Source organism: Psychrobacillus sp. Z3-81, from assembly GCF_056620325.1.
Genome location: NZ_JBWQPU010000013.1, coordinates 1 through 57102 on the forward strand (window position 1 = coordinate 1; position 57102 = coordinate 57102).

General features: G+C 39.0%; 59 protein-coding genes (1 of these 59 only partly in view). 37 read left to right on the plus strand and 22 right to left on the minus strand.

The annotated features are described in order from the left end of the window. Positions 1 to 382: 382 nt before the first annotated feature. The 6 genes from AC1ECF_RS13600 to AC1ECF_RS13625 all read right to left on the minus strand — a co-directional run bounded on the left by AC1ECF_RS13600 (position 383) and on the right by AC1ECF_RS13625 (position 6157). Positions 383 to 1564, minus strand: coding sequence for an MFS transporter (locus AC1ECF_RS13600; RefSeq protein WP_480389975.1), 1182 nt, complete (start codon positions 1562 to 1564; stop codon positions 383 to 385). A 261-nt stretch (positions 1565 to 1825) separates the two neighbouring features. Then, positions 1826 to 2899: an ABC transporter substrate-binding protein gene (locus AC1ECF_RS13605; protein WP_480389976.1), complete on the minus strand. Its 1074-nt coding sequence runs from the start codon at positions 2897 to 2899 to the stop codon at positions 1826 to 1828. After that, positions 2896 to 3699 (minus strand): ABC transporter permease, encoded by an 804-nt coding sequence (locus tag AC1ECF_RS13610; protein ID WP_480389977.1) that lies wholly within the window; start codon positions 3697 to 3699, stop codon positions 2896 to 2898. The genes AC1ECF_RS13605 and AC1ECF_RS13610 overlap by 4 nt, the downstream gene beginning before the upstream one ends. Next, a complete protein-coding gene (locus AC1ECF_RS13615) occupies positions 3686 to 4504 on the minus strand; it encodes an ABC transporter permease (protein ID WP_480389978.1) in 819 nt (272 codons plus the stop codon). The genes AC1ECF_RS13610 and AC1ECF_RS13615 overlap by 14 nt, the downstream gene beginning before the upstream one ends. Next, positions 4494 to 5600: an ABC transporter ATP-binding protein gene (locus tag AC1ECF_RS13620; protein ID WP_480389979.1), complete on the minus strand. Its 1107-nt coding sequence runs from the start codon at positions 5598 to 5600 to the stop codon at positions 4494 to 4496. The genes AC1ECF_RS13615 and AC1ECF_RS13620 overlap by 11 nt, the downstream gene beginning before the upstream one ends. 14 nt (positions 5601 to 5614) lie before the next feature. Then, positions 5615 to 6157 (minus strand): helix-turn-helix domain-containing protein, encoded by a 543-nt coding sequence (locus AC1ECF_RS13625; RefSeq protein WP_480389980.1) that lies wholly within the window; start codon positions 6155 to 6157, stop codon positions 5615 to 5617. A 196-nt stretch (positions 6158 to 6353) separates the two neighbouring features. Here AC1ECF_RS13625 and AC1ECF_RS13630 point away from each other — a divergent pair, with 196 nt between their 5' ends. Further along, positions 6354 to 6800, plus strand: a complete 447-nt coding sequence (locus AC1ECF_RS13630) for a TlpA family protein disulfide reductase (protein WP_480389981.1) — start codon at positions 6354 to 6356, stop codon at positions 6798 to 6800. A 66-nt stretch (positions 6801 to 6866) separates the two neighbouring features. After that, on the plus strand, positions 6867 to 7526 hold the full coding sequence (locus tag AC1ECF_RS13635; RefSeq protein WP_480389982.1) for a potassium channel family protein: 660 nt from the start codon (positions 6867 to 6869) through the stop codon (positions 7524 to 7526). Positions 7527 to 8138: 612 nt separating this feature from the next. On the opposite strand, the gene rnjA is transcribed toward AC1ECF_RS13635, so the two are convergent. Both rnjA and AC1ECF_RS13645 read right to left on the minus strand, forming a co-directional pair. Further along, positions 8139 to 9806: a ribonuclease J1 gene (gene rnjA / locus AC1ECF_RS13640; RefSeq protein WP_480389983.1), complete on the minus strand. Its 1668-nt coding sequence runs from the start codon at positions 9804 to 9806 to the stop codon at positions 8139 to 8141. A gap of 3 nt (positions 9807 to 9809) precedes the next feature. Further along, the gene (locus AC1ECF_RS13645; protein WP_480389984.1) at positions 9810 to 10019 is read right to left on the minus strand and encodes a DNA-dependent RNA polymerase subunit epsilon; all 210 of its coding nucleotides are present in this window, start codon (positions 10017 to 10019) and stop codon (positions 9810 to 9812) included. Between the two features lie 275 nt (positions 10020 to 10294). Here AC1ECF_RS13645 and AC1ECF_RS13650 point away from each other — a divergent pair, with 275 nt between their 5' ends. The 3 genes from AC1ECF_RS13650 (at position 10295) to AC1ECF_RS13660 (ending at position 12804) form a co-directional block, all read left to right on the plus strand. After that, entirely contained in the window at positions 10295 to 11068 is a 774-nt protein-coding gene (locus AC1ECF_RS13650) for a Cof-type HAD-IIB family hydrolase (protein ID WP_480389985.1), read from the plus strand. A 12-nt stretch (positions 11069 to 11080) separates the two neighbouring features. After that, positions 11081 to 12022, plus strand: coding sequence for a carbohydrate kinase family protein (locus tag AC1ECF_RS13655; RefSeq protein ID WP_480389986.1), 942 nt, complete (start codon positions 11081 to 11083; stop codon positions 12020 to 12022). A 248-nt stretch (positions 12023 to 12270) separates the two neighbouring features. Continuing rightward, positions 12271 to 12804 (plus strand): hypothetical protein, encoded by a 534-nt coding sequence (locus tag AC1ECF_RS13660; RefSeq protein WP_480389987.1) that lies wholly within the window; start codon positions 12271 to 12273, stop codon positions 12802 to 12804. A 106-nt stretch (positions 12805 to 12910) separates the two neighbouring features. On the opposite strand, the gene def is transcribed toward AC1ECF_RS13660, so the two are convergent. Next, complete coding sequence (gene def / locus AC1ECF_RS13665; protein ID WP_480389988.1) at positions 12911 to 13468, minus strand: peptide deformylase; 558 nt, start codon at positions 13466 to 13468, stop codon at positions 12911 to 12913. Positions 13469 to 13603: 135 nt separating this feature from the next. On the opposite strand from def, the gene AC1ECF_RS13670 reads away from it, so the two are divergent. From AC1ECF_RS13670 to AC1ECF_RS13705, 8 genes are all read left to right on the plus strand, one after another. After that, on the plus strand, positions 13604 to 14245 hold the full coding sequence (locus AC1ECF_RS13670; protein WP_480389989.1) for a YkyA family protein: 642 nt from the start codon (positions 13604 to 13606) through the stop codon (positions 14243 to 14245). Positions 14246 to 14477: 232 nt separating this feature from the next. After that, positions 14478 to 15590, plus strand: coding sequence for a pyruvate dehydrogenase (acetyl-transferring) E1 component subunit alpha (pdhA, locus tag AC1ECF_RS13675; RefSeq protein WP_480389990.1), 1113 nt, complete (start codon positions 14478 to 14480; stop codon positions 15588 to 15590). 3 nt (positions 15591 to 15593) lie between these two features. Then, the gene (locus AC1ECF_RS13680) at positions 15594 to 16571 is read left to right on the plus strand and encodes an alpha-ketoacid dehydrogenase subunit beta (RefSeq protein ID WP_480389991.1); all 978 of its coding nucleotides are present in this window, start codon (positions 15594 to 15596) and stop codon (positions 16569 to 16571) included. A 38-nt stretch (positions 16572 to 16609) separates the two neighbouring features. Beyond that, positions 16610 to 17977, plus strand: coding sequence for a dihydrolipoamide acetyltransferase family protein (locus AC1ECF_RS13685; protein WP_480389992.1), 1368 nt, complete (start codon positions 16610 to 16612; stop codon positions 17975 to 17977). Positions 17978 to 17980: 3 nt separating this feature from the next. Continuing rightward, entirely contained in the window at positions 17981 to 19393 is a 1413-nt protein-coding gene (gene lpdA / locus AC1ECF_RS13690; protein WP_480389993.1) for a dihydrolipoyl dehydrogenase, read from the plus strand. 218 nt (positions 19394 to 19611) lie between these two features. Continuing rightward, entirely contained in the window at positions 19612 to 20427 is an 816-nt protein-coding gene (locus tag AC1ECF_RS13695) for a polysaccharide deacetylase family protein (protein ID WP_480389994.1), read from the plus strand. A gap of 431 nt (positions 20428 to 20858) precedes the next feature. Beyond that, positions 20859 to 21236 carry a CidA/LrgA family protein gene (locus AC1ECF_RS13700; RefSeq protein WP_480389995.1) on the plus strand — a complete coding sequence of 126 codons (378 nt, stop codon included), beginning with the start codon at positions 20859 to 20861 and terminating at the stop codon, positions 21234 to 21236. Further along, positions 21233 to 21907 carry an LrgB family protein gene (locus AC1ECF_RS13705; protein WP_480389996.1) on the plus strand — a complete coding sequence of 225 codons (675 nt, stop codon included), beginning with the start codon at positions 21233 to 21235 and terminating at the stop codon, positions 21905 to 21907. The genes AC1ECF_RS13700 and AC1ECF_RS13705 overlap by 4 nt, the downstream gene beginning before the upstream one ends. 140 nt (positions 21908 to 22047) lie before the next feature. On the opposite strand, the gene AC1ECF_RS13710 is transcribed toward AC1ECF_RS13705, so the two are convergent. Then, on the minus strand, positions 22048 to 23517 hold the full coding sequence (locus AC1ECF_RS13710; RefSeq protein ID WP_480389997.1) for an aminotransferase class I/II-fold pyridoxal phosphate-dependent enzyme: 1470 nt from the start codon (positions 23515 to 23517) through the stop codon (positions 22048 to 22050). Between the two features lie 161 nt (positions 23518 to 23678). Between AC1ECF_RS13710 and AC1ECF_RS13715 the strand changes: the two genes are divergently transcribed. Next, on the plus strand, positions 23679 to 24638 hold the full coding sequence (locus tag AC1ECF_RS13715; RefSeq protein ID WP_480389998.1) for an NAD(P)H-dependent flavin oxidoreductase: 960 nt from the start codon (positions 23679 to 23681) through the stop codon (positions 24636 to 24638). A gap of 13 nt (positions 24639 to 24651) precedes the next feature. Beyond that, positions 24652 to 24921 (plus strand): UPF0223 family protein, encoded by a 270-nt coding sequence (locus AC1ECF_RS13720; protein WP_480389999.1) that lies wholly within the window; start codon positions 24652 to 24654, stop codon positions 24919 to 24921. An 80-nt stretch (positions 24922 to 25001) separates the two neighbouring features. Here AC1ECF_RS13720 and AC1ECF_RS13725 read toward each other — a convergent pair whose 3' ends face one another. Continuing rightward, entirely contained in the window at positions 25002 to 25631 is a 630-nt protein-coding gene (locus tag AC1ECF_RS13725) for a YktB family protein (protein WP_480390000.1), read from the minus strand. Positions 25632 to 25789: 158 nt separating this feature from the next. On the opposite strand from AC1ECF_RS13725, the gene AC1ECF_RS13730 reads away from it, so the two are divergent. Then, entirely contained in the window at positions 25790 to 25987 is a 198-nt protein-coding gene (locus AC1ECF_RS13730; RefSeq protein ID WP_480390001.1) for a hypothetical protein, read from the plus strand. Positions 25988 to 26077: 90 nt separating this feature from the next. Continuing rightward, positions 26078 to 26872 carry an inositol monophosphatase family protein gene (locus AC1ECF_RS13735; protein ID WP_480390002.1) on the plus strand — a complete coding sequence of 265 codons (795 nt, stop codon included), beginning with the start codon at positions 26078 to 26080 and terminating at the stop codon, positions 26870 to 26872. Positions 26873 to 26982: 110 nt separating this feature from the next. On the opposite strand, the gene AC1ECF_RS13740 is transcribed toward AC1ECF_RS13735, so the two are convergent. Continuing rightward, complete coding sequence (locus AC1ECF_RS13740) at positions 26983 to 27168, minus strand: YlaF family protein (protein ID WP_480390003.1); 186 nt, start codon at positions 27166 to 27168, stop codon at positions 26983 to 26985. 104 nt (positions 27169 to 27272) lie between these two features. Between AC1ECF_RS13740 and typA the strand changes: the two genes are divergently transcribed. The 3 genes from typA (at position 27273) to AC1ECF_RS13755 (ending at position 29808) form a co-directional block, all read left to right on the plus strand. Further along, positions 27273 to 29120: a translational GTPase TypA gene (gene typA, locus AC1ECF_RS13745; RefSeq protein WP_480390004.1), complete on the plus strand. Its 1848-nt coding sequence runs from the start codon at positions 27273 to 27275 to the stop codon at positions 29118 to 29120. A 21-nt stretch (positions 29121 to 29141) separates the two neighbouring features. Beyond that, positions 29142 to 29465 carry a YlaH-like family protein gene (locus tag AC1ECF_RS13750; RefSeq protein WP_480390005.1) on the plus strand — a complete coding sequence of 108 codons (324 nt, stop codon included), beginning with the start codon at positions 29142 to 29144 and terminating at the stop codon, positions 29463 to 29465. A 202-nt stretch (positions 29466 to 29667) separates the two neighbouring features. After that, positions 29668 to 29808 carry a hypothetical protein gene (locus tag AC1ECF_RS13755; protein WP_480390006.1) on the plus strand — a complete coding sequence of 47 codons (141 nt, stop codon included), beginning with the start codon at positions 29668 to 29670 and terminating at the stop codon, positions 29806 to 29808. A 63-nt stretch (positions 29809 to 29871) separates the two neighbouring features. Here AC1ECF_RS13755 and AC1ECF_RS13760 read toward each other — a convergent pair whose 3' ends face one another. Continuing rightward, positions 29872 to 30075: a YlaI family protein gene (locus tag AC1ECF_RS13760; RefSeq protein WP_480390007.1), complete on the minus strand. Its 204-nt coding sequence runs from the start codon at positions 30073 to 30075 to the stop codon at positions 29872 to 29874. Between the two features lie 11 nt (positions 30076 to 30086). Next, positions 30087 to 30584, minus strand: a complete 498-nt coding sequence (locus AC1ECF_RS13765) for a P-loop NTPase family protein (protein ID WP_480390008.1) — start codon at positions 30582 to 30584, stop codon at positions 30087 to 30089. A 172-nt stretch (positions 30585 to 30756) separates the two neighbouring features. Between AC1ECF_RS13765 and AC1ECF_RS13770 the strand changes: the two genes are divergently transcribed. The 3 genes from AC1ECF_RS13770 to pyc all read left to right on the plus strand — a co-directional run bounded on the left by AC1ECF_RS13770 (position 30757) and on the right by pyc (position 35744). Beyond that, complete coding sequence (locus AC1ECF_RS13770; RefSeq protein WP_480390009.1) at positions 30757 to 31038, plus strand: Fpa/YlaN family protein; 282 nt, start codon at positions 30757 to 30759, stop codon at positions 31036 to 31038. A gap of 86 nt (positions 31039 to 31124) precedes the next feature. After that, entirely contained in the window at positions 31125 to 32291 is a 1167-nt protein-coding gene (locus AC1ECF_RS13775) for an FtsW/RodA/SpoVE family cell cycle protein (RefSeq protein ID WP_480390010.1), read from the plus strand. A gap of 12 nt (positions 32292 to 32303) precedes the next feature. Beyond that, positions 32304 to 35744, plus strand: coding sequence for a pyruvate carboxylase (pyc, locus tag AC1ECF_RS13780; protein ID WP_480390011.1), 3441 nt, complete (start codon positions 32304 to 32306; stop codon positions 35742 to 35744). A gap of 1073 nt (positions 35745 to 36817) precedes the next feature. Here pyc and AC1ECF_RS13785 read toward each other — a convergent pair. Next, the gene (locus tag AC1ECF_RS13785; protein ID WP_480390012.1) at positions 36818 to 37729 is read right to left on the minus strand and encodes a COX15/CtaA family protein; all 912 of its coding nucleotides are present in this window, start codon (positions 37727 to 37729) and stop codon (positions 36818 to 36820) included. 323 nt (positions 37730 to 38052) lie between these two features. Between AC1ECF_RS13785 and cyoE the strand changes: the two genes are divergently transcribed. The 7 genes from cyoE to AC1ECF_RS13820 all read left to right on the plus strand — a co-directional run bounded on the left by cyoE (position 38053) and on the right by AC1ECF_RS13820 (position 44663). After that, entirely contained in the window at positions 38053 to 38976 is a 924-nt protein-coding gene (gene cyoE, locus AC1ECF_RS13790; RefSeq protein WP_480390013.1) for a heme o synthase, read from the plus strand. Positions 38977 to 39076: 100 nt separating this feature from the next. Next, entirely contained in the window at positions 39077 to 40162 is a 1086-nt protein-coding gene (gene coxB, locus AC1ECF_RS13795) for a cytochrome c oxidase subunit II (protein WP_480390014.1), read from the plus strand. A 35-nt stretch (positions 40163 to 40197) separates the two neighbouring features. Next, positions 40198 to 42066 carry a cytochrome c oxidase subunit I gene (locus AC1ECF_RS13800; protein WP_480390015.1) on the plus strand — a complete coding sequence of 623 codons (1869 nt, stop codon included), beginning with the start codon at positions 40198 to 40200 and terminating at the stop codon, positions 42064 to 42066. 2 nt (positions 42067 to 42068) lie between these two features. Then, the gene (locus AC1ECF_RS13805; protein ID WP_480390016.1) at positions 42069 to 42698 is read left to right on the plus strand and encodes a cytochrome (ubi)quinol oxidase subunit III; all 630 of its coding nucleotides are present in this window, start codon (positions 42069 to 42071) and stop codon (positions 42696 to 42698) included. Between the two features lies 1 nt (position 42699). Next, positions 42700 to 43035 carry a cytochrome c oxidase subunit IVB gene (ctaF, locus tag AC1ECF_RS13810; RefSeq protein ID WP_480390017.1) on the plus strand — a complete coding sequence of 112 codons (336 nt, stop codon included), beginning with the start codon at positions 42700 to 42702 and terminating at the stop codon, positions 43033 to 43035. Positions 43036 to 43277: 242 nt separating this feature from the next. Next, positions 43278 to 44183: a cytochrome c oxidase assembly factor CtaG gene (gene ctaG, locus AC1ECF_RS13815; protein WP_480390018.1), complete on the plus strand. Its 906-nt coding sequence runs from the start codon at positions 43278 to 43280 to the stop codon at positions 44181 to 44183. A gap of 18 nt (positions 44184 to 44201) precedes the next feature. After that, positions 44202 to 44663, plus strand: a complete 462-nt coding sequence (locus AC1ECF_RS13820; protein ID WP_480390019.1) for a DUF420 domain-containing protein — start codon at positions 44202 to 44204, stop codon at positions 44661 to 44663. Between the two features lie 62 nt (positions 44664 to 44725). On the opposite strand, the gene ytvI is transcribed toward AC1ECF_RS13820, so the two are convergent. Both ytvI and AC1ECF_RS13830 read right to left on the minus strand, forming a co-directional pair. After that, positions 44726 to 45790, minus strand: a complete 1065-nt coding sequence (gene ytvI, locus AC1ECF_RS13825; protein WP_480390020.1) for a sporulation integral membrane protein YtvI — start codon at positions 45788 to 45790, stop codon at positions 44726 to 44728. A gap of 1022 nt (positions 45791 to 46812) precedes the next feature. Beyond that, positions 46813 to 47181, minus strand: a complete 369-nt coding sequence (locus AC1ECF_RS13830; protein ID WP_480390021.1) for a YugN family protein — start codon at positions 47179 to 47181, stop codon at positions 46813 to 46815. Positions 47182 to 47327: 146 nt separating this feature from the next. Between AC1ECF_RS13830 and AC1ECF_RS13835 the strand changes: the two genes are divergently transcribed. Beyond that, a complete protein-coding gene (locus AC1ECF_RS13835) occupies positions 47328 to 48410 on the plus strand; it encodes a CAP domain-containing protein (protein ID WP_480390022.1) in 1083 nt (360 codons plus the stop codon). Here the strand turns inward: AC1ECF_RS13835 and AC1ECF_RS13840 are convergent. Beyond that, positions 48404 to 49135 (minus strand): amino acid kinase family protein, encoded by a 732-nt coding sequence (locus tag AC1ECF_RS13840; RefSeq protein ID WP_480390023.1) that lies wholly within the window; start codon positions 49133 to 49135, stop codon positions 48404 to 48406. The genes AC1ECF_RS13835 and AC1ECF_RS13840 overlap by 7 nt on opposite strands. A gap of 102 nt (positions 49136 to 49237) precedes the next feature. On the opposite strand from AC1ECF_RS13840, the gene AC1ECF_RS13845 reads away from it, so the two are divergent. Further along, complete coding sequence (locus tag AC1ECF_RS13845; protein ID WP_480390024.1) at positions 49238 to 50704, plus strand: UDP-N-acetylmuramoyl-L-alanyl-D-glutamate--2,6-diaminopimelate ligase; 1467 nt, start codon at positions 49238 to 49240, stop codon at positions 50702 to 50704. Here the strand turns inward: AC1ECF_RS13845 and AC1ECF_RS13850 are convergent. After that, positions 50653 to 51150, minus strand: coding sequence for a PaaI family thioesterase (locus tag AC1ECF_RS13850; RefSeq protein ID WP_480390025.1), 498 nt, complete (start codon positions 51148 to 51150; stop codon positions 50653 to 50655). The genes AC1ECF_RS13845 and AC1ECF_RS13850 overlap by 52 nt on opposite strands. A gap of 87 nt (positions 51151 to 51237) precedes the next feature. Here AC1ECF_RS13850 and AC1ECF_RS13855 point away from each other — a divergent pair, with 87 nt between their 5' ends. After that, the gene (locus AC1ECF_RS13855; RefSeq protein ID WP_480390026.1) at positions 51238 to 51684 is read left to right on the plus strand and encodes a YlbF/YmcA family competence regulator; all 447 of its coding nucleotides are present in this window, start codon (positions 51238 to 51240) and stop codon (positions 51682 to 51684) included. Between the two features lie 243 nt (positions 51685 to 51927). On the opposite strand, the gene AC1ECF_RS13860 is transcribed toward AC1ECF_RS13855, so the two are convergent. Continuing rightward, positions 51928 to 52830, minus strand: coding sequence for a glycerophosphodiester phosphodiesterase family protein (locus tag AC1ECF_RS13860; protein ID WP_480390027.1), 903 nt, complete (start codon positions 52828 to 52830; stop codon positions 51928 to 51930). A gap of 160 nt (positions 52831 to 52990) precedes the next feature. Between AC1ECF_RS13860 and AC1ECF_RS13865 the strand changes: the two genes are divergently transcribed. Continuing rightward, on the plus strand, positions 52991 to 53263 hold the full coding sequence (locus AC1ECF_RS13865) for a YlbG family protein (RefSeq protein WP_480390028.1): 273 nt from the start codon (positions 52991 to 52993) through the stop codon (positions 53261 to 53263). 3 nt (positions 53264 to 53266) lie between these two features. On the opposite strand, the gene AC1ECF_RS13870 is transcribed toward AC1ECF_RS13865, so the two are convergent. After that, complete coding sequence (locus AC1ECF_RS13870) at positions 53267 to 53653, minus strand: DUF7147 family protein (protein WP_480390029.1); 387 nt, start codon at positions 53651 to 53653, stop codon at positions 53267 to 53269. 50 nt (positions 53654 to 53703) lie between these two features. On the opposite strand from AC1ECF_RS13870, the gene AC1ECF_RS13875 reads away from it, so the two are divergent. The 3 genes from AC1ECF_RS13875 to coaD are packed head-to-tail and all read left to right on the plus strand — an operon-like array spanning position 53704 to position 56179. Then, positions 53704 to 55113, plus strand: coding sequence for a hypothetical protein (locus tag AC1ECF_RS13875; RefSeq protein ID WP_480390030.1), 1410 nt, complete (start codon positions 53704 to 53706; stop codon positions 55111 to 55113). Between the two features lie 15 nt (positions 55114 to 55128). Further along, positions 55129 to 55704 (plus strand): 16S rRNA (guanine(966)-N(2))-methyltransferase RsmD, encoded by a 576-nt coding sequence (gene rsmD / locus AC1ECF_RS13880; RefSeq protein WP_480390031.1) that lies wholly within the window; start codon positions 55129 to 55131, stop codon positions 55702 to 55704. Next, positions 55697 to 56179, plus strand: coding sequence for a pantetheine-phosphate adenylyltransferase (gene coaD / locus AC1ECF_RS13885; RefSeq protein ID WP_480390032.1), 483 nt, complete (start codon positions 55697 to 55699; stop codon positions 56177 to 56179). The genes rsmD and coaD overlap by 8 nt, the downstream gene beginning before the upstream one ends. 186 nt (positions 56180 to 56365) lie before the next feature. On the opposite strand, the gene AC1ECF_RS13890 is transcribed toward coaD, so the two are convergent. Next, on the minus strand, positions 56366 to 57102 hold the 3' portion of the coding sequence (locus AC1ECF_RS13890) for a hypothetical protein (protein ID WP_480390033.1). The gene runs 145 nt beyond the window's last position; 737 of the gene's 882 nt are visible here — the last part of the coding sequence; its start codon lies off the right edge, out of view — the gene reads right to left on this strand; it ends in the stop codon at positions 56366 to 56368.

Consider the following 57102-nt stretch of genomic DNA (forward strand, 5'->3'; position numbering starts at 1 on the left):
TGGGATAATATCAACGATAATTCCCCTTCTTATTTTGTATTTAATGGTGGTCAAACCTTTTTAAAAATTTCACTAACTGGGGCGTTAGTTTAATAAGACAACAAAACAAACGGAACTTCCAAGCTTATGGAAGTTCCGTTTTTCTTTAAATATTTATCAACAATAAACTTTAACAGAGCCTAATCAATAAATGCAAAAGGATAATACCCATCCAAAAAGGAACAGTTTTGTCCCATCGATATTACTTCTTTAACCGATATCTCCATAGAACATTGCTTCAGCGGTGGTAACACCAGCACGCCACTTTCCTCCATGCAAAAACGTGTCCTTCCAAAATTACTACTCAGAAGGACACGCTGTTATTTTTATCTACATCATGAAATTAAAGTACAGGCTGTTTTCTTTTCATCCAAATGATCGTAATTACCCACGCAAGGAATAGGATAACCGTACCCACTATGAATGGGATATTCAAGTTGATATCAAATAGCGTCCCTGCAAGAGCAGGTCCAATCATATTTCCTAATGACATATATGCATTGTTCATCCCAGCTGCAAAGCCCTGTCCGTCACCTGCAAGCTTTGAGACCGCAGTGTTAACGGCTGGACGAATTAACGTAGTGGCAGTAGAGAAAATCGTTGCTACTAGTAGAATTAGCCAGAAATTGTCGATTAGGAAGAAGAAAAGTAACGAAAAGGAAGCAACTAATAAGTTGTATAAAATCACATTTAGCTCACCAAATCGTTTAAATAATCTATCCACGATGAAGGTTTGGATGATTACCCCTACAAAACCACCTACTGTTAAAATTACGGCAATGCGCTGCGGAGTGTAGTCATATTTGTGATCTACATACATAGAGAAGGTAGCTTGGAAATTTGCGATTCCAAATGAAAATACAAATATGATAATCAGCATAATAAAGTATGGTGTGTGTACGGACTGCTTCATTTGAGAAAGTATATTATTTTGAGCCTTCCCTGTTACAGGTGGTACTATTGGATTTTTAACATCCGGTAAGACAAAGAAGGACAAAATCGATGAAAGTAGAGCTGCAAGTGCTGCTACATAGAATGGAAAGGTTAAACTAACTCCTGCTAAAAAACCACCGAGAGCAGGTCCAATCATAAAACCTAATGACATGGATGCACCTAGCAATCCCATTCCTTTTCCGCGATCATCTATGCTTGTTATATCTGCTACAAATGCCATGGTAGCTGGTACTAAGAAGGCTCCACCTATCCCGCTAAGAAAACGTGCAGCATAGAGCATCCATTCGTGGGTTGCCATTCCAAACCAAAACTGCGACAAGCAGAAAATAGCAAGACCGATCATAATGAGTTTTTTTCGACCAATTTTATCAGACAGTTCTCCAGCTAGGGGAGAGAATATAAATTGTCCTAATGCAAAACAGGCAATGATAAACCCTAATGCCTGGCCGCCTATCCCGAATGTTTCTAGGTAGGATGGCATTACTGGTATAACTAATCCAATACCGGACATAGCTATAAACATATTAAACATTAAAATATATAGAGCAAATTTATTCTGCTTTGTTTCCATGTTGATTCCTGCTTCCTTCATTCTATATTGTTTATTTCTTATAGCAGCTCTCCATATGACGAAACGGAGTAGCCTGTTAACTATCTATTTATAGTGAACCAACCGAATCTATCCTATACTATCTATCCTCTTTGGTTCCCAATAAAACATAATACTACATTTAAAGATAATAACATATTTGCTACCGAATAAAAACTTTCGAGACACGAAAATAATTTTTTTCGAAAAAAACTGTGGTTGAGCATAAGCTCGACCACAGAGTTAAATAGAACCCATCTTAAATTTTAAAAATAATTCGTTATAAACACCTAACATTTCTAACCCAAGGTTATTATAAACCTCTAAGTTTTCACGTGCTTCAACTGGTGGATAAAAGCGTTCGTCTGTTACTACTTCTTCATCTAATAGCTCCATTGCACCGGAGTTCGGAGTAGAGTAGCCTACATAATCGGCGTTTTGAGCAGCTACTTCGGCATCTAGCATAAAGTTGATAAATGCATGTGCACCTTCCACGTTGGCAGCTGTTTTTGGGATAACCATGTTATCGAACCATAGATTAGAGCCTTCTTCTGGAACAGCAAAATCTAAGTCTTCATTTTCCCACATCATATCTGCCGCTTGTCCAGAAAATGTGACTGCGACAGCAGCTTCTTCATTAATCATCAGCTGTGTTACCTCGTCTCCAATAATCGCTTTTACGTTAGGAGTTAGTTTGTTTAGCTTTTCAAGTGCCTCATTCAGCTCTGCTTCATTTGTTGAGTTGAGTGAATAACCAAGACTATTTAAGCCCATGCCAATGATCTCGCGTGCTCCATCCACAAGTAACACTTGACCTTCTAGAGAAGGGTCCCAAAGTGAATCCCAGGAGTCAAACGTTTGTCCCTCTAATAGGGTAGGGTTATATACAACTCCAACCGTCCCCCAGAAATAAGGGATAGAATATTGGTTCTTTGGATCAAAGGATAGATCTAGGAAGTACGGGTCAATGTTTTCTAAGTTTGGCAAAAGAGAATGATCAATAGGAAGCAATAAATCATTTTCCTTCATTTTTTCTATCGCATACTCAGATGGAACAGCTATATCATACGCAGTACCACCTTGCTCTATCTTTGTCATCATCGCTTCATTGGAATCAAACGTTTCATAGACCACGCGGTAGCCAGTTTCCTCTTCAAATTGGTCGATCAATTCTGGGTCGATATATTCTCCCCAGTTAAAAATAGTCACCGTGTCGGTGCTGCTTCTACCAGAGCTCTGGTTTAAATAGTGGTTTACGAAAAGAAGAACCACAGAAGCAACTAGAATTGCAATCCCAGCTCTTACGATTTCCTTCATTTTCTTACCCCCATTCCAATAGGGTTTTTTCCACGTTGGCTAATAAAGTAGTAGCCAACAACTAGTGCAAGGGTAACAACGAAGATAATACCGGATAAAGCATTAATCGTTAAAGTGATCCCTGCTCTTGCCATAGAATAGATTTCCACTGACAGTGTAGAGAAGCCATTTCCTGTTACAAAGAAGGTAACCGCAAAATCATCTAATGAATATGTTAGTGCTAAGAAAAATCCTGCAAAAATTCCTGGTTTGATAAATGGAATGATAACTCTTGTAAGGATGTCTCTTCTTGTGGCACCTAAATCGGCTGCAGCATCAATCAGCGAGCTATTCATTTCTTGCAGCTTTGGCAATATCATTAACACAACGATTGGAATACTAAATGCAATATGGGAAATCAAAACAGAAGCAAAGCCTAGCTTCACACCAATCGTTGTAAATAAAATCAAGAAAGATGCCCCAATTACTACGTCCGGGCTTACAATCAATACGTTATTCAAGGACAAGATAGAATTACGTAAGGATTTGTTTCGTATATAGACAATCCCTAAAGCTCCAAATAGCCCTATAACGGTAGAGAAAAGTGCTGATAGCAATGCGACAATCACCGTATTGATTAAAATCATAATAAGTCTGGTATCAGAGAAGACCGCACCATAATGCTCAAGCGTAAAGGATTCAAAGTTATTCATTCCTCCGCCACTGTTGAACGAATAGAAAATTAAATAAAAGATAGGGGTGTATAAAATAATAAAGACGATCGCTAAATAAATCTTAGCGGAAAGCTTAGTTTTTTCCATTTGGCATAACCCCCTTCTCTCTTTGACCAGTAATCGCCATGACGATGACCATGAAAATGATTAAGAAAACAGCGATTGTTGACCCCATTCCCCAGTTTTGGGTAACTAGGAATTGCTGTTCAATAGCTGTACCTAGTGTAATTACTTTGTTTCCTGCGATTAATCGAGTAATCATAAATAAAGATAGGGAAGGGATAAAGACCGCTTGAATTCCCGCTTTCACTCCATTAATCGTCAGTGGGAAAATTACCTTGGAAAAGGTAGTCCAGCTTGAAGCTCCTAAATCTCTACTTGCATCGATAAGCGAAGGATTTAGCTTATCTAAAGAGTTGAAGATTGGAAGAATCATAAACGGAATAAAAATATAGACAGATACAAATATAAAACTAAAATCAGTAAATAAAATTTGCTGCTCTGTAATACCAAAGACACCTAAGAAGGCGTTAATTGGACCGTACAGTCCAAAAATCCCGATAAACGCATAAGTTTTTAATAATAGGTTTATCCAGGAAGGGATAATGATTAAAAGTAGCCAAAGCTGCTTATGTCTAGTTTTCGTTAACAAATAGGCAGTAGGATAAGCCACTAATAAAGAAAAAAGTGTGATTAAAAAAGCATACCAAAAGGAACTAAGCGTTAGCTTTAGATAAACAGAAGTAAAGAAGTTTTGATAGTTTTCTAAAGTAAAGTTCCCATTTAAATCAAGAAAAGAATAATAGGCAATTAAGGCGATAGGTGCAATAACAAAGATTAAAATCCAAGCGTAGTAGGGAATTAAAAACAGTCGTTTTTGCTTAGTTTGCATGGCTGTCTTCTCCATAGGATTCAAGACGCTTGTCAAATTCTTCTTCTGTTTCGTTTAAACGCATAACATGAATTGCCTCTGGGTCAAAATCTAAACCTATCATCTCACCAACTGCTGCCTTTTTAGTAGAATGTACGAGCCATTCATTGCCTTCTTCATCATAAGTAGATAACTCGTAGTGCACTCCTCTAAATAACTGCGTATCTACTTTTACTTTCATTTTTCCCTTTTCTACAGAAGTGATCTCTAAATCCTCTGGACGGATTACGATATCTACTTTTTCGTTTGGGTTTAAGCCTTGGTCCACACACTCAAACTCTTTTTGACCAATTTGCACGCGGAAGTCAGCAACCATCGTTCCAGGTACGATATTTGATTCGCCAATGAAATCTGCAACAAAACGGTTGATTGGCTCATCATAAATGTCCATAGGAGTTCCACTTTGCTCAATATTGCCGGCATTTAATACGAAAATTTCATCTGACATGGCAAGTGCCTCTTCCTGGTCATGGGTAACGAAAATGAAAGTTTTCCCTAAGCGCTGTTGAAGCTCACGAAGCTCATACTGCATTTCAGAACGAAGTTTTAAATCAAGCGCTGAGAGCGGCTCGTCCAACAAAATGATTTCAGGGTCGTTTACAATCGCTCGAGCGATGGCAACACGCTGACGCTGACCACCAGACATTTCAGAGATTTCTCTATGTTCATAGCCACTAAGGTTAACAAATTTTAATGCTTCTATTACTTTTTCCTCTATCTCTTTCTTCGGCAATTTTTTTATGCGAAGACCGAATGCCACGTTGTCGAATACATTTAGATGTGGAAAGAGGGCATAGTCTTGAAAAACGGTATTTACTTGTCTTTCATTTGCCGGCAGGTTATTAATTTTTTTGCCATTAAAATATATGTTCCCGCTTGATGGTTGCATGAAGCCAGCGATCAGGCGAAGAATGGTTGTTTTCCCACAACCAGAAGGTCCTAAAAGCGTGTAAAATTTCCCTCGCTCTAGTTCAAAGTTGACGTTATTTAATACAGTAGTATCCTCGTCATAATGTTTTGTGACATTTTCAAAACGAATAATAGGTGTATCTGACATTTTTAGCCCTCCATTTATAAATAAGAATTGGTAACAACATAAATAACCTCGGAGATTCCTTCAGCAGCGTTTTTTAATAGATGCTGCTCAGATGCCTCAAAATAGATGGACTCCCCAGCAGAAGCTAAATGCTTTTGCTTTCCAAACGTTAATTCAACGCGTCCCTTTAACACATAGATGAACGTTTGGGATAAGGAGGGCTCAAATTCCCTAAATTGTCCGCCCTTTTCAAAGGTAATCTTGACAGGCTCCATTTCATTTTCATTGGATTCCGAAATTAGCCAATTTAGTTGAAATTTCTTTTCATCGTCTACATAAACCGTCTGTTCGTGTTTTCCATAAACGATTTTTTCCTCGGAGACATCGTCATCAAAGAAATCTTTCGGCTTGGAGCCTAAAACGTTCAGTATCGAAAAAAGTGTTTCAATAGAAGGAGAGTTAAGATCTCTTTCTAGCTGAGATATAAATCCTTTGCTTAAATCAGTTCTTTCACCCAGCTCTTCTTGCGTTAACCCCTTCTTTAGACGCAATTTTTTAATTTTTTTTCCTATTTCCATACGTATTTCGTCCTTTTTTGTCTCTGTAAGAGTAATTTCTCCTAAAGCAAAGTTTATTCTAACACAACTTTAAGTTTACTTTAACAACTTTTTATAAAAAAAATAAAATAAATTATTTCGACTAATAAGGCAAAATCGTTTTCTCCTTTTTCCCTTGCATATAGTAGAGGGGATGAAGAAAAAAGGAGAGGTTGTCATGCGATTAAGAGAGTGTCTACCAGCTTTTCCTAGCTCAGCAAGCTGGATAAATAGTTACGTGGAGAAGGATGCTTTAGTAGGGACCAAACCAATCCTACTGTTTGTTTGGTCGGTTAGCTGTCCAGCCTGCGAGGGAACAGCCGCATGGGTGGAGAAACTTCAGCAAAAATATGAGGGCAGGTTCCATGTAGTAGGAGTTCATATGCCAAGAATGCAAGCGGACACGGATTTGAGGTTAATTAGAGAAAAAGCGAGTAGGTTAGGGATGACGTATCCCATTTTAGTGGATAATGATTCTTCCTATACAAGATTGCTTGGAAACCAGACAGTACCTAATTTTTATCTATTTGATAAAAAGGGAAGTTATCGTCACCGCCAATCGGGTGAAATTGGATTGCGAATATTGGAGCAGCGGTTAATTACCCTAATTAATGAAATGATGTAATATTTCTTAACGGTATATATTGGTTTGTGGTAAACTAGTGGCAAGTAGGCACTAGGGGGAAAGAACATGCGCAAGGAGTTCGTGGTAATAGGTTTGGGGCGCTTCGGTGGCAGCATCGTAAAGGAACTGATCGAGCAAGGAGCCGATGTAATGGCAATTGATATCGTATCAGAGCGAGTAGATGAATTTTCCTCTATCGCAACCCAAGCAGTCATAGCAGATACAACGGATGAAGTAGTATTAAAATCTTTGGGGATACGAAATTTTGAGCACGTCATTGTTGCAATTGGCGATGACATCCAATCGAGTATCCTAACTACGCTTATGCTAAAGGAAATTGGTGTAAAGAGGATAACTGTAAAGGCACAAAATGATTACCATGAAAAGGTTTTAAAAAAAATAGGTGCAGATCAAGTAGTCCATCCTGAAAGGGATATGGGGATACGACTTGCAAATAATATACTTTCTAATAACGTCCTAGATTACTTGGAGCTTTCAGATGAGCATTCCATTATGGAAATAAGAGTAAATGAAAAAATTGCGGGTCACTCTATTATAGACCTAGACATTCGAGCGAAATACGGTATTAACATAGTAGCAGTGAAAAGAGGGAATAACTTGATGATATCCCCGCAGGCCCAAGATGTCCTTCAATTAGATGACGTAATGATAATCATAGGAGCCGATGTGGATATTATTCGATTTGAGAAAAAGGTTTTCGCATAATGGCAATGAAAAATAATACAGAGCGAGTACGTGATCGATGGATGATCACGTACTCGCTTTTTTGTTCTGGTGTTTTATGGGTATTTTGTTAAGTCATTCTCGGTTACTCTCGGTTGGGTGGGGTTTACTCTCATTCGACGGGTTATTACTCTCGGATAGAGAAGTATTATTCTCTTTCAAAATGGTAGAAGGGCATGGCCGGTGTCCGCAGGGGATTTAGTTCCACCATTTTCGGTTACTCTCGTTTGTTGGGTTTTTACTCTCGGATAGGGGCTGGATACTCTCGGTTGGAGAAGCTTTACTCTCATTCAGCGGTTTTATTCTCGTTCGTCGGTGGTTTACTCTCAGATAGGGGAACTTTATTCTCGGTCAAAAAATGGTAGAAGGGTATGGCCAGTATCCGCAGGGGATTTTGTTAGGGCATTTTCGGTTATTCCCATTCGCCGAGGGTTTACTCTCAGATAGGGAGACTTTATTCTCGTTCAAAATGGTAGGACTAGCAATCTATTAGGACCAGACAATGAAAAAAGGGCACTTTCTTATCCGATTGGACAGAAAGTGCCTTCTTTTCAAAATTTATTAGCTATTAAAAAAGCTAAAGTTTATCAGTATTTATACTTCCATGATAATTGGTAAAATCATTGGACGACGCTTTGTTTTTTCGTATAGATAAGGACTAAGCATATCGGTGATTTCATTTTTTAGGTCAGACCATTCTAAGGACTTGTCCTGAATAGTGAAGCGTAAATGCTTGTTTAGCATTTGCTGGGCTTCATTAATCATGGTGCCTGATTCACGCATATAAACAAATCCGCGAGAGATGATGTCAGGCCCGGAGACAATTTTTTTCTTTTCCATATCTACACTTACTACAACAATTACTAAGCCTTCTTCTGAAAGGATGCGTCGGTCTCGTAAAACGATGTTTCCGATATCTCCAATTCCGCTGCCATCGATATAAATATCACCAGAAGGGATGCGGCCGGCAACATGTGCCTCGTTTGCACTTAATGCGAGGACATCACCGTTATCCATAATAAAGGTATTTTCTTCTGGAACGTCACAGTCCACTGCAAGCTCTGTATGCAGCTTCAGCATACGATATTCACCGTGGATAGGCATGAAAAACTTTGGCTTCATTAAACGAAGCATCAGCTTTTGCTCCTCTTGTGAACCATGTCCAGATGTATGCACATTGTTAAGTGAACCGTGGATTACATCTGCACCAGCTCGGAATAGAAGGTTGATCGTACGGTTGACGCTCGCTCTATTTCCTGGAATTGGAGAAGAGGAGAATACAACTGTATCACCTGGCTGGATTTGAATCTGACGGTGGGTTCCGTTGGCAATTCTAGATAATGCAGCCATAGGTTCCCCTTGACTTCCAGTACAGAGTATTAAGACTTCATTCGCTGGCAAGCGGTTAATTGCGCTTGCTTCAACGAATGTTTCTTTTGGTGCTGTGATATAGCCAAGCTCACGACCAATGGTAATATTATTGTCCATGCTTCGTCCAAACACGGCAATCTTGCGATTATGATGAACCGCTGCATCGATTACCTGTTGAAGGCGATGGATGTTAGACGCAAAGGTTGCAAAAATAATTCTTCCATCAACCTTACGGAAGATAGAGTCCATACTTTCTCCAACCTTACGTTCTGACATAGTGAAATTTGGAACCTCGGCATTGGTACTGTCTGAAAGGAGACATAGTACACCGTCTTTACCGATTTCAGCCATTTTCGTTAAGTTGGCAGGCTCTCCTACAGGTGTAAAGTCAAACTTGAAGTCACCTGTATGCACAATATTGCCAGGAGGCGTTTTGACAACTATACCAAAAGCATCTGGAATACTATGTGTAGTGCGGAAGAAGCTTACTGCCGTTTTTCTGAATTTGATGACATCATCTTCTTCAATTTCATGCATTTTGGTTTGTCTTAATAAACCATGCTCTTCTAATTTATTGCGAAGAAGCCCTAATGCGAGCTTCCCGCCATAAACTGGGATGTTGATTTGCTTCAAGAGATATGGAATTCCCCCGATATGATCTTCATGCCCATGGGTAATAAAGAGTCCTTTAATTTTATCTACATTTTTTACTAGGTATGTGTAGTCTGGAATAACATAATCAATACCCAGTAATTCATCCTCTGGAAACTTAATTCCTGCGTCAATCAAGATAATCTCATCTTGAAATTGAACGCCGTACGTGTTTTTGCCGATTTCGCCTAGTCCGCCAAGCGCGAAAACAGCTGTTTGATCGTTTTTAACAAATTTCATAGACTATTCATTCACAATCTGAAAATTTGGACTTGCTTGTTCGAACTCTAAATGTTTACCTTCAAGCAGTTGGATGAACTCGATGTTATAGTTTCGATCCTTCAGAATTGCACGGACTTCTCTTTCTGATTCTGCCTTAACGTATAAGCTCTTGGTATTTTCTCGAACTGGCACCTGATTAGCGTTTTCTTGATACAATACTTTGTAAATCATTTGTATACTCTCCTTTTTCACGTTCAAATATATCAATTCTCTTTATAATATCATGCCATTTCCCTAAAATAAAGAAAAGCCCTTCAATTTTTGAAGGGCAGCCCATTTAAGCGATCGTTTTTTGTCTGAGTATTCCGCCGAGTCGTCGCAACAGTTTCTTTTTTAAGCGTTTCAACATGGCTATTCACTCCTTAATGTTATTATATAAAAAAAACTAGAGTGTGTAAAGTATTTTTACAGAAAAGTCAAATAATTTACAGGGGAGTTTTTTATTTATGGTCAAAAAAGTACTGATTTATGATATAGATGGTACCATCTTGGATAACGAGAAGAAAATACCAGCTGGTGTAGAGGATGCATTTGAAACCGCTAGACACAACGGTCATGAGATTGTTATTGCTACTGGAAGAGCTCCTTTTACCGCAAAAAAAATTTTCGAACAACTCAAGATTGAATCATATATATGCTATAATGGACAAATTGTTCAATTCAAAAATAAAACCATTCATAAAGGGACTTTGAGTAAGGAGGTTTTAGGGAGATTAACGGAGTTTGCAACGAATCGTAACGAGCCGCTTGTTTATATGGACATGCATGAAATGGTGTCCAACCAGCCTAGTCATGAGCATGTAATTAACAGTATTTCCACGTTGAAAATTGGTTTTCCTCGCCATGGAGAAGATTTTTATTTAACTAATGATATTCATCAAGCACTTATTTTTTGTGATTTAGATACCCAAAAGGAATATGAAAAAGCCTTTCCAGAGCTATCCTTTGTCAGATGGCATAAGCATTCCTGTGATGTTCTTCCGAAAGGCGTATCCAAGGCAGTGGGAATAGAACTATTACTTAAGCATCTTGAAAAGGGTGTGGAGGATGCCATTGCCTTTGGAGATGGGCTTAATGACCGGGAAATGCTTCAATATGTAGGAACTGGGGTAGCTATGGGTAATTGTGTAGAGGAGCTAAGAAGCATCGCGGACATTGTGACAGATACAGTAGACGACAATGGTCTGGTTAATGCGATGAAACAGCTAAGATTAATTTAAAGGAGCACTTTCATGTTAGAGTCGAAGAAAAAATTTGTACTTGTCTACGGAGATGCGTTCGTGGATTATATAGCAGAAGATCATCATAACAGAACCTTTGAGAAGTTCTTAGGTGGCGCCACTTTGAATGTCGCTGCCGGAATCGCAAGACTAGGTGGAGACGTCTCCTTCATTACAATTACAGGGGATGATGAGACCTCGGTATTTGTTCGCAAAGAGCTGGAGAATGAAGGTGTTGATCTATCCTTCAGTCAATTTGTGCCAGAAAAACGTGTTAGTGGAGTTTATGTGCATTTAACGCCTGAAAATGATCGAATCTTTCACACTTATATAGATGAAACTCCTGATTTACAAGTGGGGTTTATGAATATTAATCAGGCTGCCTTTCAGCAGGCCTCCGTTTTTCACTTTTGCTCCGGGACACTTTTCCATCCAACAGCAAGAGTAACTACGAGGAATATAGTGGAAGAAATAAAGTCCAATAATGGCCTATTGTCCTTTGATGTAAACGTTCGCCCGTTAAGATGGGAGAGCGAGGAGCTTTGTAGAGAAACAATTCTTTATTTCATGCAACAAGTTGATATCTTGAAGATGACAGATGAGGAGCTTTTCTTCCTAACGAAAACAACGAATAGAGAGGATGGATTAATGGCATTGATGCCATATAATATTCCTGTCATTTTGTTGACGTTAGGAGCAGAGGGCACACTTGCCGTAATTGGTGGAGAAAGGTACCACATTCCGGTTGAAAAGATAGAAGTGGTAGATACCACTGGAGCAGGGGATGCTTTTATGGCTGGAGTATTAACAAGAATCCAACAAGAAGGTATTCCGCAAACGATGGAGCAATGGCTTCGATACATTTCATTTGGCAATTCGATGGGGGCTATGTGTGCAACTAGAATGGGTGCACTTTCGGCAATGCCTAGGTTAGCTGATATCGTCTCCGTATAAAAACAAGAGGATCGAAATAGATCCTCTTGTTTTTTTTGTCCAAGCCCGTTGTAGAAGGATTATTCAGTGTGTTTTACTTTTCAAGTATAGAGGCTTTGCTCGGTATTCTGGTATACATATAAAATTCTTCCGATATCTGTTAAGTTAGGTGGAACTTTTATCATCCCTCCCCGTAAAATTAGTACGGCTATTCAACGATGGGAAGTCGATTGATTTAGATAAGTATGACAGTCTAAGGAGAGAGGGACTTGAAGCAGTATTTCTTTCGAGAGGTTGTGTATATTGACAGAGGTAAAGCGTTTGAGGTGGTAAACGAAGAACAAGAGTGTGTAGGCTTTATTGGAGAAGCAGACATCCTGGATTGTGAAAAAGAACATACTTTTTCCTTTACATCTAATAAAGGGAATAAGGTGTCCATGGGAATTAAAAAAAGAGGCTTTTATAATTTTCTGAGTGCTAGATATTTGATAGAAGTAGGGGGGAAAAACTACTTTTTAAAAGATAAGACTGGAAGCAGTTTGCTTTACTTTTGTGTCGTAGGAGAAATAGAAGGAGAAAAGTTACTAGTGGAAGAAAATTGGAATAAGGATGTCGAGGTAAAAATCCATGGAAGACAGATTGCTGCTATAAAAAAGGAAAATTTTTCGCTTAAACCAATCTTTCTTATAGATGAATTGCTCGACGAGTCATCTCCCCTTTTTGCCATAATCATTTTGATGTACTTTATGTATAAGATATACAATAAAGAGACAGCGTTTATCGAAATGCTTTTTTTAAATTAGAAAGAAGCTATCATCTCTGTAACCATTGAGAAACTAAAAGAAGGTGTCTTTATCGTTTTTCTTTCTAAGTAAATTAAAAAGAATAAAAACCCTCCGAGGAGGGTTTTTAGGATCTGTTATATGGAGTTGCATCTGGTATTTCAGCATAAGGGTTTTCTTTATTTATATGATCGTAAAACATGATTCCGTTTAAATGGTCTAGCTCATGCTGAAATGCAATAGCTGGTAATCCCTTTAAGCGTTTTTTAAATGGCGTGCCATCTGGGTAAAAGCCGGTAGCGGTAATTCTCGCATAACGAGGTACATAGCCTTCGATTACCTCGTCAACGGAAAGACATCCTTCGCCGGAGGTAATATAGGTTTTTTCTACAGAGTGACTGATTATTTTAGGATTGACTGCTACAAAGCTTACTAGTTCGTCATTTTCATCGGTTAAATGGAGAGCGAACATTCTTTTCTCTTGATTGACCTGTGGAGCAGCAAGTCCGATTCCCGCTCGTAGGTTATATTTGCTGGCAATTTCTTCGTCCTGACTATTTTTTACATACTCTAGAAGGTCGTTTGCCAGCTTAATATCATCCTCAGACAATGGAAATGTCATCTCGGCTGTTTTTTTACGTAAGGTTGGGTGACCGTCTCGGATAATATCTTTCATTAAAATCATTTCAATCGTCCTTTCCGTTTTCATATATATATTATAACGAAAGTTACACGTAAGCTAAACAAAAAGAGCATATGGTTCAGTTGAATTTCCATCTCATAACTATTATAGTTTAAAAGGAAGATAGGAGGTTGAGCAATGAAACTAGTGAGATATATTTTCCCCTTCTGCATGCTATTACTCCTTTCTGCGTGTTCCTTTGGTGATACAACGGAACAAAAGCTTTCTAATATCCTTTCAGATATTTATGAATTAGAAAGTGATTATCGTGATGTGCAAGCAGACTTAGCAGAAACTGAAATAAAAGAGCAAACAAATTTTCAAAGAATGATGGAGCTTACACAAGATCAACAGGATGAGCTTGCTGTCCAGGTGGAAGATACTGCTAAAATATTGGAAGAACGCATAGCTCTAGTGGAAAAAGAAAAAACTTCCATAGAAGCTGCGAAGGAAAAGATGGAAGAATTAACTTCCCTTGTTGCTGATACAGAAGACGAAGTAGAAAAAGAAGGTATCAAAAAAGTACAAAATGCCTTAAAAAATCGTTATGAAGCTTATGATAAACTAATCGGTGAATATGATGCTCTAACAGCTTTACAAGGCGACTTGTATAATATGTTACTTGATGAAGAGGCTAATATTGGGACAATACAAGACCAGGTAGAACAGGTAAATAAGCAAAATGAGGTTGTTCAACAAGCTGTTGATCATTTTAATGAGCTAACTGCTAGTTTAAATGATGTAAAGCGAGAAGCTTTTACTGTCCTACAAGATGAATAGTTTTCTGAAAAGGTGGTACTTTAATAGTACTGCTTTTTTTATTCTCCTGATATATTACAGGAAGAAAAAAGAACTATAACAGCTAAATATATTTCTAATTTTCTAATAAAAAAATATTAGGATTCTAGATGATTGACCCTTCATTTATTCTTAAGTATACTAAGGTGGAAATGAAGTTGTATTACTCGGTTCGTGAAAACATTTTAATACAGAACAAAAGGAGAGTTGCTAAATGGCATCTAAAAAGGCATCGAAGTTTGATCCTATGAAAACGCTTCAAGAGATTGAAGAAAAATTTGAAATGTTCCAGATCTTGAATGAAGAAGGAGAAATTGTAAACAAGGAAGCAGACCCTAAATTATCAGATGAAGATTTAGTGGAATTAATGACGCGCATGGTTTACACAAGAATCTTAGACCAACGTTCTATTTCGCTTAACCGTCAAGGACGTTTAGGATTCTACGCACCAACAGCGGGACAAGAAGCTTCACAGCTTGCTTCACATTTCGCATGTGAAAAAGAGGATTTCATCTTACCTGGTTATCGTGATGTACCTCAGATTGTGTGGCACGGATTACCTTTATGGCAAGCGTTCCTTTTCTCACGTGGTCACTTTATGGGGAACCAAATACCTGAAGGTGTAAACGTTTTCCCTCCACAAATTATCATTGGTGCACAATATATCCAAGCGGCTGGTGTCGCAATGGGAATGCAAAAACGTGGCAAGAAATCAATTGCTATCACGTACACAGGTGATGGTGGGTCATCACAAGGGGACTTCTATGAAGGAATCAACTTCGCTGGAGCATACCGCTTGCCAGCTGTATTTATTGTACAAAACAACCAGTATGCTATTTCTACACCGAGAGAACTTCAAACTGCTGCAAAAACGATTGCTCAAAAGGGTATAGCTGCAGGTATTCCAAGTATATTAGTTGATGGAATGGACCCGCTAGCTGTTTATGTAGCAACAAGAGATGCTAGAGAAAGAGCAGTGAACGGAGAAGGTCCAAGTCTAATTGAAACGCTTTGTTACCGTTATGGACCGCATACAATGGCAGGTGACGATCCTACTCGTTACCGTACATCTGAAACAGACTCTGCATGGGAGAAAAAAGACCCGATTGTTCGCTTCCGTAAATATCTAGAAGCAAAAGGTATTTGGAGTGAAGAAAAAGAGAATGAAGTAATCGAACGTGCAAAAGAGGAAATTAAAGATGCGATTAAAAAAGCAGACGCTGCACCAAAACAAAAAGTAACAGACTTAATGAAGATTATGTATGAAGAAAATCCATATAACTTAGAAGAGCAATTAGCTTACTATACAGAGAAGGAGTCGAAGTAACCGATGGCACAAATGACAATGATTCAAGCAATAACGGATGCACTTCGTTGTGAGCTTAAAAACGATGAAAATGTGTTAGTCTTCGGCGAAGACGTTGGTAATAATGGTGGGGTATTCCGTGCTACGGAAGGACTTCAAAAAGAGTTTGGAGAGGACAGAGTATTTGATACTCCGTTAGCTGAGTCTGGAATTGGTGGACTAGCTGTTGGGTTATCACTTCAAGGCTTCCGTCCAGTGCCTGAAATTCAGTTCTTTGGATTTGTCTATGAGGTAATGGATTCGATCAGCGGCCAATTGGCTCGTATGCGCTTCCGTACAGGAGGAGCATTCAATGCTCCAGTAACTATTCGTTCTCCATTTGGTGGGGGCGTACATACACCAGAAATGCATGCAGATAGCTTAGAGTTACTTATGACATCTAGCCCAGGTGTGAAGGTAGTAATCCCATCTACTCCATACGATGCAAAAGGATTACTAATTGCTTCTATTAGAGATAACGACCCTGTTGTTTTCTTAGAGCATATGAAATTGTATCGTTCTTTCCGTGGAGAAGTGCCAGAAGAGTCTTATACAATTCCACTTGGAAAAGCAGATGTGAAGCGTGAAGGAAAAGACTTAACAATCATTGCATATGGTGCGATGGTACATGAAAGCTTAAAAGCTGCAGAAGAGCTTGAAAAAGAAGGATATTCTGTAGAGGTAATTGACTTACGTACGGTTCAGCCTCTAGATATTGAAACAATTATCAGCTCTGTAGAAAAAACAAATCGTGCGATTGTTGTACAAGAAGCACAAAAACAAGCTGGTATTGCTGCAAACGTAGTTGCAGAAATCACTGAAAGAGCTATTTTAAGCTTAGAAGCTCCTGTGCTTCGAGTAACAGCGCCAGATACTGTATATCCATTCTCGCAAGCGGAAACAGTATGGCTTCCAAACTCTAAGGACATAATGGAAACAGCTAAGAAAGTGTTAACGTTCTAATATAATTTTTACTATTTACTATAGAGAGGATGAGGACTTTGTCATTTGAGTTTCGTTTACCTGACATCGGAGAAGGTATACATGAAGGAGAAATTGTTAAGTGGTTTGTAAAACCAGGCGATGAAGTAGAAGAGGACGATATTTTATGTGAAGTACAAAACGACAAGGCAGTCGTTGAAATTCCTTCTCCTGTAAAAGGGAAAGTAACAGATGTACTAGTAGAAGAAGGTACGGTTGCTGTTGTAGGAGATGTACTAGTAAAGCTCGACGCTCCTGGCTATGAGGATCTTCAGTTTAAAGGAGACCATGGTGGGGAAAAGAAAACAGAGGAGCAAGTTCAAGCTACTTATGAAAGTGGTCAAAACTTGGAGAAGGAGTCAGTAGAGACTTCTAACAATAACAATCAAGAGGCACCAGTAGCAGAGGCTGGAAAGACACCGGTAGGTATTGCTCCAGTCAAAGAAGAAGCAAGTGCTAATAATCGAATTATTGCAATGCCTTCTGTTCGTAAATATGCACGTGAAAACGGTGTGGACATTCTAAAAGTTACTGGAACTGGTAACAATGGTCGTATTTTAAAAGAAGATATTGATGCGTTCCTATCTGGTGATCAGCCATCTGCTGCAGCTGCTTCTACTGAAGTAGAGGAAGCAAACACTACAACAGAAGAAACAACAACAGCACCAGTTGCTTTAGAGGGCGACTTCCCAGAAACAAGAGAAAAGCTTTCTCCAATGCGTAAAGCGATTGCGAAAGCAATGGTTAACTCGAAGCATACTGCTCCGCACGTTACGCTAATGGATGAAGTAGATGTAACAGAGCTAGTTGCTCATCGTAAAAAATTCAAGGATATCGCAGCTGAGAAAAACATTAAGCTAACTTATTTACCATATGTGGTAAAAGCATTAGTAAGCACGCTTCGTGAATATCCATTATTAAATACGTCATATGACGATGAAACAAATGAAGTTGTTCAAAAGCATTATTATAATATCGGTATTGCAGCTGACACAGAAAAAGGTCTTTTAGTTCCAGTGATTAAGCATGCAGATCGTAAATCTGTCTTTGCCATCTCTGATGAAATTAATACCCTAGCTACTAAGGCTAGAGAAGGTAAGCTATCTCCTGCAGAAATGAAAGGAGCTTCCTGCTCTATCACGAATATTGGTTCTGCTGGAGGTCAGTGGTTCACACCAGTTATTAATCACCCAGAGGTAGCAATACTCGGAATTGGTCGAATTTCAGAAAAACCTGTAATAAAAAATAGTGAAATTGTAGCGGCTCCTGTGTTAGCATTATCTTTGAGCTTCGATCATCGTATGATCGATGGAGCGACTGCACAGCATGCGTTAAATCATTTGAAACGTTTACTAAGCAGTCCAGAATTATTATTAATGGAGGCGTAAAAAATGGTAGTAGGAGATTTCCCGATTGAAACAGATACTTTGGTAATTGGTTCAGGACCTGGAGGTTACGTAGCGGCGATTCGTGCTGCACAAACTGGTCAAAAGGTTGTTGTAGTAGAAAAAGAACACATTGGTGGAGTGTGCTTAAATGTTGGGTGTATCCCATCAAAAGCATTGATTTCTGTTGGTCACCGTTTCGAACAAGCAAAGCATTCTGATGATATGGGTATTACAGCAACTGACGTAAAAATTGACTTTTCAAAAGCACAAGCTTTCAAGGATAGTGTTGTAAAGAAACTAACTAGTGGAGTATCTGGCTTATTGAAAGGGAATAACGTAGAGGTTGTTAGTGGAGAAGCTTATTTTGTAGATGCGAATACTGTTCGTGTAATGGATGAGTCTTCTGCTCAAACATATAAATTCAAAAACGCTATTATTGCAACTGGATCTCGTCCGGTTGAAATTCCAACTTTCAAATATACAAAACGTGTGATTAACTCAACTGGCGCATTAAACCTTGAAGAAATCCCAGGGAAATTAGTAGTAATCGGTGGAGGATACATCGGAACAGAGCTTGGTTCTGCTTATGCAAACCTTGGTTCTCAAGTTACGATTATCGAAGGTGGAGACGATATCCTAGCTGGTTTCGAAAAACAAATGACTACTATCGTGAAAAAAGGCTTGAAGAAAAAAGGCGTAGATGTAGTCGTGAAGGCTTCTGCTAAAGGTGTAGTAGAAACAGAAACAGGCGTTACTGTTACTTACGAAGCTGGAGGAGAAGAAAAATCAGTGGAAGCTGATTATGTATTAGTAACTGTAGGTCGTCGTCCAAACACAGACGAAATCGGCTTAGAGGAGCTAGGCATCAAATTTGCTGAGCGCGGTTTACTTGAAGTAGATAAACAATGCCGCACAAGCATTCCAAACATTTATGCAATTGGAGATATTGTTGCTGGTCCTCAATTAGCACACAAAGCTTCTTATGAAGGAAAAGTTGCTGCTGAAGCAATCGCTGGTCAATCCTCTGTTGTAGATTACCTAGCAATCCCAGCAGTATGCTTCACAGATCCAGAACTTGCTACAGTAGGTTTATCTGAAGCACAAGCAAAAGAGCAAGGCTTTGACGTAGTAGCAGGGAAATTCCCATTTGGTGCTAACGGCCGTGCGCTTGCATTAAATGCTGCAGAAGGCTTCGTGAAGCTTGTTTCACGTAAAGAGGATGGTTTATTACTTGGTGCACAAATTGTAGGTCAAGGAGCATCTGACATGATTGCTGAGCTTGGTCTTGCAATTGAAGCTGGTATGACTGTAGAAGATATTGCGATGACTATTCATGCTCACCCAACATTAGGTGAAATTGCAATGGAAGCTGCAGAAGTGGTAATGGGTCACCCAATCCACATTATCTCTAAATAATTTATTTCACATAAGGGTACGGAGAATATTTTCTCCGTACTTTTTTTATTGCCTAAAATAGGAACAAGATAGACTAGTGGTAGCACGGGTATATTTGGGTATTAATAAGCTGCATGTATGCTTGTTTTTTGTCCAAAATATAGGGAATGGAGAATATATACACTGTCACCTGGGAAACTACATTGGTAAAATGAAGAAAGAGAAGGGAAGGAATACATATGAAAAATGCAACTAAGATGTTATTAGCAGCTTTGTTACTAGGGTTAGGGGCTTGTAGTGGTGAAGAAGCAAAAGAGGTGGAAGAAAAGCCACAAGATACAATAACTACTTCTCAAGAGCTTGAAACAGAACAAGTTGTAGAAAAAGAGACTGTAGAGGAAGAGCCACCTGTAGAACAAGTGGAAGAGCTCTATGAACTTAATCCTGCCAACTGGACGCTAGATCCTATTGCGGATGCTGATCCCGAGGTTGTACTAATGACGATTGACGATGCGCCTGATAAGCATGCAGTAGAAATGGCCAAAACATTAAAAGAGTTAGAGGTTCCTGCCATTTTCTTTGTAAATGGACACTTCCTTGATTCGGAAGAAGGACAGAAGAACCTAAAGACAATCCATGAGCTAGGCTTTGCTATTGGTAATCACACGCAAACTCATGCAAATCTGAAAGATAGTACCGAGGAACAGCAACGAAATGAAATTTTGGAGTTAAATAAAACAATCGAAGAGATTATCGGTGAAAAGCCCAAATTCTTCCGAGCTCCATTTGGTGCAAATACAGATTTTAGTAAATCACTTGTAAAGCAAGAAGGCATGATCCTCATGAATTGGACATATGGCTACGATTGGGAAAAACAATATATGGATGCCGAGAGCTTAGCAGAAATCATGGTAAATACACCTTATTTAACAAATGGTGCAAATCTCCTGATGCATGATAGAGAGTGGACAGCGGCGGCCTTACCGAAAATTGTGGAAGGTCTTCGAGCAAAAGGCTTTGGCTTTGTCGACCCTAAAACAATTAAAGGACTTTAAACAGGCAGTAACAAGCATTTACGATTCTACTTATAGTAGGGAATCGTAGGTGCTTTTTTATTAGGCGTTGATTGTAAAGAACCTGTCTACCCAGGGTTAGCTAGATCAGGAGCGGTAGCTAGCAATTTGGTTGACATTCGCAAGTAAATCTACTGGAACCGCAAGTAACCTCATCACGAGCGCAAGTAACCGGTCCGCCTCCGCAAGTAACTGAATTGCAAGCACACGTATTGTTCAACAAACCGCTTGTATTGGAAAAAGCATGGGAATGCTCTCCACTTTTTGCAAGCGAAAAGTGACCATTTCCCAAAAAAACTGTCTACCTAGGCCGTTTTCTAAACGAACTATATTCATAGACAAGTAGGCAGAATAAGCGTAAAATATTTTCTATTCTTACATAATAATGGAGGGGGAACTTTTCGAGGTCTTATATGAAAAAGATAGTATTCATCCTATTTCAGATTGTATTTTTATATCTATTCTCTTTCTTAGGAACGTTGATTGTGGAGATGCTTTCTATTCCGTTTCCTGGAAGTATGCTTGGACTGATTTTATTGTTTATCTGTTTACAGCTGAAAATTATTCCTGTTAGCTATATAAAAGATGGAGCAGGATTTTTGTTAGCATTTCTTGCTCTTTTCTTCGTTCCAGCTACTGCGGGAATTATGAAATATCCTCAATTTCTTTCTTGGACTGGAGGACTTATGCTATTTTCTTTGATTGCAAGTACGATTTTCACTATTTTTATAACGGGGAGAGTGTGTGAGTTCTTTTTGAAGAAATGGGCGAAGGAGGAAACGGCTTCATGACAGCTATCGTGGTTATTTTAGGGACCATTCTTCTGTATGTGGGTATGACGTATGTATATAGAAGATTTACTTATCCGTTGCTTCTGCCCATTTTAACGACGACTACTATAACCGTCATGATCTTGAGTTTGCTAGATGTTTCCTATGAGACGTATATGTCAGGTGCTAAATGGATTGACGGAATGCTTGGGCCGGCGGTTGTTAGCATGGCATATCCGCTCTATATACATAGAGAGAAGCTTCTAAAGTATCTACCGACTTTAGTGATGAGTGTTTTCGTTGCATTGCTATCTGGCATGATTAGTATAACTATTTTATCTAAGATTTTTTCTTTCGAAAAAGAAGTTTTACTCTCGTTTTTACCCAAATCCATTACTTCCCCTGTAGCGATGCCAATTAGTGAAAGTATTGGTGGTCTCCCTACGTTGACAGCAGTTCTAGTAATTATCGCCGGGCTGATAGGAGCTTTATTTGGACCTCTATTATTTAGATATGGTGGGATAGAAAGTGCAGTAAGTCGAGGGATCTCTATGGGGAGTGCCTCTCACGGAATTGGGCTAACTAAATTGAACGAATATGGTGAAGAAACCTTAACGATGGGAACGGTAGGAATGACGTTAAGCGCTATTTTTGGAGCTTTCGTTTCACCGCTCTTTGCGTTAATTTTATGAAACAAAAAGTATTTCGAAATAGCAAAGGCTATGTTTTCTAATTATTCTACAAAAATGTCATTCTAATAGATGATTACATCTAAAAACACCTACGATTTTTTATCATAGGTGTTTTACTTTTGACCGTCTAAAACTTCTCATTAAAATATCGGCTGTTGCTCTTTAATTACATGAATCATCTCTAAGGTATCGTCCTCGGGGCCTTGAACCGGTAAACCAGCCTCAAGGTTCATATGGATATAATTTATATTATTTTGAGTAATTATTTCCCCGGGAATAAAAATAGGAATCCCAGGAGGATAGACCATAACAAATTCAGCAGAAATTCTGCCGGCTGCCTTGGCTAAGGGAATGGCCTCGGTTGTTGCATAGAATGCATCTCTTGGAGACATAGCGAGACCAGGGATTTCAGGTAATGTTACAGAAGGCTCCACAACCGCTGCTTCTGATTCGTGTGCAGCTACCATTCTAGTAAGAGCGTTTACTAGTAAGTTTGCCTCTTTTTTTGTATCTCCTAAAGTAATTAAACACAAGATATTATATAAATCGGATAGCTCCACTTCAATGTTTGCTTTTTCTCGAAGCCATGTTTCCGCCTCGTAACCGGTGATTCCTAAATTTTTCACGCTAATTAATAGCTTTGTAGGATCCATATCATACGTTGCGGATGTTTTTAAGATTTCTTCTCCCACACATCGGATATGGGGGATTGCATTGATTCTTTTTCTTGTATCCTTTGCTATTCTAATGGCATCACCAATCAAATCTTCTCCATGAATGGCAAGCTGTCTTCTAGCAGTATCTAAAGATGCCAAAAGCGGATAGGAAGTGGACGTCGTTGTAAGCATGGACAAGATCGATTGTACTCTTTTAGAGGACACCAACCCTTCTCGTACGTTTAGCACGGAGCTTTGCGTCATTGAGCCACCTAGCTTATGCACAGAGGTCGCAGCCATGTCTGCTCCAGCTTCCATCGCAGAGATCGGTAGCGCTTCGTGGAAATGAATATGAACCCCATGAGCTTCATCGACAACAACAGGAATGTTTTTGGCATGTGCTAAATCAACAATCTTCTTTAAATCCGCTGCCAGACCGAAGTATGTAGGATTAATCACCAAAAGTCCCTTAGCGTCTGGATGTGCTTCCAGTGCCTTTTCTACTGACTCTACAGAAATTCCATGGGAGACACCAAGCTCTTGGTCTACCTCTGGATGAATAAACACAGGGATCGCTCCCGCAAAAACGATTGCAGACATAATAGATTTGTGTACGTTCCTAGGTACGAGTAGCTTGTCTCCGGGTCCGCAAATAGTAAGTATCATCGTCATAATTGCACCACTTGTTCCCTGTACAGAGAAGAAGGTTTCATCTGCTCCAAATGCTTCTGCAGCTAGCTGCTGAGCTTTTTTTATTGCTCCTTTTGGAGAATGTAAATCGTCCAGTGGAGCAATATTGATTAAATCTATAGAAAGGATATTATCGCCGACAAATTCACGAAATGCAGGGTCTACTCCTTTTCCTTTTTTATGACCAGGTATATGAAACTGGATAGGGTGTCGATTTCGGTGCTTTAAAAGCGCATCGAAAATAGGAGTTTCTAATTGTGACAATTCTTATACCACCTCTATACGGAAATTTTTATTCTACTAATATAATTGGAACTTTTTGAAACAAGAGAATTATAGCATTTCAGGAAAAGTATTACTATAAAAATGTTAGTATTTGAAACCTGCTAAAGGATTCTTTACACTGATGAAAAGGGGGAAAGACTATGACATTCCAAACGAGAGTTACAGAGTTGCTGCAAATAAAATATCCAATCATTCAAGGTGGTTTAGCTTATTTGGCATATTCTGATCTTTGTGCAGCTGTTTCTAATGCGGGAGGACTTGGCCAAATCACTGCCATGAGTTTAAAAACTCCTGAAGAGCTGCGAGCGGAAATTCATCGAGTTAGGACGCTAACGGATAAGCCGTTCGGAGTAAACTATGCGATTGGACAAACAGGAAAACCATATGAGCATATGTTGGAAGTAGCGATAGAAGAAGATGTCCCTGTCATTTCTATGACTGGTGGAAACCCTGCTCCTTTATTAGAAAAGCTGGCAAATACCAAGATTAAAAAATTAGTGCTTGTTGCGGCAAAGCGTCAAGCGAAAAAGGCAGAGCAATTAGGTGCTGATGCAGTAATGGTAGTTGGTCAGGAAGGTGGAGGTCATCTTGGAAGAGATGACGTAGGATCAATGGTATTAATTCCTCAGGTAGTAGATGCCGTATCTATCCCCGTCATAGCTTCGGGTGGCATAGCGGACGGCCGTGGCTGGATGGCTGCGCATGCGTTAGGAGCAGAGGGCATCGAAATGGGTACAAGATTTATTGCAACAAAGGAATGTATCCATGCATCTGAGGCCTATAAACAAGCCATATTAACGAAAGAAGAAAATGATACGGTCGTTATAAAAAGATCGTTAGGAGCGCCAGCAAGGGCCTTAAAAAACGAATGGACCGATAAAATCCTGAAACTGGAGCAAGAAAACCCTACTTATGACCAGCTGAAGGACTATATAAGTGGAGAAGCTAATAAGCAATTCATTTATAATGGCTTAGACAATCAAGGCTTCGGCTGGGCAGGTCAAGCGATTGGGATGATAAAGGATATTCCGACGACGGAGGAGCTTATCCATAGGATGGTTCAGGAAGCAACAGACATACGCAAAAAATGGAGTCTATAGGAGAGATGAAGACATGGAATATAGCTATCCTTTTTCATTGGATTGGTCAACGAAAGAAATAGTGGATGTTGTCCAATTTTTTGAAGCAATAGAGGATGCCTATGAAAAAGGCATTAAACGAGAGGTACTAATGGAAAAATATAGACGATTCAAGGAGATAGTTCCTTCGATCGCTGAGGAAAAAACATATTTTCGCGACTTTGAAAAAGAGAGCGGATATGCAAGCTACCCAATTATTAAAAAGATGAAGGAATCAGATAATAATACGATAATCAAAGGGTAAAATGAAAGGCGTTCCAAAGTTCACCATGCTTCTGGAACGCCTATATTTTTTAGAGATTATGTAGAGGTTTCTATTCTTGATTATTTCATTTGAATCATTGTTTTATAAATCGGAAGAAGTTTATCAAAGGTGTCTTCTGCGATAGATAAGAATTCTTCTTCGCTTAACTTGATCGCTTGTTCCCTTGGTATATGCTTTCCAACTAGGAACTCTCCTTTTTTCACATCGCGTAATCTAATTAAAAGCTCCTCTACACCGTCTTTTCCTGCTTCTTGGATAGGAAAGGCTTCTGGCTTCATATGATCGCCTGAAACGATAAAATCTTCAGGTAATTTAGCAAAGAGATTTTGTTTGCTTAGTAAGCGCTCTGCAATCCCCTTTTTGTCAGGAGCTTCATAAATAACTGCCAGGATAATAAAGAGGTGAGATCCCCATAAACCAATTTGGAAATGTGGTAAAGCCTTGTAGCCTCGTTTATACGGTGCAAAGGCAACCCAGCTATCCTTTGGTGGATTGACTGAACGTCGTGCGTGTTTAGCGACATGTGGGAAATATTCATCTCCTAATACTCCTGAAAAGTAACCGCTATAAACTTCCCCTAATTTCTCAAATTTGGGGCGAATACGTTCAATTAAAGCGGTCATCCTATTTTCTAAGCCCTCTATTTCGAATACTTCAAAGTCTGATTTGTTCCAAAAAGTTTTGTTCATATCATGGCTCCTTTCACTTTCTATGTTTATTTTAACGAATTTATGGGTAAAAATCTTGTAAGTAGTTAAATTAATTTAACACATATCGACCAGTTGCATAATGTAAAATAAAAGTTCTAAATATTCAAGAAATTATAGTGGAGAAAGGTGTGTTAACTATGAGACAGGTTGTGCATATTATCCGAAAATATGACATGGAGAAGGAAAAAATCCAGACCTTGAAATTAGAGTTGGATTACCAGCTTGCAACTTTATATGAGGCCATGCAAAACAACGATGAGGAAGAGATAAGCGATACCAAGGAGCAGCTGAAAGAAATTCACAAGCTGTTAGAAGAGCTTAATGCACTCGACTGACACTAATAATAAAAGACACCATGCTAGTAAACGACAGCAGGTGTTTTTTTCTTTATACTAGAAGAAATGGTTGTAGAAGGGGAGCTGTCGATGAACTTACATTCTTTAGATAAATATGCAAAATCGCTGATTAAACAAGCAGCTAATAATATACGGCATTCGTTTTCTTCCGAACTTATTATTGAATCAAAAGAAGCAGCAAATGACTTAGTAACCAATATCGATAAAGAAACCGAACAGTTTTTTATTCGCCATATTCGATGTGATTATCCAGACCATCGCATTTTGGGAGAAGAAGGGTTTGGGGATACCTTTACTGATTTAAAAGGGTATGTATGGATACTCGATCCGATTGATGGAACTACTAACTTTATTCATTTTAAGCGAAACTTTGCGATTTCTTTGGGGATATACAAAGATGGGGTTGGGATACTCGGGTATATTTATAACGTGATGGAGGATGAGCTAGTAAGTGCCACAGCTAATGAGGGTGCTTATGTGAACGATATTAGAATTCCTCCTTTAGAAAGCACGACAGTGGACCAAGCGATTATCGGGGTTAATGCTAGTTGGATTGCTCCTAATCGATATATTGAGCATGATGGAATGCTTGCACTACTTCGGGATGCACGAGCTACTCGGTCACTGGGATCTGCTGCTATCGAAATCTCTTATGTAGCAACTGGTAAGTTAGATGCTTATATGTCGATGCGGTTAGGCCCGTGGGACGTGGCAGGAGGCATGGTCATTGCCAAAGAAGTAGGGGCAATAGTTTCAACCTTGGTGAGTGAATCTGTCAATCTATTAAAGAAGGGCTCCTTCCTAGTTTCGAAGCCTGGCTTACATGAGCAATTGTTATCTGAATATATTTTATGGAAGAAATAAAAGAGGCAAGGTAATGGGAGATACCCTGTTTGGTGCAGAAATAAGAAAGCACTTATGATTTTTTATCATAAGTGCTATTCATTCAATTTGACTCTATAGATGATTGGAGTCTATAACAAGCCCTTTTCTCTCATTTGCTTCTTTGTTTTAAAGCCAAAGCCCATTACTACACACAACAAGACGATGAAAAGGATGATCAGTGGTATATTGCGTAGTGCAACAGCTACTCCAATCAAGGCCATAGAAAGCATTGCACCTAGGGAGAACAGAACGAAAATCCATTTAATATTACCCATTTATGTTAACCTCCAAAAAAATAGTGAAAAAAATTATTACTTTAATCTCGCTTGTGATATAATAACACAGTTATGGAGTCGAAAAAAGAATATGGAGTGGAAATATGACAAAATTACGTCAAGATTTAAGAAACATAGCTATTATAGCACACGTTGACCACGGAAAAACTACATTAGTTGACCAATTATTAAAACAATCTGGTACGTTCCGTTCAAATGAGCATGTAGAAGAAAGAGCAATGGACTCTGGTGATATTGAGCGTGAGCGTGGTATTACGATTCTAGCGAAAAATACAGCCATTCAATATAAAGATACCAAAATCAACATTTTGGATACACCTGGACACGCTGACTTCGGAGGAGAAGTAGAGCGTATTATGAAAATGGTAGACGGTGTTCTATTAATCGTAGATGCATATGAAGGTTGTATGCCACAAACTCGATTTGTGTTGAAGAAGGCTCTTGAGCAAAACATCAAACCTATCGTAGTGGTAAATAAAATTGACCGAGACTTTGCTCGTCCTGCTGAAGTGGTAGATGAAGTGCTTGAATTATTCATTGAATTAGAAGCAAACGACGAACAATTAGAATTCCCTGTTATCTATGCATCTGGTATTAATGGAACAGCGAGTCTTTCAGATGACCCTGCTGATCAAGAAGAAAACATGCAAGTTATTTACGATGCAATTGTAGAACAGATTCCTGCACCAGTGGATAATAGTGAGGAACCACTTCAGTTCCAAGTATCATTACTTGATTACAATGACTATGTTGGTCGTATCGGTATCGGACGTGTCTTCCGCGGTACTATCGAAGTTGGACAGCAAGTAGCTCTAATGAAATTAGACGGCTCTGTAAAGAACTTCCGTGTAACAAAAATCTTTGGCTTCTTAGGATTGAAACGAGTAGAGATTCAAAAAGCTTCTGCAGGAGATTTGATTGCAATCTCTGGTATGGAGGATATCAATGTTGGAGAAACCATTTGTCCAATCGAGCACCAAGAGGCTCTACCGATTCTTCATATCGACGAACCGACTCTACAAATGACGTTCCTTGTGAATAATAGTCCATTTGCAGGTCGTGAAGGAAAATGGGTAACTGCTCGTAAGATTCAAGAACGTTTGGATGCACAGCTGCAAACGGACGTATCTTTACGTGTAGATCCAACAGATTCTCCGGATGCTTGGGTTGTATCTGGTCGTGGAGAATTGCATTTATCTATTTTAATTGAGAACATGCGTCGTGAAGGCTTTGAGCTTCAAGTTTCCAAGCCAGAGGTTATCGTGAAGGTCATTGACGGGGTTCGTTGTGAGCCAGTAGAACGTGTTCAAATAGACGTGCCTGAAGAAAACGTTGGATCAATTATTGAATCTATCGGTGTACGTAAAGGTGAAATGCTAGATATGATCAATAACGGAAGCGGCCAAGTACGTCTTATCTTCTTAGTGCCAGCTCGTGGATTAATCGGTTATACAACAGAATTCCTTACCCTAACTCGTGGTTATGGAATTATCAACCATACTTTTGAAGAGTACAAGCCAATGGCACCTGGTCGTGTAGGAGGCAGATCTAAAGGGGTTCTTGTTTCAATGGAAACAGGTGCAGCATCTACTTACGGAATTCAAGGAGTAGAAGATCGTGGAACTATCTTCGTAGAGCCAGGAACAGAAATCTATGAAGGAATGATTGTTGGAGAGCATACACGTGATAATGACTTAACAGTGAATATCACAAAAGTGAAAGCAGCAAACAACATTCGTTCTGCTAATAAAGAACAAACAACAACACTTAAGAAGCCTCGTCTAATGTCTCTAGAGGAATCTCTAGAATATCTAAATGATGATGAGTATTGTGAAATAACACCTGAGTCAATCCGCTTACGTAAAAAAATTCTTGATAAGAATGAGCGCGAACGTATGGCGAAGAAAAAGAAATACGCTGAACAGGAATAGTAACTGAAAGGGTGTAGAACCTTGGAGGAGCAGCAATTTGTTTTTGGTAGGATGTCAAGCATCGCTAGATATATCTATGAAGTAATGCCAAACTTCGATGTGGCTGGTTATGTATTGTTTTTCATCGTCTTTTTGTTATCCGTGATTGTTTATAAGCTAGGCTTTGCCAAAAAGCTGAAATTTAGCCAAAACGTAGTGATTTATATCTTCTTAGTTTTGGGATGCTTAATGCTAACGTTCCTAGCCTTTTTCCTTCCAGTAGTAGAAGGATTAATCGTAGCAGCATTGATCTTGATTATTTACAAAACACGAATGAAGCTAGAAAAAAGAGGCACAGCTTCTTAAGAGAAAGCACTAGAATCCTTGGATTTTAGTGCTTTTTCGTATGAAAATAGTAAGTGAAATCTAACTTGGGTAGTAAAACGGTGATTTGAATTTAGAATGGGAATATATTGGTGAAAATATTTTGTGACTGGTAGTTACTAGTCGAAAAGGATGGACCGCTACCACTTAGCCAGCTAGACAGCTTCTTTGGGAAGGCATTCCCATGTCTCTTCAAATACATGTGGTCGTAGAGATAATATGTGCGCCTGTGAGTTGGTTACTTGCGGAGGCGGAGCCTTTACTTGCAGTCGTGATGAGGTTACGTACGGTTCCAATAGATTTACTTGCGAAAGTCAACTTTTAGGCTCGTTTTACCAATAGAAAACCACATCCTCTTTTTAGATAAAGAGGGTGTGGTTATTTTGGGTTAGAAATCGTTTTCTATTAAACGTGAGCTTCTGTAGAAGTAGAAGTTCCCAGTTGCTAGACGTTCTTTCGTTCTTTCTTCAATACGTTGGTGACAAATAGTGCACATATACGTATGAATGGGGCGATTTCGAAGCTTTTTAGCTAGAGGTAGGTCGTGTGGTAGCTCATCGATTTTATCGCAAATGACACATTGTACCTTCATTTCATCAGCTCCTACTCTACACGAAATGCTGTGATTTGTTTGATGGGATTATTAAGGTTTGAACCGTCTTTATAAATAATATGGACAGGTCCATCCTCCTTTAAAGGCTTTCCTTTGTGACTAAATTTCATGAGAATACTGTCTAAATCATCTAGCGCAAGCTTATGCTCTCCATTAGCCGTTTCAATGACTAAAGTAGTTGTGTCTTTATTTGGTTCTGCGTTTAAGATGAATTGCTTTAAATCAATTCCATAGGTATTGGTTAGTAATTTTGTTCTTTCATATTTCTTTTCGGACTTTAAAGTAGGAGGAAATACGGCTCCTTCTATAATTTCACGAGACCAATGGGCAGAGGTGACTTTTGTATATTCTTCTGACTCATCTTTATACTCGTATTTTCCTTCGAAGTATTCATCTAAATCTATTTTACGATCATCAAAGATCCAAACCGATGGGTCAAGTGTAATACTAAATTTCACTGCACCCTTTATAGGAATGATAAATTCCATCAAAATTGCCTCCTTCATCTTTCTAGTTATAAGTATACAAGGAAATTGAAAACTTCTAAAGAAATATTCATTATCTCCCTATTATACATGATAGAACACTTGCATTTTTTTCATTTCAAAGATACACTTTAGGAAGTTAAAGAACAGAAATAAAAATAATGGGGGCGTCCTCATGGATACAAATATACAGGTTTCCTATAAGGAGAAAGCATTGGAGCTTCTTAAAAAAGATGCTGAAAAGATAGCTCAATTGATAAAAGTTCAAATGGATAATCTGACAATGCCACAATGTCCTCTATATGAAGAGGTTCTTGATACGCAAATGTTTGGTTTGTCTCGTGAAATAGACTTTGCTGTAAAGCTTGGCCTTCTTGAAAAAGAAGAGGGTAGAGAAATTATGGCCTCCTTGGAGAAAGAACTGTCTGTTTTACACGAAATCCATACAGAAAAATAAATTAACAAACTCAAACAAGTCGTGTTTGAGTTTTTTTCTATAGTATTTTCACGAGGTTTTTTATTAAGTACAAACAAGGAGTTAAAATGATTACATATTTCAAACGATACTTTAAACACTTCGACTACCCATTGTTTTTTGTCTATTTGTCTCTTTGCTTGTTCGGACTAGTGATGATTTATAGCGCAAGTATGGGCTGGGCTGTAATCAAGTATGGTTGGGAGCCGGATGTCTTTTTTAATAACCAAAAGCTGAATCTCGCAATCTCTCTTCCAGCGTTTTTTCTCGCGTCTATTTTTCCTTATAAGCATTATAAAAGTAAGCCGATGATGATGCTAATGCTTGGTGTCATGTTTACCTTGCTGTTGTTAGTACATTTTATCGGTTCTGGTGGGGAAAGTGGATCTCAAAGCTGGATTCACCTCGGCTTTGGGAATATCCAACCGTCGGAAGTCGCAAAAATCGTGATTGTTCTTTATTTTGCGGCTATCTTTACTAAAAAATATCAAGCAGGTACTATCAATAAATTAAATGAATCAGTTGGTCCTCCGTTACTGGTCCTTCTAGGTGTATTTGTATCCGTAATGCTTGAAACAGATATCGGAAATACTTTAATTATTTGCTTTGTGGCGGTTTCAGTTATAGCTGTTAGTGGAATTAAATTTAAGTATTTTGCTAAAATGATAGGGTTAGTTAGTATTGTAATAGCATTCGGTTTGTTAGTTATTTACCTATTAAAGGATTCTTTGCTGACGGAGCGACGGTTAGGAAGATTAGAAGCGTTTTTTAATCCTTTTGCAGACGAACTTAATTTCGGCTATCAGATTGTCAATGGCTATATCGCAATTGGGTCAGGTGGGCTTAAAGGTTTGGGACTCGGCAATTCGAATCAGAAGTTTGGGTACCTGCCAGAGCCACATACAGATTTTATCATGGCCATCATTGCAGAGGAGCTAGGACTGATAGGTGTGCTTGTTGTTTTACTAGGATTATTTTTTCTGGTTTTTAAAGCCATTTCAATCAGCATAACCACAAAGGATCCTCAAGCAAGAATGATAGCTGCTGGGATAGCCAGTATAATAGGTTTTCAAACATTCGTGAATCTAGGAGGAATGCTAGGACTTATCCCATTAACGGGTGTACCATTACCATTTATCAGCTATGGTGGTACGTCAGTCATTCTGTTATCGATCGCAATGGGGATTTTGATGAATGTTTCTATGTTTGTTAAGTTAGAAAAGTCAAAACAATAAGGGGTGCAGTGAATGAATAATATCAAGAAAATATTAGTAGCAAACAGAGGAGAAATTGCTATTCGAATTTTCCGTGCATGTACGGAGTTAAACTTACGTACGGTTGCGGTATATTCCAAAGAAGACAGTGGAGCTTTCCACCGCTTTAAGTCAGATGAATCCTATCTGGTTGGAGAAGGGAAGAAACCGATTGATGCTTATCTAGATATAGAAGATATTATTCGGATTGCCAAGAAGAGTAATGCAGATGCTATCCATCCGGGGTATGGATTCCTATCAGAAAATGTTGAGTTTGCTAGAAGATGTGAAGAGGAAGGGATCATTTTTATTGGACCTGAATCGAGACATTTAGATATGTTTGGAGATAAAGTAAAGGCACGTGAGCAGGCAATAAATGCTGGAATTCCAGTTATACCTGGTAGTGACGGTCCGGTTGGAAGCCTAGAGGAAATGAGAGCCTTTGGAGAAAAGCATGGTTACCCTCTGATGATTAAGGCTTCCTTAGGTGGAGGCGGACGTGGAATGCGCGTGGTGCCTTCGAAGGAGGAGCTGGAGAGTGCTTATGATCGTGCGAAATCAGAGGCTAAAGCAGCATTTGGCTCAGACGAGGTTTATGTTGAAAGATTTATTGATAAGCCAAAGCATATAGAGGTTCAAATCCTTGGTGACAAAGAAGGAAATCTTCTTCACCTGTACGAGCGTGATTGTTCTATTCAAAGAAGACATCAAAAGGTAGTAGAAATTGCACCTTCTAATTCATTGAGCCCACAGCTAAGAGATGAAATCTGTCAGGCGGCAGTCAAGCTAATGAATAATGTTGGATATGTTAATGCAGGTACTGTAGAGTTTTTGGTTACGGATAATGAATTTTATTTCATCGAAGTAAATCCACGTATTCAGGTGGAGCATACAATTACTGAAATGATTACAGGGATTGATATTGTCCATGCGCAAATTAAAATTGCCGATGGATTGTCTTTAAATAGCGAGGATATGAACATACCGAAGCAGGAGGATATCCCGTTATTTGGTTATGCCATTCAGTCTCGTGTTACTACAGAGGATCCACTAAATAACTTCATGCCTGATACTGGGAAGCTTATGGTTTATCGCTCAGGCGGTGGCTTTGGAGTTCGTCTAGATGCAGGAAATGGCTTCCAGGGAGCAGTTATATCCCCTTATTACGATTCTCTTTTAGTAAAGGTTTCTACATGGGGAATGTCCTTTAAAGAAGCAGCAGCGAAGATGGACCGGAATTTACAAGAGTTCCGTATTAGAGGAATTAAAACGAATATTCCTTTCTTAGAGAATGTTGTTAAGCACCCATCGTTTTTATCAGGTCAATTTAATACTAGCTTCATCGATACAACACCAGAGCTGTTTTTATTCCCGACTAGAAAAGACCGTGGCACGAAGTTGCTGAACTACATAGGAAACGTGACTGTAAACGGCTTCCCAGGAATTGAGCAAAAGGGTAAGCCGGCATTTGAACAGACAACGATACCAAACTTCGATTTATCAGAGGCACCTCCTGCAGGAACAAAGGATATTTTAGAGCAGCAGGGTGTAGAAGGTCTGATGAAGTGGGTGAAGGATCAAAAAAACGTTCTGTTAACAGACACGACATTCCGCGATGCTCATCAGTCGTTATTAGCAACACGTGTTAGATCCTATGACATGTATGCGATAGCAAAGCAATCTGCTAGAGGGATGCATGACCTGTTCTCCTTTGAAATGTGGGGAGGAGCAACTTTCGATGTTGCATACCGATTCTTAAAAGAAAATCCATGGGATCGCTTGATTAAAATGCGCGAAATGATTCCGAATGTGTTGTTCCAAATGCTTTTCCGTGGAGCAAATGCAGTAGGATATAAAAACTATCCAGATAATGTGATTCGTGAGTTTATTCAACGCTCTGCAGAAGCAGGTGTGGACGTATTCCGAATATTCGACAGCTTGAACTGGATCAAAGGGATGGAAGTAGCGATCGATGCTACTAGACAGTCCGGAAAGATTGCAGAGGCGGCTATTTGCTATACAGGAGACATTTTAGACCCTTCAAGAAGTAAATATACAATTCAATATTATAAGGACATGGCGAAGGAACTAGAGCAGCTAGGAGCACATATTCTGGCAATTAAAGATATGGCTGGTTTGTTAAAACCGGAGGCAGCATATCGTCTAGTTAGCGAGCTAAAGGAGACAGTGGATATACCAATTCACCTTCATACGCACGACACAAGTGGAAATGGTATTTACACATATGCAAAGGCAATCGATGCAGGAGTAGATATTTTAGACACTGCTCTAAGTTCTATGGCTGGTTTAACCTCACAGCCAAGTGCAAGCAGCTTGAGCTATGCGATGAAAGGCAGTTCACGAGAGATTATTGGAGATGTGCAATCCTTTGAAAAGCTATCTGGCTATTGGGAAGGCGTTCGTAAATACTACAAAGACTTTGAAAGTGGCATGATGAGCCCACATACAGAAATCTATGTACACGAAATGCCAGGTGGACAGTATAGCAATCTTCAACAGCAAGCAAAGGCTGTTGGATTAGGTGACAGATGGGAAGAGGTTAAAGAAATGTATTCCCGAGTTAATTTATTGTTCGGGGATGTAGTAAAAGTAACCCCATCTTCTAAGATTGTGGGAGACATGGCTTTATTTATGGTACAAAATAATCTAGATGAAATTTCAGTGATTACGAGAGGGAAAATGGTAGACTTCCCTGACTCTGTTATTGAATTTTTTGAAGGGTATATTGGGCAACCATATGGTGGCTTCCCGGCAGAGCTACAAAAAGTCATCTTAAAAGATCGCAAGCCTATCACGGTAAGACCTGGTGAATTATTAGAGCCAGTCAACTTTGAAGAGATTGAAAAACAACTATTTGAAAAGATGGGTAGACCTGTTTCTTGTCAAGAGGTTCTTGCCTATACGCTTTATCCAAAGGTATTCGACGAATATTGCGCCACAGTGAAAAACTTTGGTGATGTGTCCGTGTTAGATACGCCAACCTTCTTATATGGTATGAATCTTGGAGAAGAGATTGAAGTCGAAATAGAGGTTGGAAAGACGCTAATGATTAAGCTTGTATCGATTAGTGAGCCTACAGCAGAAGGCAATCGTATCATTTATTTTGAGTTAAATGGTCAGCCACGTGAGATTACGATACAAGATATGAATATGGAAACGACTCATCTGACGAAACCAAAAGCGGATGTAACGAATGAAAGCCATATTGGCGCAACGATGCCTGGGACTGTATTGAAGGTAGTTGTGTCAAAAGGTGATTCCGTGAAACGAGGAGAGCATCTACTAATTACGGAAGCGATGAAGATGGAGACGACGGTTCAAGCTCCATATGATGGAATCGTGAAAGAGATTTATGTAGGTGCTGGAGAAGGCATCCAAACAGGTGATTTGCTAATTGAAATGGAAAGACAATAAGGCTGTCTATATATTAAAGTAAGTTAGTGCCTATACCAAAATATTGGGTTAGGGCAAATTAAATGAGCGCTTATGATTCTATCTGGATGATGGGATCGTAAGTGCTTTTTTATTTTGAACCGCTGGTTCTCCGCTGCGTCGGACGCTTTCCGTGGGGGCGTGGTAAGCCAGCACCCATCGCTAACGCGCGTGGTTGTGCTGTCTTACCTACCACCCTGCTCCCACAGGAGTCGCCGACGCTGCTCCGAACCAAATAGTGTTATCTTCTATAAATTTAAATGAATTTTAATAATAAATATCAGAAAGAATAAAACTTATCAATAAAGAAATTGGCTGGTCGTCTGCTTTTCTTCATTCAGATTTCTAAGACTCTAGGTTCCACTGCTTAGATGCTTTCCGGAAGTAAGCACCCAACTCTTACGCGAGTGGCTGTGCTGTCTTACCTATCACCCTGCTCCCGCAGGAGTCGCCGCCGCTGCTACGAACCAGTAGTACTTCCTTCTATTAATGAATTTTAATCAATCAATATTAGAATGAATAACACTACTTATCAAGAAAGGAAGGGGGCTTGACCACCCTTTTTTCTTTCTAATTCTTATGATTCCAGGTTCTCCGTTGTGTCAGACGCTTTCCGTGAGGCCAATAGGATGTTGGTCAGGGAAACGTTGTCACACGACATGTCGTTCTTAGTTTTCCAGCCCTAAAGTAAGTCAAAGCTGCCTGTCACTTCTGAGGTGAAGATAATGAGGGATTGGCCACTACTATTAGACATGTGGAGATAAAGAAAGTGAAATCGCTTTAGGCGGACACTTTTCCTGTTTAGAATGAGCCATAGCTAAACACTATCACAGGGTGCTATCGCTCACGCATCACCCTGTTTCTATAGGAGTTGCCGAGGCTGCTTTGTCTAAAGCTTTTTTATGATTGCTTTTGATGGTAGATAGATATATAAGCTGTTTTGTAGGGAATTGGTATGTGTTTGGTTTAAAAAAGGGGAGAATGGATGTGTATTAATCTACTAAAATATGGGGTAAAGAAAAGCTGTACGGTTTAGTCCGTACAGCTTAGTTATGCTATTCTTTTATTTTACTACGAGATAGCAATAATACCATATAACATAGCAGTCCGAATAGGAGTGATATGAATAATGAGTGTAATAATGCAATGTAGAGGTTGAGTTTCGTAAAGACAACGATAGCTCCGGTTGTTACCTGGCAGCTTACTAGAATTAAGGCGATAATCCAGCCCCAATATACTACCTTTTGATCTTTATAATGCTTTATGACATGAATAGCAATGATTAATATCCAAATAAATATTAGTCCAGCAGCTAAACGATGTCCCATCTGCACCCATTCGTATAAATTAGAAGGAAGTGCAAAGCTCTCGTTGTTACATAGTGGCCAATCGTTACAAATCAAGCTTGATTCGGTATGTCTCACTAGAGCGCCTGTATAGATAACGATATAAGAATATAAAATTACACCGATTGTATGGAATTTCAGCGTCTTTCCTATTCTCACTTTATCAGCATTAAACTTTTTATCTACTTCAAATATTAAGAGAGTTAGAAGTAATACTGCTGCAAAGGAAATTAAGGAGATTCCAAAGTGAAGAGCAAGTATAAAGTCACCTTGACCCCATAATACTTGTGCTGCACCAATCAAGGCCTGTAGTATTAAGAAAAATAATGCCATAAAAGATAGAAATTTTGTTTCCCTAACATGTCCTAATGCACGCCATGACCATATAGATAAAGCTGCAATTAATATACCCACTGCACCTGTAACTAATCGATGGGAAAATTCTATTAATACTTCTGCTGTGATTACATCTGGAATCAGCTGTCCATTACAGCCTGGCCAATGTCTTCCGCAACCCATCCCGCTATCTGTTTTCGTTACAAGGGCACCACCTAATAGAATTAGGAGCATACCGATTGTTGAAGCAACAGCTAACCATTTAAGATATTTATTATAATGCAATACTTCACCTACTTTATATGTTGATTTATATGCTTTCTATTAAAGCAATCTGCTACTTGATAATATCGAAACCGACAAGAAAAAACAATGTTTAACATTTGAACAGATTGCTGGGAAATCATCAATTCACAAATTGTTCATAAAATTGCCCCTTCTAAGCAACGCAGAGATAGCGGAAATGATTTACTATTGTTATGATTGTAAGCAATCTTAGGAATTAGTGCTATAATTCGGAAATCTCTTTTGACTCTAGAAATTGTAAAGAATTTTCGATATAGTATTAAGTAGCGGAATATGCTTACAACTATGAAAGGAGGGGCAGCATGTCAAATGGTCATTCTATCACCGCTACAAACGAAACGAAGAGGGACCCAGTAACTACATCATTTTTGAAAGACTTCCTTTCATTAATAAAAATTGGAATAGTAAATTCAAATTTGGTAACTACCTTTACAGGCTTATGGTTGGCTTTTCAATTTACGAATCGCAGTTTTCTACAAGAGTTAGATTTACTCTTTTTTACTCTTTTTGGTTCTGCTTTTATTATTGCGGGATCGGCAGCGATGAATAATTATATTGATCGCGATATTGATCCAGTGATGAAAAGTAAAAAAGGAAGACCGACAGTTACAGGGAGATTTACACCATCAGCCGTGCTGATAACTTCTTTCTCTTTATTGGTTGTAGGTGAAATCTTTTTATTTATGGCTTCAACTTCTGCGGGAGTTTGGGGACTGGCGGGTATTTTTAGTTATGTAGTTTTATATTCTATGTGGTCAAAAAGAAGACATGTCAGTAATACAATCGTTGGTAGTATCTCTGGTGCCATTCCACCGGTAATCGGTTGGGCTGCAGTAGAACCAAGTTTGGGTATCGGTGCTTTCGGATTGTTTCTAATCATGTTTGTATGGCAACCACCACATTTTTATGCATTAGCAATGAAGCGTACGGATGAATACCGAGCTGCAAACATACCAATGCTACCGGTTGTGAAAGGCTTTAAACGCACAAAAGTGTCTATGCTAGCTTGGGTAATACTCTTATTCCCTTTGCCATTCCTACTTAAGGAGCTAGGTATTGCTTTTCTAGTAATTGCTACAGCATTAAATATTGGATGGCTCGTGCTAGCACTAAAAGGCTTCCGTGCAAAAGATGATATCAAATGGTCTACTGGTATGTTCATATATTCATTAAACTATATGACTATTCTTTTTGTTTCCATGATCATCATTTCTATTTTTGTTTAACTACTGGAATTCTTTCTTTAATTGTTAAGAATTCATATAAAACTGAACCACAGTCCAAATGCACATGAACACAATAATGAAAGAGGGGTTTGATTTAGCTATGATGAAAGGGCTCAAAAAATGGCGACTTTTTTCACTGTTAGCAGCTCTTACGATTTTCTTGTCGGGTTGTGGCGAAGAATATTTATCTACGCTAGCACCTGCTGGACAAGTCGGAAGAGATCAATTTAATTTGCTACTACTCGCGACTGCAATTATGACTTTTGTTATTATAGTGGTAGTAATCATCTATGTAATTGCGCTTACTCGCTTCAATCGTAAAAAAGTTGGAGAAGATGTCATTCCTAAGCAAGTAGAAGGAAGTCACACACTTGAACTAATTTGGACAGTTGTTCCGATTATTTTAATTCTTATCCTTGCAGTTCCAACTGTTTATTACACGTATAAGCATGCAGATGTATCAGCAATGGAAGAAGTAGATGAAGAGGGGAATAAAACAGCTCTTCAAGTGAATGTAACTGCTAAACTATACTGGTGGGAATTTGAATATCCAGATTTAGGTATTGTTACTGCACAAGAATTAGTAGTTCCTACGAATGAAAAAGTTTACTTCAACTTAAAAGCAGCGGATGTTAAACACTCATTCTGGATTCCATCCGTTGGTGGGAAAATGGATAATAACGTAGAAAACGTTAACCAATTCTACTTAGAGTTTGATAAAGAATCTGAAGGTCTGAAAGACGGAGTATTCTACGGTAAATGTGCAGAGCTTTGTGGTCCATCCCATGCTTTAATGGATTTCAAAGTAAAAACACTAGCTAAGGAAGACTTCAACACTTGGGTAGAAGCAATGAAAACGACAGAAGCTTCTGCTGATTCAGAGCTAGCAGCACAAGGAGAAGAAATCTTTGTGAGCGCTGGTTGTATTGGATGTCATGCTACTTCAGGAACAGCACCTGCTGATCAACAAGGACCAAGCTTAGCGTCATTTGGAGATCGTAACCGTGTAGCTGGTTTCATGAAACATGACGAAAAAGATCTTAAAAATTGGATCAATGATCCTCAGAAATACAAGCCTGGAAATATCATGCCGCAGCCTGAAACAATGAACAACGGCAAGAAATTTAATGATGAGCAATTAGATGCTCTAGCAGAATACTTAATGGGATTATCTGTTGAAAAGTAATCTATCAACGGATAAATATGAGGGAGGTTTAAGCTGTGAGTTCTATAGCTAAGAAAAAAGGCTTTGGCGCAACCTTATGGGATTACCTTACTACGGTTGACCATAAGAAAATCGCAGTCCTTTACCTTGCTACCGGTGGTTTGTTCTTTGTAATCGGCGGTATCGAGGCAATGCTAATTCGTATTCAGTTAGCAAAACCGGACAATGATTTTTTAAGTGCTGGTCTTTTCAATGAAATTATAACAATGCATGGTACAACAATGATTTTCCTTGCCGCCATGCCGATACTCTTTGGTTTTATGAATGCCGTCGTGCCATTACAGATTGGTGCGCGTGACGTAGCATTTCCATTTTTAAATGCACTTGGATTTTGGTTATTCTTTTTCGGTGGTATCTTCTTAAACCTTTCTTGGTTCTTTGATGGTGCACCTGATGCTGGTTGGACTTCTTATGCATCTCTTTCTCTAGCATCACCTGGTTTTGGTATTGACTTTTATGCACTCGGGCTCCAAATATCCGGGGCAGGGACATATATAGCGGGTATCAACTTCCTAGTAACAATTATTAACATGCGTGCACCTGGTATGACGTATATGCGTATGCCGTTGTTCACTTGGACTACATTTGTTGCTAGTGCGTTAATTCTGTTCGCTTTCCCACCATTAACAATTGGTCTTTTCTTCTTAATCTTTGACCGTATGTTCTATGGTAACTTCTTTGATCACACAATGGGTGGTAATACAATTATTTGGGAGCATTTATTCTGGATTTTCGGACACCCTGAAGTATATATCTTGATCTTACCGGCATTCGGTATTTTCTCTGAGATTTTTGCTATATTCTCTCGTAAAAGACTATTTGGTTATACTGCGATGGTATTCGCTACAGTATTAATCGGTTTCCTTGGATTCATGGTTTGGGCTCACCATATGTTCACTGTTGGTTTAGGGCCTACAGCAAACGCAATCTTTGCGGTAGCAACGATGGCAATTGCGGTACCTACTGGGGTTAAAATCTTTAACTGGCTACTTACCATTTGGGGAGGAAGTATCAAGGTTACGACACCTATGCTTTATGCGTTAGGTTTCATTCCTTCATTCGTAGCTGGTGGTGTTACTGGTGTCATGCAAGCAGCTGCTCCGCTTGACTATCAATTACATGATTCTTACTTTATCGTTGCCCATTTCCACTACGTAATCGTAGGTGGGGTAGTATTAGCTATTTTAGCTGCGCTACATTTATACTGGCCATTAATGTTTAACCAAATGCTAAGTGAAAAACTAGGTAAGTGGACTTTCTGGTTCTTCTTCATCGGTTTCCACTTAACGTTCTTCGTACAGCATTTCTTAGGATTAATGGGTATGCCACGTCGTGTATTCACATTCGGAGCAGACCAAGGATGGGATTTATACAATGCTATCAGTTCTTCTGGTGCGATCTTCATGGCAATTGGTGTTATTATCCTAGTAGTGAATATTATTTTGACAGTTGTGAAAAACGAAAAAGTTGGTAATGACCCATGGAAAGATGGACGTACACTTGAATGGGCGATTCCACAACCAATTCCATTCTACAACTTTAAACAAACTCCACTTGTTCGTGGATTAGATACTTTCTGGATTGAAAAGCAAGAAGGAAATAAAGAAGGTATGACATACGCAGAGCCAATCTCTGATATTCATATGCCAAATAACTCCTTTATTCCTTTCGTAATGTCTCTAGGTTTATTCATTGCGGCATTCGGAGCTCTTTACAATGACGTGCCTGATAGTGATTGGTCTGTACCAGTGCTAGTTATCGGTCTTGCGATTACTGTAGCTTCTATGGCTGTTCGTTCTGTGAAAGACGATCTTGGATATCACATCCATAAAGAAGATTTAATGAAAGAAAAAGGGGGTAATTAATAATGGACTTAAATAAAAAGTACTCCCCGCAATCATGGCCTGATCATCCAGAGCAGGCTACACTGGAAGGTAAAAACAAGTTTTTAGGCTTCTGGCTATTCCTTGGTGGTGAAACAGTTCTTTTCTCGAGCTTGTTCGCAACGTATCTAGCGTTAAAAAACAAAGGTCCAGAGGGAATGGAGTATACTACTCAAGATATATTTGAATTACCTCTAGTATTTGTCATGACAATGTTACTATTAACTTCTTCTTTAACAAGTGTTTATGCTATGTACCATATGAAGAATCATAACTTTAAAGGTACTCAAACTTGGATGGCAATTACGGTTCTTCTAGGTTTAGCGTTCTTAGTATTAGAGATTTATGAGTTTTATCACTATGTACATGCATTTGGATTTACCTATGGACACAGTGCATTCTCCTCTGCATTCTATACGCTTGTAGGGACGCACGGTCTTCACGTTGTGATTGGATTAGGATGGATTATTCTGTTGTTAATCCGTAACGCAAAACGTGGATTTAACTTGTATAACGCACCAAAATACTATACTGCTTCGTTATACTGGCACTTCATCGACGTAGTGTGGGTATTCATCTTCACAGTAGTATACTTGATGGGAGTTGTTGGCTAAGATGGGACACGACACACAAGTTTACGTAAGATCTAACACGGAATTTGAATATTTAAAGCGCAAAAGAAGAGAAAATATGCGATTACAGGTTACCACCTTCGCTATCATGATTTTCTTAACGCTTATCGCATTTACAGCAGTAGCTGCTGATATGTCTAAATACTTCATTATTCCAATCATCCTGCTATTAGCAGGAGTGCAAGTAGTACTTCAACTGTATTATTTCATGCACATGAGTGAGAAGGGCCACAATGTACCAGCGTTCTTCTTGTACTTTGGCGCATTGATCGGTGCAACATTTGTTATTACGTTTATCACAATCGTTTGGTGGAACTAATAAAAAGAGGCTAAGTGAATTTTCACTTAGCCTTTTTATTATTTTAAAAAATGTACTTTGGGAGTGCTCTAAACAACATGTAGGTGTATGAAGCAACTAAAAGAGAAGTGTCTTTTGCAGCATGACACCACCCAACATTTTACTGATGAACCTTTTTTCTGAATTGTCATAGTTCGTTCATTTGAAGTTATGGTAGTAGCCCAGTATAATAAGATGGAGCAACGTTTAAAGGAGGGTGGACTATGTCTATCAGCATATTTGGGTTCCAGGCATTGTGGAGTCCGGTATTAATTGGATTATTAGCTTGTATGGCTATTTTATATTATTTAATCACAGTAAAGTGGAGAGGCGATTTTAAGGTCTCTGAACCATTGAAAAAGTCGGAAGCAATCAATTTTACTATAGCACTTGTTTTAATTTATATCGTAAAAGGCTCACCGATTGATTTACTTGCACATATTATGTTTTCTTTTCATATGACACAGATGGCTCTTTTACTCCTATTGGTGCCTCCGTTATTGATCAAGGGGATTCCTTGGTGGGTTTGGAAGGCTGTAATTGAACTGCCAGTAGTGAAGAAGATATTTCCTGTTGTGACGAAGCCTCTATTGGCTCTTATCGTGTTTACTGCTATTTTCTCGATTTATCATATTCCCATGATTTTTGATTATGTGAAGTTAAATGAAGCACTACATGGAGCATACACATTTGGCTTATTTTTATCAGCTGTGTTTATGTGGTGGTCTGTATTTGATGTAGTGGGAGAAGGTTTGCATGGCTTGAAAAAGATAGGCTTTATTGTGGCGAGTGCGATTCTTATCACACCAGCGTGTGCGCTAATTATATTTTCTGGACATGCCATGTATGAAACTTATACAAATGCGGATGTTTGGTTGAAGGCAATGGAGCTTTGTGTCCCAGTAGATACTTTATCCAGTCTAAACCTATCAGGACCTGAATTGTTCTCTAGTATGACACCTCATGCGGATCAGCAGCTTGGTGGCATTCTTATGAAGATAATTCAAGAGCTAATTTACGCATTTTTCTTAGCTTCGATTTTCTTCAAATGGTCTAAATCAGAAAAAGATAATGCGGACGCAATCACACAAAAGGCATTAGACGATTTAAAAATACAAGCAAAATTTTAATTTCTAAGGAGAATGAAGATGAGTCTTCCAGTTTTACCTACCATTAGTACATTTTTTATCGTACTAAGTGCGGTTTTAGTAGCAATCGGATGGATATTAGTGAAGCAAAGAAAAATAGATGCACATCAAAAAGTAATGACCCTTGCTGCTATATCTGCCTTAACTTTTTTCATTATCTACGTTTCTCGAACTTTATTTATAGGGAATACGGCATTTGGTGGTCCAGAAGATATTAAAATATATTATACTATCTTCTTGATTTTCCACATTATATTAGCGACAGTAGGAGCAGTTTTTGGACTAGTTACGCTTTACCTTGGCTATAAGGACAATATTAAAAAGCATAGAAAAATAGGTCCTATTACAAGTGTTATCTGGTTTTTCGTAGCTATCACTGGTGTCGCAGTATATCTTCTGCTGTATGTTTTCTATAGTGGTGGAGATACAACATCTGTCTTCAAAGCGATTCTTGGTGGGTAACTCTAAGGAAATATAATAATAAAAAAGTGGAGACTGATTCATGGTCTCCACTTTTTTTATTGTCATAATTTGAAGTTTAAGCGAATCATTCCCGCTTCCTTTGCGGTTAAAAAGAGTATGACAATCAAAGGTCCTAGTAAAAAGCCTAGGAAGCCAAACAGCTTTGCTCCAACAAACATCGCGATTAAAATTGCGAGAGGAGATATGCCCATTTGAGAGCCCATTAGCTTAGGCTCGACAGCTCTTCTTATAATGAGCAGAATAATAGCTAATATCGTTAGCTTCGTAGCGAGTATCATATCTCCCGTAATAAAATGATAGATAGCCCAAGGCCCCAGTATTGCTATAGATCCTAATATCGGGATAACATCAATAATCCAAATGACGATTGCCATAATCAGTGCATATTTCGGAGAGATAATAAATAATAGACCAATGAAAGATGCGACAAGAATGATTAAGCTTGCTAGTATCTGAGCCTTGAAAAAACCAATTGCCACTTTTTTCACACTACCTGACATGAAGCGAACCTTATAGGCAGTAGCATCTGATAAGAAGGAAAAAAACTTAACTCTCAGCGTTTCGAGATCAAGCATAAATAGAAATAACGCTATGATAAACACAATAAAATTTACAATAAAACCTGGAATATTGGTAAGTAATGCTGAAATATTAGAATAGCTAAGGAGATCTAGCAAAGCATCTCGCATACTCATTAATATAGAATCCAATTTGTCCTGGATGGTAGAAACAATCTCGGTAGGTAGACCCTCCATATATTTGAATAAATTATTTTGAAAATCAATCCAAAATCCCGTTAGGTTGTTTAGATAATATGGAATCATATTGGATAAATAAAGGAGCTGGCTAATTAACTTTGTAATGACCAAATATAGCAAACCAGAAATGATGGTAATAAAAAAGCTGAAGTTTGCTATGACAGCCGGTTTCCGCTTCCATTTAAATGTCCTTTCCGTAAATTTGACGATAGGTTCAAGGCATATTGCCGTGAGCAAAGCCAATACGATAGGAATAGACGCAGGTAGTATAAAAAGAGCTACAAGAAGGAGTATGAGAATCACCACAGCGTATTTAATATGTTCTTTTTTTATTCGTTTTAATACCATTCTCCATTGCTCCTTTGTGCTTGCTCTTATTAGTATAGACAACATATTCCATTTTGAACGGGAAAATTTCCTTAACATTCCACTTTACGTTAACTTTTAGATACTTATTCTAACCTTTTCCATAAGGACAATATGTATATGGAGAATTTGAGTTTTTTTTCTATTAAGTGGGAATGGGTGGTAAAAGGAGTATATTCGATTATAGAGCTTATTCTCGTTCGAGTGGGACTTACTCTCGTTCGTAGAGACTTAATTCTCGTATAGGTGTCGATTACTCTCGGATAGACGGGGTTTACTCTCATTTAGGCCCAATACTCTCGTATAAGGATGGTTTACTCTCGCATACAAGTTATTTATTCTCACTTGGCTTATAAACAGGAATCCTGAATAGTGAGCAAGGATTTTTCGAAGCTAGAGCTTATTCTCGGTCGAATGGGATTTACTCTCGTTCGCCAAGACTTTATTCTCGGATAGATGTCGATTACTCTCGGATAGACGAGGTTTACTCTCGTTTAGGACCAATACTCTCGGTTAGGGATGGTTTACTCTCGGATACAAGTCATTTACTCTCACTTGGCTTATAAACAGGAATCATGAATAGTAAGCAAGGATCTTCGATTCGATTTTAGAGCTTACTCTCGGTCGAGTGGGATTTACTTTCGCTTGCCAAGACTTTATTCTCGGATAGATGTCGATTACTCTCGGATAGACGAGGCTTACTCTCATTTAGACCCAATACTCTCGGTTAGGGATGGTTTACTCTCGGATACAAGCGATTTACTCTCACTTAGCTTATAATCTAGTTATCGGTCAGGAATCCTGAATAGTAAGCAAGGGATTTTGGTACTGGTGCTTATTCTCATTCGAAACCCGAATAGGCAGCTTTCTCTTGGGTACGACAGAGGGGACAATTATTCGAAGAGAAATAGATATCCAATGCTCAATATCCGGTCTAGTAATATAGGATGATTCTAGAAGAAAAAAAGAAGACAAAGTCCATAATAGCTTTGTCTTCTTACAGGTTATGCATGGTGATTTTCAAATGCTGCAAGTTCTTTGTTTAAAGCAGCTAGTGTTTGTTGGCATGATTTTACAAGGTGGTTAGGGAAGTGCTCGCCTTCTCCATATTCCACACCGTGTGGATAGTAGTGCTTACCAAGAACAGGCTTTAGTAGGGTAATGTTTGCGTCATGAGCGCCTACATCTCCATCTTTTGTGTAACCAAACACGCGAAGATAAAAAGTTCCCTCTTTAATAACATACTTTTTATCGTAAGTCACTCGCTCATAGTCCCATTGACCTGCACGAACTAAACCATGTTCTTTCATTACATCATCAAGTAGATTTAAATCTACTACTCTGTTTTCTATTCCAGTGTTTTCGAAATACATTGCTGTTTACCTCCTTCACGTTCAATTACCTAAAAATACGTTCTATTTTATATTAATTTAAATTTAAGAATGTTGCAATGATAACATTGTCTGTTTATGTAATGACTTGATATACTATGAAGAAGAAACTGTAGGGGGTGGGGGTAATGAAAAATCTATTTCGCATTTTGCTTATAGTAGTATTTTTGTTATTACTCTATATATATTTTGATACTCCGATACAGGAAAATGAGATCATTACTGGCTCAAATAATTACGGACAGCTTATTCCTTTAGAGGAAAATGAAATAGTAGAGACAAATAATATTTTTGAAAGGCCGAAAATCGGACTTTCCACTTTCATTGGGCAGCCGACGAAGCAGGTGGTCGAGGAGTATGGGAAACCGATCAGGGTCGAGCCGTCTTCGTTTGGATATGATTGGTGGGTGTATAATGCTTCTTTTTCTAGTTATATGCTAGTAGGTGTTCAGGACGATAAGGTTACGCAGGTTTTTGCGTTTGGAAATATGCTAGACACGGCTCCCTACCAAATCGGTCAAACTCTTGAAGATATTTATCGTTTTACGCTCGTCTCTTCTGAGATAACGATGACCCTGGATGAGAATATGTATACGTTTTCTCTGAATGAGCAAGATATTCATACTAGAATACTGGTGCAGTTTGAGGACGTATATGCCATGCTGTATATTGATCAGGAAGATCAAAGCTTAGAGGCTGTTCGGTTTACGGATCCAACTACCTTGCTGCTTCATAAACCTTATGATATTTTGTATAGCGGCTCTGTAGTGGAAACACCGATCCCAAACTCGTCGCTGCAAGCTAAAATAGATATTGAGAATGCTAGACAAGTAGTAGAGATTTCGAATGTCTATCGCTTTCGACATGGTGTAAAGGTGCTTGAATCAGACCCAGCTTTACAAGAGATGGCTCAAACAAATAGTGAAGAGATGGCAAAGAATAATATAGTAGCAAATGAAGGCTTTGAAATTGCCAAGTTTAGTGACAAGCTGAAGGAGTACTCGATTTCCTTCAATAGAGCAGGTGGAAACACTGCAGCCTTTTACTTTGATGCAGGAGAAGCAGTTAACGGCTGGTTGAACTCTAAGGATCATCGAGATACTTTATTAGGAAAAACGTACACCCATACTGGAGTAGGGGTGTACAGTAATTATTACACTCAAAACTTTATTGAACGACCGGGTATGTGGAAGAAAAAGTATGATTATTGATAAATATAAGTTCCGTTACTTTCCTCATATAAGGAGCGAATGTGCAGGGGGACGTTGTGAAGGGCAGCAAAATTTGCTGCTCTTTTTTGTATGACTTCGACGGGTTCATTTATTTTTTCTTGAAGCTCTTCGTAAGTCATAGAAGGGATTAGCTCTACTCCTTCATTGCGAAAGGGGTCTGATGTCATAATACCTGGGACATTTTTATAGAACTCTACTACATCTGCTTGTAAGTAATAGCCATAAACAACCGCTGTTAAGTCGCTGCCTCCTCTACCAAGTGTCGTGAAGTTTTGGGTGTTTTCGGAAACGCCTTGAAAACCTGGTACTACGATGCATTGAAATTCTTGAAATGACTGAAGGATTGCTTCTGTATCTACAGTTTTGATCACGGCGTTGCCGTAATCCTCATTCGTAATAATTCCAGCATTTTTGCCGTATAACATGGTTGCTGGAATACCATCGTTTTTCAGCTCTGCACATAATACAGACGCTGATATGAGTTCCCCACAAGCGGATAATAAATCCGTTTCTACACTAGGAGCAGATGGGGGGAGCAAATCTAGAAGAGTATCAGTAGCATAGCTTTGTCCTCTTCTACCCATGGCCGAGACGACAACTAACACTTGTTGATGAGCAGAAATTGCTTTCGTGATTCTTTCTTTGACTAATTGTCGGTGTTTCTCATCCTGCATAGCAATTCCGCCGTACTTTTGGACTATCATTTATTCAACAACTCTATTCGTGACATTTCAAACACTCCGTTCATACGATACAAGGAATTCATTTTACTGTATGCGATAACAAAAGTTTGGTGTAGGGAGTGAGTGGCTATTTATCCATTAAATGAACTCTTAGTGGGGTTAGAATACAAAATAATAGGGGAACTTCAAAGCCTTGCCATAAATAGATTTATTGATCATTCAAAACAAGTGCAAGATGGGGATGTCTTTGTATCAGAGGCGAACAATCCATCCTTTATTGAAGAAGCAATTAAAAATGGGGCAGTGGCTGTGTTGACGGAGAGATTTATTCCAGATTGTATCGTTCCCCAGATCGTTGTGCCGCATGATATGTGCTTGGTAAAAGATAGGATTACCTATATGACTTTTGAGCAATATGGAAAGCATATGAAAACCATTGCCGTGACAGGAACAAATGGGAAGACAACCGTTACAACATTTACTGGTCAGCTTCTCATGCAGCAGGGTAAGTCTGTTTGTGTCATTGGTACGTTAGGGGTTTACGTAAACGGAGAGAGGCTAGCAGCAAACTATAGAAGCAATACGACGCTTCCTTTTTATGATTTTATTCAAGTAGTTCGTTATTGTTATGAGCATCAGGTGGATTATATTGTGCTGGAGGCTTCCTCCCAGGGCTTGTTGGATAATCGATTAGGAGGATATCCGATTGATGTAGCAGCCTTTTTAAATATAGGAAAGGATCATCTGGAGTTCCATGGTGGGATGGTGCCTTATAAGAAGGCAAAGGAGCTTCTTGTACTGTTAGCAAAGCATCTAGTGGTGAATGACAACGATGAATGGTGTAGGTCTGTTGCAGATAGAGCGTATTTGCCAACAAAAAGCTTTGGAGAAAGTGCTCATAATGATGTTGTATTTTCAAAAGAGGTCTATAGCTGCGACCCTAGTCGATACGAATTTATTGTGGAGGGAAGAAAGCTGCAAGCAGATATGCCTAACACCGGCTATCATAATGGTTTAAATTTAGCCGCAGCCATTGCTATCTTACTGACACTTGGATATGCATGCGAACGTGTAGAAGCGCTTCAGTTGCCAGCTGGAAGATTGGATAGCGTGAAAAATACGCATGGGGTAGAGGTGCTGGTCGATTATGCACATACACCGGACGCTTTAGAGGCTTGTCTGTCTGCTATTGCCTCTTACGCACGGAAGAATATTTATGTGGTGTTTGGGTGTGGGGGGAATAGAGATAAGCAAAAGAGAGCATCTATGGGGGAAGTAGCAACCAAATTTGCGACAAAGGCTATTATTACGTCCGATAATCCAAGAAATGAAGACCCGAATTTGATCATTGCGGATATTCTAAAAGGGGCCAATCCAGATAAGGTTTTATTAGAGCCAAATCGTAGAGCTGCTATACGCCTTGCGCTTGAAATTGCAGAAAAGGGTGATGTGGTGGTAATTGCGGGTAAGGGTCATGAGAAGGAGCAGATTATCAAGGATGAAATTCTACCCTTCTCAGACTATGAAGAGGTCGCTGCTTACTTTTTAGAGCTTGATGGCGTAATAACAAAGAAGGACCCTGTTGCGTAAGCGATTGTTTTGCCATCAGGCTGTGTAACCTTTGATTCTAAAACGATTGTTTGCTTTCCTTTATGTAAGTAGGAGGAAGTAGCGATAAGCGTCTTTTCTTGGGTTGCCTTCACGTAGTGGATGGTCATGTTCGTGGTTACGGCTCCTTTTCCAAGTGGGCGTAGATCCTTATTCACTAAAAATCCCATTGCGTTATCCAGTAGCGTGGCGATGATGCCACCATGTGGCATGTCAAAGCTATTGTAAATTAAAGGAGTTACTGGCATCGTAATTTTACATGTTTCGCCTTCAAAGGTAGTGTCCATTTGAAGTGCTGCGTTAATATAGGTTGGTGCCAGTCCTGTTTGTTTGTTTTGAATGCCTAGTAGAAAGTCTTTGATTAGCTGCTTTTCTACTTCATTTGCATCCTTTAGTGTCTGTTCGAATAAGCCTTGTAATTCAGTCATTTCTTTAAACTCCCAACTTTTAAGGTAATAAGTTTAGCACATTTTCCTCTTTTTCTGTTATGATTAACAGGATTGGAGGTTTACTAAATGATAATGACGAGTGAATGGGCCGATATTATGGACCAGTCAGATGTCTTATGTACGATGATCTTATCCTCTGAGCAATATGACCAATACCTAAATGCACATCGTGCTGTATATACAAATAAGCAGCTTGTAGAGAAAATCTATCAATTTAACAAGCTGAAGGAACAGTATGAGGATGTTCAACGCTTCGGTAAATACCATCCAGATTATTCAAAGGTCATGAAGGACATTCGTGTAATGAAACGAGAGATCGACATGACGGAGGAGATTGCTGCTTACAAGATAGCAGAGAATGACCTTCAAGACTTGATGGATCAAATTAGCTTGATCATTGGGAAATCTGTTTCAGAGGGTATTAAAGTGCCAGTTAGCAATCCATTTTTCTCCACAGGCTCAAGCTGTGGAACTGGCTGCGGCTCGGGTGGAGCTTGCTCTTGCTCGGCGTAAGCGTCATAAGTATCTGTTCAATAATAGAAGGGCTGTCCCAAAAGGTTCGAAAGAAGGACCTTTCCGGGATAGCCCCTTTTTTATATGCGAAGTTGCATATGATCAAGCTTGAGTGAATTAGCTTCTAGATTAAATGAGGCTGATAGTGGTGATTCAATCGATCCCGGCTCAGTACATTTGTTGTCCGGACAGGAGTCTATATATCCTGCAATCCGTTAGCAACCTTTATGCAACCTCTATATTTTAATCAAGCTTTAGCGCATTCATCGCTAAATCTGGTCTGTCTGTAATAATACCCTTTGCTCCATTTTGAATGAGCTTTTTCATCATGACTGGGTCATTAATTGTCCAGTAGTGTACTGGGACATTCAAAGAACCAAGAAATTTTATGAAGCTAGGCATGTCCAATGGAATCATTTTCCAACGAATGGGAATCTGGAAAACATCCGCTCTTGGATGATATAGATGTCTAAATTGGCTTGAATAGGCAGTATAAGCCTTCTTTACTTCTTTCTCTCCTGCCCCTAGTGCTACAGTATTCTGAGCATACAGATTAAAGCGGTCAATTTGTTCATCGTAAAAGCTCGTCACCACTACTCTGTCATATGCTTGCTTTTCCTCGATTAGCCTCCAAAGCTTGGATGGCATAAGGCTACCTTCGTAAGTGTCTGGCGCGTCCTTCATGTCAATGTTGACTAGCATTTGTGGATAAGCATCTAGCAATTCACCTAATGTTATGATTGTTTGTCCTTTATCGCGGAAGGAATTCACTCCATCCAGGTCAATAAAATGATAGCCTAAATCAGCAGCTTTCAGCTCGTCCAACGTATAGTCGGAAACCTTGCCTGTCATGTCAGTAACTCTTTCTAATGTTTCATCGTGAAAAACAATAATTTCTTCATCTTTTGTAAGACGGATATCAATTTCAAATCCATGGACACCAAGACTTGCGGCTTGTTCAAAAGCTGCTGGTGAACATTCTGGTGCTAATGCCGCTCCACCTCTATGGGCAAGGATGATTGGCTGATCATACTCTAAAGCATCCTTAGGAGGTCGACTGTTAGGCTTTGATAGGGCTTTTGTACCTGCCCAAGCAGCACCGGCAGCTGCAGCAATTGCGATTGCGACATTCTTCTTTTTCCCCATGGGAATCCCCCTTTATGAAATACAGTCAAAATAGCTAATTTTTTTACAAATTGTTATTCTTGTCAAATTTTATTATAGCTAATGTAGAATTACCTGTCAGCAGTATTGCTATCATTTTCTTCCCTATGGTATTCTTTAAGGAAGAAGCGAGGGGAAATTTATGATAGAAAGACAAGGATTAATTGTTTATATAAATCACTTGAAGCAGGCTAAGTCTTTACGGAAATATGGTCACGTTCATTATATTTCGAAAAAACAAAAATATGTAGTTTTATACTGTAATCAGGATGATATTGAAGCAGCTAAACAAAAGATGAACAAGCTACCTTTTGTGCGACAAGTATTGGAATCGTATCGTCCGTTTATTAAAACAGAGTATGAGAATAGTAAGCCTGACAAAGCCAAGGAATATGACTACAAAATAGGCTTATAGCTTTTACTGAAACGGCGGGATTAAATTGTTTAATCGAAGAATCCCGATGACATACTGATAGAATAATCGGGATTCAGCAAACGTCGAGGAATGCTTTACACTTAATTGCACTGGCTCTATTTGTAAAGCTCCAAGCGCCTCCTTGAAGACAGTTAGTCTTTTCGGTTCCAGCTGATTGTTTGTGATTCCTTCTCGACAAATATAAATTGGAAAAAAGTTTGCACTATTGATGGGATTTAAAGCGACTGCAAGAGATATATGCTCTTTTCCAGCGTTCGTAGAGGTGAAGATAAATGCTCGGTGAATACGATCCTTATTCACTCTAGCAAGCTCACAAAGCTCAAATACATCTCCGAATCCCTCACCAAGCTCTATAAATCGTTGTATCATATAAACACTCCTTTCCAAATTATCTTACCACTTAGCTGGAGGACAAGACCATGAAAATAATTGTAAGCTGTTTATCTGTCATACTTATTGTAACCAATTGTGTCCTTTTGTTATTTCAATATGATGTATACTCCTCTAGCGTAGATGAGCAATCATATAAATATGAGCAGGAAATAGAACTAACCTTTCAAAAGGAAAAGCTTATAGTGGAGCAGCATTTTTATAATCTTCCACAAGAAGAGATGGTCATCCACTGGCCTGCACTTAGTACGAGCAGAAGCTGCCACCTAGAAGCAACAGAGAGCTGTGAAAGACTTGGCGAGGACCTTTCTTCCTTTCAGGAAGGAGAAAGTACCCAGCAAAGTATCTCCTATGAAATTTCTTTAGATGAAACGTGGAAGTCGCAAAATCTTGTACAAGATTTCACTGCCAAATTAAAAAATGGGGAAGTGACATATACCACGCTTCATATTACGGATGAGGGAAAAAGAGGAGGTATGTGGGTAACCGGACTTCCGACGATAGGAAATACCTCTTTAGAGCTAATTGATTATACATTAGCATTTGGTGAAGGGGACGTTTCAGAGATTTATTGGCAAAAGGAGCAGCTCCCTGTTGTCTATCAAAATGATGCCTTTACAATTTACTCTAAAGAGAAGCTGGCAGAGGGCTTTACGAAACTGCTAGACGATTTAGTGTTTACCAATCAAGCACATATCTCTGTCCTCATGGGTGAGCAAGGGAAGATTGATGCTTCCTCGATTCTTTTCTTGAAGAATCAAGACGTTGCAACCATGCAAAGAGAGCTGATTGTGAAAAATATTGCCCTGCAATATAATATTTCTCCGGATAATCTTCTTCTGGCAGAGGTAGTTAGCAGCTTTTTAGTAGGCCAGCCGCTGGGGTCAGCTAAATCGGTTTGGATGTATAACGAGTTAAGCAGCTATTTTACGAAGGAGCAGCTAAATGCTTGGAGCACAGGACTGACGAAATTAAAGGATGTAGATGGGGAGAAGCTAGATCGTCATTTATCTAAAGTGCTTGACCTGAAGAGCTCCTTTTTTACAGCTAATCTTCAAACAAAGGACAAATTCCCATTGTTGTTTGAAGATGCTAGAAAGGTACTTGTGAATGAAGAGCAGAGCGACGATCTACACGTCCTTTTAAAGGATGGAAAAATTCTCTATAAGGCATACCCGTTATTAGAGGCATTAGGATATAGCTACCGAGATACACCTGATAAGGGGTTATATGTGGAAAATGAATCCCGTGCATTCCGTTTTCCTGTAGAAGAACCATTTTACGTATATAACGAGAAAAGATATGATGCATTTTCAGCTCCATTTGAGAAGATAGGCGCTGAAATATATATAGAGGAAGCTTGGATGATTCGATTATTTTTATTAGACATTCAAAAAAATGAGAAAGATATTTATTTAACGGAAAGAATATCTTCATAAGCTAGGAGTAATAAAATGAGAGTAATTTCGGGAACCAAGAAGGGACTGCCCTTAAAGGCTGTCCCTGGCTCCAATACACGTCCTACAACGGACAAGGTTAAGGAATCCATTTTTAATATGATCGGTCCTTATTTTGATGGAGGATTGTCAGTGGACTTGTTTGCTGGAAGTGGTGGGCTTGGCATAGAGTCTTTGAGCAGAGGCATAGATACTTGTATTTTTATTGAAAAGGATGCAAAGGCAATTGCAACGATTAATGAAAATCTAAAGAAATGCCGGCTAGAGGAACAAAGTGAAATTTACAGAATAGATGCATCAAGAGCGGTAAAAGCCTTTGAGAAAAGAGGCTTAAAAATTGATTTACTATTTGTAGACCCGCCTTACCAACGAGTTTCTTATTATGACTTAGTTTCTGTCATTGTGGAAAAGGGATGTATGAGCCAGAGTGGAATCATTATGTGCGAACATGAGAAAGGGGTAGAGCTTCCAGATGCTTACGGACAGTTTAAGCTGGTAAGACGTGAAGCTTATGGAGGGACGATTATCTCCATATACCGCAGCCCCTCTGAAGAGGAGAATTCGATTGAATAAAATAGCAGTAGTACCAGGAAGTTTTGACCCTATTACGAATGGGCATATCGATATTATTACGAGAGGCGCAGCAGTTTTTGGAGAAGTATATGTGGTAGTATTGAATAATTCATCCAAAAACCCTTTGTTTTCAGTCGAGGAACGAGTAGAGCTGATCAAACGTGTAACCTCTCATATTCCAAATGTGCGAGTGGATACTTTCTCTGGATTATTAATGGAATATGCACAAAATATTGGAGCGAGTGCAATCATTCGTGGGCTTCGTGCTGTTTCGGACTTTGAATATGAAATGCAGATCACTTCGATGAACCGCGTACTGAATGATGAGATAGAAACATTCTTTATTATGACAAAGAACCAATATTCCTTTCTCAGCTCAAGTATCGTAAAGGAAGTTGCGAAATACGGTGGTAATATCTCTGAGTTGGTTCCAGAGGAAGTAGAAGATGCACTTAAAATGAAATTTGAGAAGTAACATTAACTGAATGGCTCTTCTCGGCTGTGGTTGAATAGAACGGTGCCTTTACCGATCCCGAAGAAACCAACCGGAAAAATCAACCTAGGATAATGAACCCGCTTTATGTAAAAGCTAAACCCTCCAATGGCGTTGCTAAACAGCGATACGCCCAGGAAGGGTTTTTCTTTTTCTAGCGGAAAGCCACTACCCTATAAAATAAAAAATAATAGGAATCATCAGTACATGTAGACAACGGAATAAGAGATATTTTTTAATCGAGATTTTTGCTTTCTGTGCAAGCACAATTATTTGCATATGAATACTAATACCACTGAAGGCTATAATGATTGCCACGATAGCTGGCAAGACGCTGCTAGAGGATAAATACTGTCCTGCTAGGCTGATGCCGCCAGTCATTTCAAAAAACGAAGCAACAAATACTAATAGATAAGGAGAGATGGTAGGCAGTATCCCCTTAATAGTTTCGAAGACAATGAAGCTGATTGTCGTAAAGAATACAACCGTTGTCCCAATCAATAAGAGTATTTGAGAGGTTTCCTTAATGCTTTCCTGAAAAGGCGAAGCGGATTGCTTCTTTTCTACCTGTTGGAGCTGTATAGGCTTAGAAAAAATAATGAAAATGAAAAGAAACAGTAGGTTGACTAGATGGATGACCAACAATAATTTGAGCCCAGCAATTTCTGCATGAAAAATTTCAATTCCCACAAAGCCGACAACAAACATCGGACTGGGAGCGTGACAGATTGCTAGCAGCCAGCTGGCATTCCGGGCATTTAACACACCTATTTCCTTTAAGGAGGAGATAATAGAGGCTCCGCTTGGAAAACCACCAACTGCTGTAAGTAAGTAAATATTTATGTAAAGCTTAAATTTATTCGTCGTATGTAAGAAGCTTTGCTGTGTTCTAATAAACATTTGGG

Bases quoted from the DNA above. Each gene is read 5' to 3' on its own strand.
- rsmD (WP_480390031.1), top strand. From the start codon at position 55,129: ATGAGAGTAATTTCGGGAACCAAGAAGGGACTGCCCTTAAAGGCTGTC.
- AC1ECF_RS13805 (WP_480390016.1), top strand. From the start codon at position 42,069: ATGGACTTAAATAAAAAGTACTCCCCGCAATCATGGCCTGATCATCCA.
- AC1ECF_RS13870 (WP_480390029.1), bottom strand. From the start codon at position 53,653: ATGATACAACGATTTATAGAGCTTGGTGAGGGATTCGGAGATGTATTT.
- AC1ECF_RS13680 (WP_480389991.1), top strand. From the start codon at position 15,594: ATGGCACAAATGACAATGATTCAAGCAATAACGGATGCACTTCGTTGT.
- AC1ECF_RS13735 (WP_480390002.1), top strand. From the start codon at position 26,078: ATGAACTTACATTCTTTAGATAAATATGCAAAATCGCTGATTAAACAA.
- AC1ECF_RS13705 (WP_480389996.1), top strand. From the start codon at position 21,233: ATGACAGCTATCGTGGTTATTTTAGGGACCATTCTTCTGTATGTGGGT.
- AC1ECF_RS13765 (WP_480390008.1), bottom strand. From the start codon at position 30,584: ATGGAATTTATCATTCCTATAAAGGGTGCAGTGAAATTTAGTATTACA.
- AC1ECF_RS13860 (WP_480390027.1), bottom strand. From the start codon at position 52,830: ATGGGGAAAAAGAAGAATGTCGCAATCGCAATTGCTGCAGCTGCCGGT.
- AC1ECF_RS13695 (WP_480389994.1), top strand. From the start codon at position 19,612: ATGAAAAATGCAACTAAGATGTTATTAGCAGCTTTGTTACTAGGGTTA.
- coxB (WP_480390014.1), top strand. From the start codon at position 39,077: ATGATGAAAGGGCTCAAAAAATGGCGACTTTTTTCACTGTTAGCAGCT.
- AC1ECF_RS13865 (WP_480390028.1), top strand. From the start codon at position 52,991: ATGATAGAAAGACAAGGATTAATTGTTTATATAAATCACTTGAAGCAG.
- AC1ECF_RS13600 (WP_480389975.1), bottom strand. From the start codon at position 1,564: ATGGAAACAAAGCAGAATAAATTTGCTCTATATATTTTAATGTTTAAT.
- pyc (WP_480390011.1), top strand. From the start codon at position 32,304: ATGAATAATATCAAGAAAATATTAGTAGCAAACAGAGGAGAAATTGCT.
- typA (WP_480390004.1), top strand. From the start codon at position 27,273: ATGACAAAATTACGTCAAGATTTAAGAAACATAGCTATTATAGCACAC.
- AC1ECF_RS13715 (WP_480389998.1), top strand. From the start codon at position 23,679: ATGACATTCCAAACGAGAGTTACAGAGTTGCTGCAAATAAAATATCCA.
- AC1ECF_RS13655 (WP_480389986.1), top strand. From the start codon at position 11,081: ATGTTAGAGTCGAAGAAAAAATTTGTACTTGTCTACGGAGATGCGTTC.
- ctaG (WP_480390018.1), top strand. From the start codon at position 43,278: ATGTCTATCAGCATATTTGGGTTCCAGGCATTGTGGAGTCCGGTATTA.
- AC1ECF_RS13645 (WP_480389984.1), bottom strand. From the start codon at position 10,019: ATGATTTACAAAGTATTGTATCAAGAAAACGCTAATCAGGTGCCAGTT.
- AC1ECF_RS13610 (WP_480389977.1), bottom strand. From the start codon at position 3,699: ATGGAAAAAACTAAGCTTTCCGCTAAGATTTATTTAGCGATCGTCTTT.
- AC1ECF_RS13725 (WP_480390000.1), bottom strand. From the start codon at position 25,631: ATGAACAAAACTTTTTGGAACAAATCAGACTTTGAAGTATTCGAAATA.
- AC1ECF_RS13830 (WP_480390021.1), bottom strand. From the start codon at position 47,181: ATGTATTTCGAAAACACTGGAATAGAAAACAGAGTAGTAGATTTAAAT.
- AC1ECF_RS13850 (WP_480390025.1), bottom strand. From the start codon at position 51,150: ATGACTGAATTACAAGGCTTATTCGAACAGACACTAAAGGATGCAAAT.
- rnjA (WP_480389983.1), bottom strand. From the start codon at position 9,806: ATGAAATTTGTTAAAAACGATCAAACAGCTGTTTTCGCGCTTGGCGGA.
- ctaF (WP_480390017.1), top strand. From the start codon at position 42,700: ATGGGACACGACACACAAGTTTACGTAAGATCTAACACGGAATTTGAA.
- AC1ECF_RS13835 (WP_480390022.1), top strand. From the start codon at position 47,328: ATGAAAAATCTATTTCGCATTTTGCTTATAGTAGTATTTTTGTTATTA.
- AC1ECF_RS13755 (WP_480390006.1), top strand. From the start codon at position 29,668: ATGTCTCTTCAAATACATGTGGTCGTAGAGATAATATGTGCGCCTGTG.
- AC1ECF_RS13760 (WP_480390007.1), bottom strand. From the start codon at position 30,075: ATGAAGGTACAATGTGTCATTTGCGATAAAATCGATGAGCTACCACAC.
- AC1ECF_RS13670 (WP_480389989.1), top strand. From the start codon at position 13,604: ATGAAACTAGTGAGATATATTTTCCCCTTCTGCATGCTATTACTCCTT.
- AC1ECF_RS13625 (WP_480389980.1), bottom strand. From the start codon at position 6,157: ATGGAAATAGGAAAAAAAATTAAAAAATTGCGTCTAAAGAAGGGGTTA.
- AC1ECF_RS13740 (WP_480390003.1), bottom strand. From the start codon at position 27,168: ATGGGTAATATTAAATGGATTTTCGTTCTGTTCTCCCTAGGTGCAATG.
- AC1ECF_RS13730 (WP_480390001.1), top strand. From the start codon at position 25,790: ATGAGACAGGTTGTGCATATTATCCGAAAATATGACATGGAGAAGGAA.
- AC1ECF_RS13775 (WP_480390010.1), top strand. From the start codon at position 31,125: ATGATTACATATTTCAAACGATACTTTAAACACTTCGACTACCCATTG.
- def (WP_480389988.1), bottom strand. From the start codon at position 13,468: ATGATTTTAATGAAAGATATTATCCGAGACGGTCACCCAACCTTACGT.
- pdhA (WP_480389990.1), top strand. From the start codon at position 14,478: ATGGCATCTAAAAAGGCATCGAAGTTTGATCCTATGAAAACGCTTCAA.
- AC1ECF_RS13620 (WP_480389979.1), bottom strand. From the start codon at position 5,600: ATGTCAGATACACCTATTATTCGTTTTGAAAATGTCACAAAACATTAT.
- AC1ECF_RS13635 (WP_480389982.1), top strand. From the start codon at position 6,867: ATGCGCAAGGAGTTCGTGGTAATAGGTTTGGGGCGCTTCGGTGGCAGC.
- AC1ECF_RS13605 (WP_480389976.1), bottom strand. From the start codon at position 2,899: ATGAAGGAAATCGTAAGAGCTGGGATTGCAATTCTAGTTGCTTCTGTG.
- AC1ECF_RS13875 (WP_480390030.1), top strand. From the start codon at position 53,704: ATGAAAATAATTGTAAGCTGTTTATCTGTCATACTTATTGTAACCAAT.
- AC1ECF_RS13840 (WP_480390023.1), bottom strand. From the start codon at position 49,135: ATGATAGTCCAAAAGTACGGCGGAATTGCTATGCAGGATGAGAAACAC.
- AC1ECF_RS13820 (WP_480390019.1), top strand. From the start codon at position 44,202: ATGAGTCTTCCAGTTTTACCTACCATTAGTACATTTTTTATCGTACTA.
- AC1ECF_RS13720 (WP_480389999.1), top strand. From the start codon at position 24,652: ATGGAATATAGCTATCCTTTTTCATTGGATTGGTCAACGAAAGAAATA.
- AC1ECF_RS13650 (WP_480389985.1), top strand. From the start codon at position 10,295: ATGGTCAAAAAAGTACTGATTTATGATATAGATGGTACCATCTTGGAT.
- AC1ECF_RS13855 (WP_480390026.1), top strand. From the start codon at position 51,238: ATGATAATGACGAGTGAATGGGCCGATATTATGGACCAGTCAGATGTC.
- AC1ECF_RS13700 (WP_480389995.1), top strand. From the start codon at position 20,859: ATGAAAAAGATAGTATTCATCCTATTTCAGATTGTATTTTTATATCTA.
- AC1ECF_RS13615 (WP_480389978.1), bottom strand. From the start codon at position 4,504: ATGCAAACTAAGCAAAAACGACTGTTTTTAATTCCCTACTACGCTTGG.
- cyoE (WP_480390013.1), top strand. From the start codon at position 38,053: ATGTCAAATGGTCATTCTATCACCGCTACAAACGAAACGAAGAGGGAC.
- lpdA (WP_480389993.1), top strand. From the start codon at position 17,981: ATGGTAGTAGGAGATTTCCCGATTGAAACAGATACTTTGGTAATTGGT.
- AC1ECF_RS13630 (WP_480389981.1), top strand. From the start codon at position 6,354: ATGCGATTAAGAGAGTGTCTACCAGCTTTTCCTAGCTCAGCAAGCTGG.
- ytvI (WP_480390020.1), bottom strand. From the start codon at position 45,790: ATGGTATTAAAACGAATAAAAAAAGAACATATTAAATACGCTGTGGTG.
- AC1ECF_RS13770 (WP_480390009.1), top strand. From the start codon at position 30,757: ATGGATACAAATATACAGGTTTCCTATAAGGAGAAAGCATTGGAGCTT.